53 protein-coding genes (2 of these 53 only partly in view) are annotated in these 57,671 nt (G+C 46.5%); 32 read left to right on the top strand and 21 right to left on the bottom strand.

Annotated features, from left to right (window positions below; translation table 11 throughout):
• The 6 genes from istA to ACTS9Y_RS04545 all read left to right on the top strand — a co-directional run.
• On the top strand, positions 1-951 hold the 3' portion of the coding sequence (gene istA, locus ACTS9Y_RS04570; protein ID WP_442584795.1) for an IS21 family transposase. The gene continues 579 nt to the left of window position 1, outside the view; 951 of the gene's 1,530 nt are visible here — the last part of the coding sequence; its start codon lies beyond the left edge, outside the window; its stop codon occupies positions 949-951.
• 1 nt (position 952) lies between these two features.
• On the top strand, positions 953-1,705 hold the full coding sequence (gene istB / locus ACTS9Y_RS04565) for an IS21-like element helper ATPase IstB (protein ID WP_442584794.1): 753 nt from the start codon (positions 953-955) through the stop codon (positions 1,703-1,705).
• 172 nt (positions 1,706-1,877) lie between these two features.
• Positions 1,878-2,204 carry an ArsR/SmtB family transcription factor gene (locus ACTS9Y_RS04560; protein WP_442584793.1) on the top strand — a complete coding sequence of 109 codons (327 nt, stop codon included), beginning with the start codon at positions 1,878-1,880 and terminating at the stop codon, positions 2,202-2,204.
• An 8-nt stretch (positions 2,205-2,212) separates the two neighbouring features.
• Positions 2,213-2,680 (top strand): ArsI/CadI family heavy metal resistance metalloenzyme, encoded by a 468-nt coding sequence (locus ACTS9Y_RS04555; protein ID WP_442584792.1) that lies wholly within the window; start codon positions 2,213-2,215, stop codon positions 2,678-2,680.
• Positions 2,667-3,710: an ACR3 family arsenite efflux transporter gene (arsB, locus tag ACTS9Y_RS04550; protein WP_442584791.1), complete on the top strand. Its 1,044-nt coding sequence runs from the start codon at positions 2,667-2,669 to the stop codon at positions 3,708-3,710. The genes ACTS9Y_RS04555 and arsB overlap by 14 nt, the downstream gene beginning before the upstream one ends.
• Positions 3,711-3,726: 16 nt before the next feature.
• Complete coding sequence (locus ACTS9Y_RS04545; RefSeq protein ID WP_442584790.1) at positions 3,727-4,206, top strand: arsenate reductase ArsC; 480 nt, start codon at positions 3,727-3,729, stop codon at positions 4,204-4,206.
• A gap of 140 nt (positions 4,207-4,346) precedes the next feature.
• Here ACTS9Y_RS04545 and nhaA read toward each other — a convergent pair whose 3' ends face one another.
• On the bottom strand, positions 4,347-5,726 hold the full coding sequence (gene nhaA / locus ACTS9Y_RS04540; RefSeq protein ID WP_442584789.1) for a Na+/H+ antiporter NhaA: 1,380 nt from the start codon (positions 5,724-5,726) through the stop codon (positions 4,347-4,349).
• Positions 5,727-5,956: 230 nt separating this feature from the next.
• Complete coding sequence (locus tag ACTS9Y_RS04535; RefSeq protein ID WP_442584788.1) at positions 5,957-6,607, bottom strand: hypothetical protein; 651 nt, start codon at positions 6,605-6,607, stop codon at positions 5,957-5,959.
• Positions 6,608-6,862: 255 nt separating this feature from the next.
• Between ACTS9Y_RS04535 and ACTS9Y_RS04530 the strand changes: the two genes are divergently transcribed.
• Both ACTS9Y_RS04530 and ACTS9Y_RS04525 read left to right on the top strand, forming a co-directional pair.
• Positions 6,863-7,420: a dihydrofolate reductase family protein gene (locus ACTS9Y_RS04530; protein WP_442584787.1), complete on the top strand. Its 558-nt coding sequence runs from the start codon at positions 6,863-6,865 to the stop codon at positions 7,418-7,420.
• A gap of 426 nt (positions 7,421-7,846) precedes the next feature.
• Positions 7,847-8,347: an SRPBCC family protein gene (locus ACTS9Y_RS04525; protein ID WP_442584786.1), complete on the top strand. Its 501-nt coding sequence runs from the start codon at positions 7,847-7,849 to the stop codon at positions 8,345-8,347.
• Positions 8,348-8,371: 24 nt separating this feature from the next.
• Here ACTS9Y_RS04525 and ACTS9Y_RS04520 read toward each other — a convergent pair whose 3' ends face one another.
• Positions 8,372-8,698 carry a hypothetical protein gene (locus ACTS9Y_RS04520; protein WP_442584785.1) on the bottom strand — a complete coding sequence of 109 codons (327 nt, stop codon included), beginning with the start codon at positions 8,696-8,698 and terminating at the stop codon, positions 8,372-8,374.
• Between the two features lie 302 nt (positions 8,699-9,000).
• Between ACTS9Y_RS04520 and ACTS9Y_RS04515 the strand changes: the two genes are divergently transcribed.
• The 3 genes from ACTS9Y_RS04515 (at position 9,001) to ACTS9Y_RS04505 (ending at position 12,084) form a co-directional block, all read left to right on the top strand.
• Positions 9,001-9,333, top strand: a complete 333-nt coding sequence (locus ACTS9Y_RS04515) for a hypothetical protein (protein WP_442584784.1) — start codon at positions 9,001-9,003, stop codon at positions 9,331-9,333.
• Positions 9,334-9,545: 212 nt separating this feature from the next.
• The gene (locus ACTS9Y_RS04510) at positions 9,546-10,598 is read left to right on the top strand and encodes a glycosyltransferase family 2 protein (RefSeq protein WP_442584783.1); all 1,053 of its coding nucleotides are present in this window, start codon (positions 9,546-9,548) and stop codon (positions 10,596-10,598) included.
• Positions 10,591-12,084 (top strand): ArnT family glycosyltransferase, encoded by a 1,494-nt coding sequence (locus tag ACTS9Y_RS04505; protein WP_442584782.1) that lies wholly within the window; start codon positions 10,591-10,593, stop codon positions 12,082-12,084. The genes ACTS9Y_RS04510 and ACTS9Y_RS04505 overlap by 8 nt, the downstream gene beginning before the upstream one ends.
• A 46-nt stretch (positions 12,085-12,130) precedes the next feature.
• Here ACTS9Y_RS04505 and ACTS9Y_RS04500 read toward each other — a convergent pair whose 3' ends face one another.
• The 5 genes from ACTS9Y_RS04500 to ACTS9Y_RS04480 all read right to left on the bottom strand — a co-directional run bounded on the left by ACTS9Y_RS04500 (position 12,131) and on the right by ACTS9Y_RS04480 (position 20,439).
• Positions 12,131-14,386 carry a heavy metal translocating P-type ATPase gene (locus ACTS9Y_RS04500; protein WP_442584781.1) on the bottom strand — a complete coding sequence of 752 codons (2,256 nt, stop codon included), beginning with the start codon at positions 14,384-14,386 and terminating at the stop codon, positions 12,131-12,133.
• Positions 14,387-14,454: 68 nt separating this feature from the next.
• Entirely contained in the window at positions 14,455-17,553 is a 3,099-nt protein-coding gene (locus tag ACTS9Y_RS04495) for an efflux RND transporter permease subunit (protein WP_442584780.1), read from the bottom strand.
• 9 nt (positions 17,554-17,562) lie between these two features.
• Complete coding sequence (locus tag ACTS9Y_RS04490) at positions 17,563-18,741, bottom strand: efflux RND transporter periplasmic adaptor subunit (protein ID WP_442584779.1); 1,179 nt, start codon at positions 18,739-18,741, stop codon at positions 17,563-17,565.
• Between the two features lie 9 nt (positions 18,742-18,750).
• On the bottom strand, positions 18,751-20,028 hold the full coding sequence (locus ACTS9Y_RS04485; protein WP_442584778.1) for a TolC family protein: 1,278 nt from the start codon (positions 20,026-20,028) through the stop codon (positions 18,751-18,753).
• 69 nt (positions 20,029-20,097) lie between these two features.
• Positions 20,098-20,439 (bottom strand): hypothetical protein, encoded by a 342-nt coding sequence (locus tag ACTS9Y_RS04480; protein ID WP_442584777.1) that lies wholly within the window; start codon positions 20,437-20,439, stop codon positions 20,098-20,100.
• Positions 20,440-20,728: 289 nt separating this feature from the next.
• Here ACTS9Y_RS04480 and ACTS9Y_RS04475 point away from each other — a divergent pair, with 289 nt between their 5' ends.
• Together ACTS9Y_RS04475 and flgB are read left to right on the top strand one after the other, a co-directional pair.
• Entirely contained in the window at positions 20,729-22,420 is a 1,692-nt protein-coding gene (locus ACTS9Y_RS04475) for a phosphoethanolamine transferase (protein ID WP_442584776.1), read from the top strand.
• Between the two features lie 30 nt (positions 22,421-22,450).
• On the top strand, positions 22,451-22,891 hold the full coding sequence (flgB, locus tag ACTS9Y_RS04470; protein WP_442584775.1) for a flagellar basal body rod protein FlgB: 441 nt from the start codon (positions 22,451-22,453) through the stop codon (positions 22,889-22,891).
• Positions 22,892-23,061: 170 nt separating this feature from the next.
• On the opposite strand, the gene ACTS9Y_RS04465 is transcribed toward flgB, so the two are convergent.
• Complete coding sequence (locus ACTS9Y_RS04465; RefSeq protein WP_442584774.1) at positions 23,062-23,253, bottom strand: hypothetical protein; 192 nt, start codon at positions 23,251-23,253, stop codon at positions 23,062-23,064.
• Between the two features lie 140 nt (positions 23,254-23,393).
• Here ACTS9Y_RS04465 and ACTS9Y_RS04460 point away from each other — a divergent pair, with 140 nt between their 5' ends.
• Both ACTS9Y_RS04460 and ACTS9Y_RS04455 read left to right on the top strand, forming a co-directional pair.
• The gene (locus ACTS9Y_RS04460) at positions 23,394-24,116 is read left to right on the top strand and encodes a ZIP family metal transporter (RefSeq protein ID WP_442584773.1); all 723 of its coding nucleotides are present in this window, start codon (positions 23,394-23,396) and stop codon (positions 24,114-24,116) included.
• 115 nt (positions 24,117-24,231) lie between these two features.
• Positions 24,232-24,666, top strand: coding sequence for an MgtC/SapB family protein (locus tag ACTS9Y_RS04455; RefSeq protein ID WP_442584772.1), 435 nt, complete (start codon positions 24,232-24,234; stop codon positions 24,664-24,666).
• A 71-nt stretch (positions 24,667-24,737) separates the two neighbouring features.
• Here ACTS9Y_RS04455 and ACTS9Y_RS04450 read toward each other — a convergent pair whose 3' ends face one another.
• From ACTS9Y_RS04450 to ACTS9Y_RS04440, 3 genes are read right to left on the bottom strand one after another with little or no spacing between them, the layout of a single operon-like run.
• Positions 24,738-24,944 (bottom strand): antitoxin Xre/MbcA/ParS toxin-binding domain-containing protein, encoded by a 207-nt coding sequence (locus tag ACTS9Y_RS04450; protein WP_049637705.1) that lies wholly within the window; start codon positions 24,942-24,944, stop codon positions 24,738-24,740.
• A gap of 52 nt (positions 24,945-24,996) precedes the next feature.
• Positions 24,997-25,620, bottom strand: a complete 624-nt coding sequence (locus tag ACTS9Y_RS04445; RefSeq protein WP_156171630.1) for a hypothetical protein — start codon at positions 25,618-25,620, stop codon at positions 24,997-24,999.
• Complete coding sequence (locus ACTS9Y_RS04440) at positions 25,598-26,032, bottom strand: helix-turn-helix domain-containing protein (protein WP_049637707.1); 435 nt, start codon at positions 26,030-26,032, stop codon at positions 25,598-25,600. Before ACTS9Y_RS04440 ends, ACTS9Y_RS04445 begins: the two co-directional genes overlap by 23 nt.
• Positions 26,033-26,130: 98 nt before the next feature.
• Here ACTS9Y_RS04440 and ACTS9Y_RS04435 point away from each other — a divergent pair, with 98 nt between their 5' ends.
• The 5 genes from ACTS9Y_RS04435 (at position 26,131) to ACTS9Y_RS04415 (ending at position 32,967) form a co-directional block, all read left to right on the top strand.
• Entirely contained in the window at positions 26,131-26,388 is a 258-nt protein-coding gene (locus ACTS9Y_RS04435) for a DNA-binding protein (RefSeq protein ID WP_049637708.1), read from the top strand.
• 207 nt (positions 26,389-26,595) lie between these two features.
• Complete coding sequence (locus ACTS9Y_RS04430; RefSeq protein WP_049637709.1) at positions 26,596-27,516, top strand: TnsA endonuclease N-terminal domain-containing protein; 921 nt, start codon at positions 26,596-26,598, stop codon at positions 27,514-27,516.
• The gene (locus ACTS9Y_RS04425; RefSeq protein ID WP_442584771.1) at positions 27,513-29,804 is read left to right on the top strand and encodes a hypothetical protein; all 2,292 of its coding nucleotides are present in this window, start codon (positions 27,513-27,515) and stop codon (positions 29,802-29,804) included. The genes ACTS9Y_RS04430 and ACTS9Y_RS04425 overlap by 4 nt, the downstream gene beginning before the upstream one ends.
• Complete coding sequence (locus tag ACTS9Y_RS04420) at positions 29,801-31,273, top strand: AAA family ATPase (protein ID WP_442584770.1); 1,473 nt, start codon at positions 29,801-29,803, stop codon at positions 31,271-31,273. The genes ACTS9Y_RS04425 and ACTS9Y_RS04420 overlap by 4 nt, the downstream gene beginning before the upstream one ends.
• Positions 31,270-32,967: a TnsD family Tn7-like transposition protein gene (locus ACTS9Y_RS04415; RefSeq protein ID WP_442584769.1), complete on the top strand. Its 1,698-nt coding sequence runs from the start codon at positions 31,270-31,272 to the stop codon at positions 32,965-32,967. Before ACTS9Y_RS04420 ends, ACTS9Y_RS04415 begins: the two co-directional genes overlap by 4 nt.
• A 12-nt stretch (positions 32,968-32,979) precedes the next feature.
• On the opposite strand, the gene ACTS9Y_RS04410 is transcribed toward ACTS9Y_RS04415, so the two are convergent.
• From ACTS9Y_RS04410 to dapF, 5 genes are all read right to left on the bottom strand, one after another.
• Entirely contained in the window at positions 32,980-34,371 is a 1,392-nt protein-coding gene (locus tag ACTS9Y_RS04410) for a TniQ family protein (protein WP_442584768.1), read from the bottom strand.
• Positions 34,372-34,644: 273 nt separating this feature from the next.
• On the bottom strand, positions 34,645-35,229 hold the full coding sequence (locus ACTS9Y_RS04405; RefSeq protein ID WP_442584767.1) for a superoxide dismutase: 585 nt from the start codon (positions 35,227-35,229) through the stop codon (positions 34,645-34,647).
• Between the two features lie 203 nt (positions 35,230-35,432).
• Entirely contained in the window at positions 35,433-36,314 is an 882-nt protein-coding gene (gene xerC, locus ACTS9Y_RS04400; RefSeq protein ID WP_442584766.1) for a tyrosine recombinase XerC, read from the bottom strand.
• 81 nt (positions 36,315-36,395) lie between these two features.
• A complete protein-coding gene (locus tag ACTS9Y_RS04395; RefSeq protein WP_442584765.1) occupies positions 36,396-37,049 on the bottom strand; it encodes a DUF484 family protein in 654 nt (217 codons plus the stop codon).
• Positions 37,050-37,067: 18 nt separating this feature from the next.
• On the bottom strand, positions 37,068-37,898 hold the full coding sequence (gene dapF / locus ACTS9Y_RS04390; RefSeq protein WP_442584764.1) for a diaminopimelate epimerase: 831 nt from the start codon (positions 37,896-37,898) through the stop codon (positions 37,068-37,070).
• Positions 37,899-38,062: 164 nt separating this feature from the next.
• Here dapF and metK point away from each other — a divergent pair, with 164 nt between their 5' ends.
• The 3 genes from metK (at position 38,063) to ACTS9Y_RS04375 (ending at position 42,031) form a co-directional block, all read left to right on the top strand.
• On the top strand, positions 38,063-39,226 hold the full coding sequence (gene metK, locus ACTS9Y_RS04385; protein ID WP_442584763.1) for a methionine adenosyltransferase: 1,164 nt from the start codon (positions 38,063-38,065) through the stop codon (positions 39,224-39,226).
• 133 nt (positions 39,227-39,359) lie between these two features.
• On the top strand, positions 39,360-40,583 hold the full coding sequence (locus ACTS9Y_RS04380; protein WP_442584762.1) for an HD-GYP domain-containing protein: 1,224 nt from the start codon (positions 39,360-39,362) through the stop codon (positions 40,581-40,583).
• Between the two features lie 230 nt (positions 40,584-40,813).
• On the top strand, positions 40,814-42,031 hold the full coding sequence (locus ACTS9Y_RS04375; RefSeq protein ID WP_442584761.1) for an HD-GYP domain-containing protein: 1,218 nt from the start codon (positions 40,814-40,816) through the stop codon (positions 42,029-42,031).
• A gap of 54 nt (positions 42,032-42,085) precedes the next feature.
• On the opposite strand, the gene topA is transcribed toward ACTS9Y_RS04375, so the two are convergent.
• The 3 genes from topA to ACTS9Y_RS04360 form a co-directional block, all read right to left on the bottom strand.
• On the bottom strand, positions 42,086-44,692 hold the full coding sequence (gene topA / locus ACTS9Y_RS04370) for a type I DNA topoisomerase (RefSeq protein ID WP_442584760.1): 2,607 nt from the start codon (positions 44,690-44,692) through the stop codon (positions 42,086-42,088).
• Between the two features lie 111 nt (positions 44,693-44,803).
• Positions 44,804-45,745, bottom strand: a complete 942-nt coding sequence (gene ttcA, locus ACTS9Y_RS04365) for a tRNA 2-thiocytidine(32) synthetase TtcA (protein WP_442584759.1) — start codon at positions 45,743-45,745, stop codon at positions 44,804-44,806.
• Positions 45,746-45,924: 179 nt separating this feature from the next.
• Entirely contained in the window at positions 45,925-46,704 is a 780-nt protein-coding gene (locus tag ACTS9Y_RS04360; RefSeq protein WP_442584758.1) for a pteridine reductase, read from the bottom strand.
• A gap of 42 nt (positions 46,705-46,746) precedes the next feature.
• Here ACTS9Y_RS04360 and ACTS9Y_RS04355 point away from each other — a divergent pair, with 42 nt between their 5' ends.
• Positions 46,747-47,916 (top strand): class I SAM-dependent methyltransferase, encoded by a 1,170-nt coding sequence (locus ACTS9Y_RS04355; RefSeq protein ID WP_442584757.1) that lies wholly within the window; start codon positions 46,747-46,749, stop codon positions 47,914-47,916.
• Positions 47,917-49,005: 1,089 nt separating this feature from the next.
• The gene (trmB, locus tag ACTS9Y_RS04350) at positions 49,006-49,719 is read left to right on the top strand and encodes a tRNA (guanosine(46)-N7)-methyltransferase TrmB (protein WP_442584756.1); all 714 of its coding nucleotides are present in this window, start codon (positions 49,006-49,008) and stop codon (positions 49,717-49,719) included.
• A gap of 30 nt (positions 49,720-49,749) precedes the next feature.
• Here trmB and yihA read toward each other — a convergent pair whose 3' ends face one another.
• The gene (yihA, locus tag ACTS9Y_RS04345) at positions 49,750-50,385 is read right to left on the bottom strand and encodes a ribosome biogenesis GTP-binding protein YihA/YsxC (RefSeq protein WP_442584755.1); all 636 of its coding nucleotides are present in this window, start codon (positions 50,383-50,385) and stop codon (positions 49,750-49,752) included.
• A 110-nt stretch (positions 50,386-50,495) separates the two neighbouring features.
• Here yihA and ACTS9Y_RS04340 point away from each other — a divergent pair, with 110 nt between their 5' ends.
• The 7 genes from ACTS9Y_RS04340 to mlaD all read left to right on the top strand — a co-directional run.
• The gene (locus ACTS9Y_RS04340) at positions 50,496-51,125 is read left to right on the top strand and encodes a c-type cytochrome (RefSeq protein ID WP_442584754.1); all 630 of its coding nucleotides are present in this window, start codon (positions 50,496-50,498) and stop codon (positions 51,123-51,125) included.
• A 271-nt stretch (positions 51,126-51,396) separates the two neighbouring features.
• Positions 51,397-53,328, top strand: a complete 1,932-nt coding sequence (locus ACTS9Y_RS04335) for a cytochrome c biogenesis protein ResB (RefSeq protein WP_442586898.1) — start codon at positions 51,397-51,399, stop codon at positions 53,326-53,328.
• A 20-nt stretch (positions 53,329-53,348) separates the two neighbouring features.
• Entirely contained in the window at positions 53,349-54,494 is a 1,146-nt protein-coding gene (ccsB, locus tag ACTS9Y_RS04330) for a c-type cytochrome biogenesis protein CcsB (protein WP_442584753.1), read from the top strand.
• Between the two features lie 267 nt (positions 54,495-54,761).
• Positions 54,762-55,403 carry a type II secretion system protein gene (locus tag ACTS9Y_RS04325; RefSeq protein ID WP_442584752.1) on the top strand — a complete coding sequence of 214 codons (642 nt, stop codon included), beginning with the start codon at positions 54,762-54,764 and terminating at the stop codon, positions 55,401-55,403.
• Between the two features lie 129 nt (positions 55,404-55,532).
• Complete coding sequence (locus tag ACTS9Y_RS04320) at positions 55,533-56,336, top strand: ABC transporter ATP-binding protein (RefSeq protein WP_442584751.1); 804 nt, start codon at positions 55,533-55,535, stop codon at positions 56,334-56,336.
• Positions 56,336-57,121: a lipid asymmetry maintenance ABC transporter permease subunit MlaE gene (gene mlaE, locus ACTS9Y_RS04315; RefSeq protein ID WP_442584750.1), complete on the top strand. Its 786-nt coding sequence runs from the start codon at positions 56,336-56,338 to the stop codon at positions 57,119-57,121. Before ACTS9Y_RS04320 ends, mlaE begins: the two co-directional genes overlap by 1 nt.
• A gap of 40 nt (positions 57,122-57,161) precedes the next feature.
• A protein-coding gene (gene mlaD / locus ACTS9Y_RS04310) for an outer membrane lipid asymmetry maintenance protein MlaD (RefSeq protein ID WP_442584749.1) crosses the window boundary here: on the top strand, positions 57,162-57,671 show its 5' portion. It continues 36 nt past the right edge of the window; the window shows 510 of its 546 coding nt (coding positions 1-510); its start codon is at positions 57,162-57,164; its stop codon lies beyond the right edge, outside the window.

Genomic DNA, 57,671 nt, shown 5'->3' with positions numbered 1-57,671 from the left:
TTCTTTGGAGGCATTCCGAACTGGATTGTTAGTGACAACCTCAAGGCGGCTGTAAGTCGACGAGAGCGTGATCGTATAACTATCAATCCTGCTTACTCAGACTTTCTTCGACACTATGGGGCAGCTTCACTACCAACCAAACCTAAATCCCCTAAGCAAAATGCTAAAGCTGAAGCTGGTGTTCAGATCGCACAACGATGGGTACTGTTCGCCTTAAGAGATCGGATATTTTTTAGCCTAGAAGAAGCAAACCAAGAAATTCGTCGATTGAATATTGCTCTGAATGAGCGTCCTTTTAAGAAGATGGAAGGATGTAGAAAAAGTAGATTTGAAGCACTTGATTTGCCAGCCTTACGCCCGCTCCCCGAAACACGATATGAATATGCCAATTGGAGATATGCAATTCGAGTTGGAGACGACTATCTTATCGAACACCAGAAGTCCTTTTATTCCGTTCCATGGAAGTATCGTGGTGAAACAGTGGATATCAGATTCAATGATCGGATGCTTGAAGTATTTCGTAAAAATGTACGTATCGCTGTTCATGCAATCAACAATGAAATTGGAGGCCTTTCCAGGATAGAAGATCATATGCCGGCAGCGCATCGTAACGTTCTTGAAGGAGAGCCTCTAGCTTTACTCAAATGGGCAAAGAATACAGGCGAGCATACAGAAAGAATGATTACTTATCATTTAACTGAGCGACACGATCCAACTAACGGTCTCCGGGCTGCACGAAAAATGCGCGAGATTTCGAAGCTTTACGGCGAAGAACGCTTTGAAGCTGTATGTACCTATGCCCTAGGCTTGAATATCACAGCGCTTCGAAGCATTGAATCCATTATTAAAAATGATGCTGATTTGAGAGCTCACCATATTGGGGCAATTTCGCAGACTATAAATCGAACAGTTCACTCTGATGTTCGAGGACCAAATTATTTCGGAGACTGAGATGTCAATCGTTGAACAAACCCTATCAAACCTTCGTTTACTTAAGCTATCTGGAATGGCTGACACTTACACTTTGCAGCTGGATCAACCAAAATTGAATGCAAAATCGTTCGATGAGAGATTTGCCATGCTAGTTGATTACGAAATAACCAATCGCGAAACTCGACGTATACAACGGTTTATTAAGTCAGCGGGCTTTCCGGAGAGGTGCTCACTAGAGGATCTGGATGACAGGCCTAGTAGAGACTTGGATAAGCCATTGATTTCAACATTGGCGACATGTGAGTGGGTACATCGAAAGCAAAACTTAACGATCCGCGGTGCGACGGGTACTGGCAAAACATGGCTTGGAACGGCTATTGGAACCCAAGCATGCAGGCTCGGCATATCGGTGATCTACATACGTAGTAATCAGCTTCTTTCAGATATTGCAACTGCACTGGCTGACGGGTCATTAGCCAGCTTAAAAACCAAATTTATCAAACCGGCATTATTAGTTATTGATGATTTTGGACATGGCCAGATAAATATTACGGTTGGTCATGTTCTATTGGATATTATTGATCAAAGAATGCGATCAGGCTCTTTACTATTCACCACTCAATATCCTTTCGAGCAATGGCATGATTTGTTTCCTGACCCAACACTTGCAGACGCTATTTTGGATCGGGTAGTACATCAATCGCATGTTCTGCATTTAAAGGGCGAGTCAATGCGAAAATTGCGCGCAAAGAAAAAATTAACTGATCGCTAATCAAATCCTCTTAAGCTCCAAGCTGCCCGTTAAATTACCACTACTGCAGTTTGGGGCGCTATTGCGTTTCTAACACTCCTTGGTATGCCAGTTGAAGAATTTTAATTAAAAGCTTCATTGATAAAAAAGTATTATGTTGAATTATTTCTATATTTATGGAAATATAGAATCTATGAATAATAAAACAGCAGTCACACAACTCTCAGCAATCGCTCAAGAGGCACGCTTAGATATATTCCGGTTACTTGTTCAAGCAGGTGCTGAAGGTCTGCCAGCAGGTGCGATAGGGGAACAACTTAAGATTCCAGCCAGTACCTTGTCATTCCACTTGAAGGAACTGAGCCATGCCGGATTGATTAGCTCAAGACAAGTCAGCCGCTTCATTTACTACTCAGCCAACTATGAGTCTATGAATGCCTTGCTGGCGTACCTCACCAAGAACTGCTGTGCAGGTCAAGCTGTCTGCTGCCCTGACCTTAATTGCAACTCTGAAAAGTAGAACAACACATGAAGCGTATGCACTTACATGTAGCCGTCGATAACATACAGCAAAGCGTTCAGTTTTACTCTGCGCTCTTTGGTGCTTCCCCGACAGTTGAAAAACCTGACTATGCCAAGTGGATGCTGGAAAGCCCACACGTAAACTTTGCTATAAGCTCCCGTGGTGCTAAAGCTGGCTTAGACCATATCGGCATCCAAGTTGAAACAGAAGAAGAGCTGAATGAAATTAAGGAGAGATTAGAAAAGGCCGAGATGTCTTTACTGACTCAGGATGGCACGACATGCTGTTATGCAAGGTCAGACAAACATTGGGTACAAGACCCCTCAGGCATTGCTTGGGAAAGCTACAGGACGCTAGAGAGTGCGCCCACGTTCAACAATGTCGAGACAATAGAGGGCGCATGCTGCACACCAGTCATGCAGTCCATACAAATGACTCCAAGAAAGCCAAAAGAGAATCATGGCTGCTGCTAATCCATCCGCAATAAATAGCTTTGAACGTAACCTGTCGTGGTGGGTGCTTGGGTGCATTCTGGTCGGCATTGGATTAGGTCAAGCCTTTCCTGACTTCTTTCAAGCTGTAGGTGGTCTAAAGGCGGCAGAAGTAAACCTGCCTGTGGCTGTGCTGATATGGCTGATGATTATTCCGATGTTGCTGAAGATCGACTTCAAGACCATGGGTGATGTCTTAGCTCACAGCAAAGGCATAGGCGTGACCTTATTCATTAACTGGATAGTAAAGCCGTTCTCAATGGCCTTGCTTGCTTGGGTATTCATTCGCCACTTGTTCGGTGACTTGCTGCCAGCAGACCAGATTGACAGCTACATAGCTGGCTTGATTCTATTGGCTGCTGCGCCATGCACGGCTATGGTGTTTGTCTGGAGTGGCCTCTGTGGTGGAGAGCCTAAGTTCACGCTGTCACAGGTGGCTCTTAATGATGCCATTATGCTGTTTGCCTTTGCACCATTGGTAGCGTTGCTGCTTGGCCTTTCTAGCATCACTGTGCCATGGGACACACTGTTACTGTCGCTTGTGCTGTTCATCGTCGTACCTGTAATTATCAGTCAATTTGTGCGAGAGGTCTTATTGTCTGGTCGCCAGAAGTCACTTGAAGGGTTGCTAAAGGGAATACAGCCTGTTTCACTGTTTGCATTGCTGGCTACACTCGTGTTGCTGTTTGGCTTCCAAGGCCAGCAGATACTAGAGCAACCATTCGTCATTGCATTGCTTGCTATACCTATCATTATTCAGGTGTATTTTAATTCCATGCTGGCTTACTGGCTGAATAAGAAGCTAAATGTGGCTCACTGTGTCGCCGCACCCTCTGCACTGATTGGCGCTTCTAACTTCTTTGAGCTGGCTGTAGCAACGGCTATTGCACTCTTTGGCTTCAACTCAGGTGCAGCTTTAGCCACTGTCGTAGGTGTGCTTGTAGAAGTGCCTGTCATGCTGTCTGTCGTTTCCATCGTCAACCGTAGCCGCCAATGGTACGAGACTAACTAACAACTGAAAGTTATCAATGAATATCTTGTTTCTATGTACAGGTAACTCCTGCCGTTCAATCTTGGCAGAGGCTACATTCAACGCTTTAGCACCAGAAGGCATGAAGGCCATGAGTGCAGGTAGTCAGCCTACAGGTGAGGTACACCCACGCTCTATAACATTGCTTAAGCGTGAAGGCATACCGACAGAGGGATATCACAGCAAGTCATGGGATAACCTGCCAGAGACTCCAGACATCGTGATTACAGTATGCAGCAATGCAGCAGGTGAGACCTGTCCAGCGTATCTTGGCAACGTTTTAAGGGCGCATTGGGGTGTAGATGACCCAGCCAAGGCCACAGGGTCGGATGCAGAGATAGAGGCTTCATTCATTCAAGCTTATACCACCCTCCGCAAACGCATTGAGGCTTTCTTTACGTTGAATGCTGAGTGCTGGACTGATAAGACAAAACTCAAAATAGAATTAGACCGGATTGGTCAAATCATGCTCTACTGAGTACGGTATATGTAAGTTAGACCTTACAATGAAACATCGATACTGATAATGTGCAACAAAAATGGAAACCCTATTAGGTTAGTATCGTCAATCTTGCATCTAATCATTTACATTGTATCGAGCAGACGTTTCGTTGAGTGCTAAGGGTTTACAGCGTGACGACCTAAAAAACGTAACGCGCTGTAGCCTACAATACCAGACAACAATGACGCAGCGAATACACCTGTTTTAGCCATCAACAAAAAATCCTGGCCATTCGCAAAAGCTAACTCTGCAATAAAGATCGACATCGTAAATCCGATACCACCAAGCACTGACACTGCTGCTAGTTGCATGAAAGATGCTCCAGCAGGCAACTGTCCTATTTTTAATTTTAAGGCAATCCAGCAAGCTCCAGCGATACCAAGAAACTTTCCTAATGCCAGCCCAAAAAATACGCCCATAAAAACCGGATGCGAAATTGTTACGTTTAATGTTGAAAGTTCAACAGGAATGCCGGCATTGATGATTGCAAATAATGGAATAATTAGGAAAGCTACTGGTAAATGCCAGGTATGCTCTAGACGTTGTAGAGGGGTTTGGATACTTCTAGCAGTGCTTTCTACTTCCTCTGCAATCGCATTCAACTTCTGATTAGTCAAAACACTGTCATTTCCTTGTCTGTTAGCATTGAACTCGGAGATCAGATTTTGTAATTTTGAGACAAATTTTTCAGAATGATATCTGGATCTGGCCGGTACTGTGAAAGCACCAATCACTCCGGCAAGAGTTGCATGTACACCAGACTGGAAAAGCGCATACCAAAGTAACACTGCTAAAACGAAATAAGGAAGTACTTTGCGGATGCCGGAGAGATTCAAAGTCACCAAAACAGCGACTAAAACTGCCGCCGCCATCAACCAGTTGACACTTAAGCTCTGAGTGTAAAAGAGTGCGATCACCAAGACTGCTCCCAAGTCATCTGCAATTGCTAAGGCAACTAAAAAGGTAACTAGCGCTTTAGGTACTCGGAAAGCAAGTAATGCCAACACCCCCACTGCAAAAGCAATATCTGTTGCCATGGGAATGCCCCATCCCGGCATTGCATCAGTACCACTATTGAAGAATGTATAAATTAAAGCAGGGACAACCATACCCCCGACTGCTGCGATGATTGGTAGGGCGGCTTGTTTAAGATCGGAAAGCTCTCCCACCAGAAACTCACGCTTTAATTCTAAACCAACCACAAAGAAAAACAGTGCCATGAGTCCATCGTTAACAAAGTGATGTAGGCTCATTTCCATTTTCCAAGTGCCATACATCAAGGCAACGGGAGTATGAAGGAAATGTTGATAACTCTCTGCAAGGTAGCTATTTGCAATAAATAGGGCTATACCCGCCGCTAGCATTAACAGAATGCCGCTGGATGTTTGTTGATGAATAAAATGTTCAAAGGGTGTAATAACTTTTTTAAAAGTATTCTCCCAAGGAGCGTAATTAATTCCGGTATCCACAGACTGTTGATTATCTTTAAATGCCACAGCATCACTTTTTTGATTAATGATGTCCTATTTTATCCGATATATTACTCATAAGAACAACAATAAAGTTTAGCCATAACTCGGAGAATCTCTAGGGAATGCTGGTTGGCAGGAAACATAAATAGCCACTTTGAATGAGTTTAATAAGGAGTCTCAAGTAACTGGATCGGGCGAGATTCAACTGCTTCTCTTTACTGTAATAACTGCTCAACTTGAACTGAAATGGGTGCTCAGCAAATATTGGAATAGGTGCTCAAAACAGAGTGGTGAACACAGTAACAAAAGTACTGACACAAAATAGGATAGCTACCCAGAACCAAACGAATCACATCAGTTGTACCTGTTTTACTCACTATCGAATTTGTTTCAGTATCAAACATAGGCCATGGAAGCTCATAGCTCACAAATTCTTTGAGAGGAAAGATATGTGTTTGGCCGTCTAATGATGGAAAACCTATGTTCGGGGTGGTTATTTCATCCCTGAATGGAGCGCCCACAAAGCAAGTGCCTGTAATGATACGGACACCGGCAGCGGTCTGGCGTGGACCAATCTCTTTACCCCAAAATCCAAATGGTACTGCAGGATAGATACTTATAATGACTTCATGGAGTACTAGAGGAGTACCATGAACGACAGCGTTGCGTATTGCTTTCACTGCTGCCGAATACATGTTCCAACCGGGGAACTCGGATGCTATCCAAGCTTTACCTGTGGCACGCAAGAATTCCTTTCGCATCACCTCGGTAAGTTGTTGGCTCCTATAAAGATACTCATCAAAAGAGCGCCTAAATCGAGATGGATATCGCCGCGAAACCATCATCTCTTTGTAAGCTCTGTTCAAATCGGCAAAGACTAATTCGGTACCAGTAGGATCAATCATAATTTTGGGTATGATTATTAAAGTTATATGGACGATAATTCAATATTATGGGAAGCTTAATGGATTTTTTTCTTTCGACTGTAGCTGAGTTTATTGTTGATATCTTTCTTAGCGTTTACAAGAGATTCAACCCTTCACTCAATGAAAAAGAGGAAAAGCGCATTGCCGGTATCATCTCGTATATTTTGATTTTTACCCTATTAGGTTCGATCGTTGGGCTTACTTTTTGGTATGCCTGAAATAGTTATATCTCTTATGAAAACTCAGTATTACACAGCCTCCAGCCTAGATGGTTTTATTGCAACTGAAGATGATTCTTTGGAATGGCTTTTTCCGCTTGGAGACTTGAACAACTCGAGCTATCCAGAATTTATTCTGGAAGTTGGGGCTTTGGCCATGGGATCTTCAACATATGAATGGATGTTGAGAAATGCCGACCAGGTGATGAAAGAAGCAGGATCACCTTGGCCTTACACTCAGCCAACCTGGGTTTTTACAAGTCGTAATCTGCCAAAGGTCGATGGTGCAAACATCCAATTTGTTAGTGGTGATATTAGACCTGTCCATGCGGAAATGGTAGCTACCTCAACAGGTAAAAACATTTGGATAGTTGGTGGTGGAGATCTTGCTGGTCAATTTTATGATGCTGGCTTATTGGATGAAATGATTGTTCAGATTGGTTCAGCTACTCTTGGTAAAGGGAAGCCACTTTTCCCCCGCAAGGTACTATCACCAACATTTAGCCTCGTGTCAGTTCGCCAGATGGGAGCCAATATGGCGGAGTTACGTTATGAAATAAACAGGACTAGATAACATTCCCTAAATCTAGTTTGAGGATTTAGGTTCTATTGATTAAAAAATAACTAGACTTAATTGAGAGTGAAACAATGCGATTAATAACACTTATCTTTTTAACATCTTTAGTCTTAATCATCTCTGGCTGTAGTAATAAATCTGTCTATGAAGGTGTGAAAGAAGGTGCCAGAAACAATTGCCATAGTCAGCCGCCAAGTGAAGTGGATGCATGCTTAGAAAAACTAAACTCCAAATCATATGAGGAATATGAAAAGGATCGCTCGGGTAAAAAATAAGACTCCTCAGATCACTCAATTAGCTTTCTCTATAGGCTTCGAGATTTCGAGGCCTTTATACTTTCAGGGCATCTTAATTAAAGCAAGCCAACTTTCTCGGTATGTTTTTTGCATTCCTTACATTTTTAAATCTCAATAGGAGAAGAGCTTGAGAAAGATATTGGTAGCAGTTTTATTATTTACAGGCTTAGTTTCAACCAATGTATTTGCCGGTAAACATTTAAATGTTCATGAGTCCATTGTCATTGATGCTAAGGCCGCCGACGTTTGGGCAAAGATTAGCAATTTTGGAGATTTGGGAGCCTGGCATCCAGCGATTCAAGAGACCAAGATTGTTGAAGGTCAGAACAACCATAAAGGGGCAATCCGAATTTTGAGATTGCAAGGCGGTGACACCATCAAAGAAAAGTTAGTCACCTACAACGCGATTAAACAAAAGTACACATATGCCATCTTGGACGGAGTGCTACCGGTAACTAATTACCGGTCTGCAATTACAGTTAAGCCTGTTTCAAAAGATAAATCCAAGGTTATTTGGCATGGCCATTTCGAGGCTGCAGGAGCCTCCGACGAAGACGCGAAAAGGGTAGTAACGGGTATGTATAAAGCCGGATTAGACAATCTTAAAAAGATTTCAGAAAATAAATAGGAAACTCAGGGGCTAAAAGCCCCTTTATCGTTCTTCATACTCATCTCTATAGGATTTAATGACCTGACCATCTATCGAAAGGCTAAGATCAAACTTGCTTTTATCTGGGAGGTTCTGGAATGGGCCAGACGGATCAACAGACCTGTAACCCAAACACAGATATATCCTTGAGGTAATCATCAGATCGTATCGTAGAGCATAGGTGAAAGTTGTCGAAACATCGCTCTCGGCGAAACCGAATGTCTGCACTGCATTTCTCGCAATCGACCAGTCGTGGTTTTGGCATGATTGAACAATCGAGTTTTTAACTATTTCAAATATTTGTTCTGCATTTTCTTCCGGTTTCAGCATTTTTATTCCAGCCTTTCTTAATGTCAGTTAACTGACCTAATCTGCTTCATCAGAGTTGCTCCACCTTTCATGAATATTTTTAGGTGTAGCGCTCACCTAAGATGATATTCGTTTTCATTCTGCAAAAAATGCAGAAATCATTTGTATAAATTTAATTGATCCTGCAAAAAGTGCAGAACTATTGATCAATCCTACCGAATTTCTTAGCAATTGGGCCCTTCTCGGCTTGGCATTTAATTTGCTGATACAAGACAAATATTAGGTAAGCAATGAATTGCCATACACCCAAAAAAAATTAAGAAATGAAGCATGTCTTATTAAAATTTAAAGTAATAACAGTAATGTTGGTTTTAGCAACATTAATAGTAATTCCTGTCATCGGCTCCTTTATGTGTATATCCGATGATGTTGTCACGCATACACATGGCTCTGAGACTCACGAAATTGTAAATACTGCCATGGGTGAATTAGGTGAGCATTGTTGTGATGATCACACTCACCATGATATTAACCTGATTGGTTCTAGCTCCTCCTTGAGTACGCTTTCTACAGCAGTGCCAGGCTATAAACGTCCTGACAATGAAAATCTAATCCCTCATCCCTTAATCGAGTTTGATAAACCGCCGAGTTTTTAATGTATTTCGCCCCTTTGAGGCTGATCTATATTTAACTAACTGAGGTGGACAATGATTATTTTTATAAATCGGCTGACTAGTGATGTGTCTGAAAAGGCTGCTGCAGCTAATTCTTTAAGCCAATTCTGCAGTGAGCCAGCAGTAACGATGGCACCAAATTTGAATATCTATTCCCGGATAAACCAACGAACGGTTCAAAGGGAGGACTAGAAATGAATGCCAGTCTAGATAATTCCCGTTTCCGTGCGCAGATAGAGTCAGGAATCCCTGACATCCATCCCAGCAGGCTTTTATTATCAATAGTCGTTCCGGTATTCAATGAGCGTTCAGTCATTCAACTCTTTATCGCTCGCTTATACACCGTACTGCTCCAAATTGATTACAAGTTTGAGATTGTATTTGTAGACGATGGAAGCACGGATGGCACAACAGAGTTTCTTCAAAAACTTGCCTTTCGACATGACTATATCCGCTTGGTAAAGTTAAGTCGGAATTTTGGTAAAGAGGCTGCCATGACGGCTGGTCTGGATCGAGCTCATGGTGATGCAGTAATTCTTATTGATGCTGACCTGCAAGATCCTCCAGAATTGATTCCGGACATGATTGCTGCCTGGCAGCGTGGAGCTGATACCGTAGTTATGCGCCGCAGCTCCAGGGCCGGGGAGAGCTTTCTAAAACGTGCGTCTGCCCACTGTTTTTACAGATTACTCAACTTCTTAAGCGAATTATCAATCCCGGAAGATACTGGTGACTTTAGGTTGCTAAGTCGCAGAGCGGTAGACACCCTTTCAACGTTACCTGAGCGCAGTAGATACATGAAAGGCTTATTTGCATGGATTGGACTACCTGTCGAAATCATTAACTATAACCGTGCTCCCCGTGCCGCTGGAGAGACGAAATGGAGCTTCCTAGGGCTATGTCGATTGGCGATGGAGGGGATTGTTTCATTTTCAACCATTCCTCTTCGTGCAGTGACCTGGCTAGGAGGCATCGCCGCATTAGGAAGTGTTGCCTTTGGTATATGGGTTGTCTGTAAAACATTCTTGTTTGGCGAGCCGGTGTCTGGTTATCCATCCATTATTGTCACAGTCACCTTTATAGGCGGTGTTCAATTAATTTCTATAGGGCTTCTTGGTGAATATATGGCCAGGATCTACGTTGAGTCCAAGCAACGACCAATCTATGTGATCCAGGATGAGTATAGCGTCAATCAGGTAACCCAAAGCGATGCCTCTGCATTCAACGCAGGAGGCCATCATGCTTAAAGACTCTACAACGCTTATTAAAATTGTTGTGGTATTGGTTTTGTTGAGAATTTTCAGCATAGTTTATTTTCCATACGCGGATACAACGGAACCGAGGTATGCAGAGATAGCGAGAATTATGGCCACCTCAGGAGACTGGATCACACCATGGTTCGAACCCGACAAACCTTTCTGGGGCAAGCCGCCATTGTCATTCTGGTTTCAGGCACTATCCATCAATGCCTTCGGTGTGGAAGAGTGGACCGCACGCTTTCCTTCCTTAATAGTTACGCTACTCACGGTTTGGGTAATTTTTAAATGTGCCATAGAGTACGCCGGAAGTCGTGCTGCATATTGGGCGGTGGCAATCTATGCAACTTGCGCATTGCCATATGCCTCTGCAGGAGCAGTGCTCACTGATCCTTATCTGGCTCTAGGCACTGTTCTTTGCATGGCTGGTTTGCTATTCCCCTCAGTAAGCTGGAGGATTGCAGGCTTCATTGGATTGGCTATAGGTTTGTTATCTAAAGGACCATTGGCTCTAGTGTTAGTGCTTGGACCAATCGTAATGAGTTTGCTTGTTTTTCGAACCAAGTTTTGGCCTCCAGTCCAGAAGCCTCTTCTGCTTATGGGCTCATTATTAGTCGTAGCACTAGTTCTACCGTGGTACGTACTGGCTGAGATTAAGACTCCTGGTTTCTTGGATTACTTCATCGTTGGTGAGCACTTTAGAAGATATGTAGACCCCGGCTGGGCTGGAGACATTTATGGATCTGCACATGTAAAACCTTACGGTAGCATCTGGCCATTGTGGATAGAAGCCACTTTCCCTTGGGGGATCGTCGCTATCATTGCGGCCGTAAATGTATTCATAAAGGGACGTGCCAAACTTTATCTGGAAAATATCACTAAAGACCCAGTGACTTTCTATTACCTTAGCTGGGCAATATTCTCGATGGTGTTTTTCACATTTGCTGGAAATATTCTTTGGACTTATATCCTGCCTGCGATTCCACCATTTGCGATTCTCTTTGGGAAGAAATTGTCGGAATGGAGTAATACCTCGAACAACACAATTACCTCGATCATGGGGGTCTGGTTTTCAATATTCGCCGTACCACTCGGTATCTTCATTGCAACGATGAGTGTCTCGGAAAACCCTTATTTGGTTAAAACTGAAAAAATGCTGATTGAGTATCCCAAAGTGATAGGTTTGGGATATCAGGACCTATGGTATATCGACGAAAGACCATTTTCGGCACGGTATTACTCAAATGGGAGCGTTAAACTAATCAATGTGGATGATTTTGATCAGATGCTAAAACTACATCCTTATGACGAGTTATTCCTGGCAGTACCATTTGGAATTGTGTTTGACTTCCAAGAAAAACATCTGGATGAAAAAGGTATTAAGTGGGAGTATGTAACTAGAGGGCATAGTAAGAGATTTGAATTGCTTCACATTCATAAGACTCAAGTGCCGGGCAAGCTACATCATCCGTTATAAAAAAGCCCCTGCAATGCAGGGGCTTTAACTGGTAAGCTCTCATGGCTTATTTCGCAGCCTCATAACTCATTAGTCTTAAGCCATTCATCACTACGATCAAGCTAGCCCCCATATCTGCAAATACAGCCATCCACATGGATGCGTCCGCGAATAGTGCCAGTATCAAGAAAATAAACTTGATACCAAGTGCGATAGCAATGTTTTGCCACAGAATCGTATGGGTTTGTTGAGACAGGCGAATGGTTTCGGGCAGCCGGCGTAGGTCATCATTCATCACAAGAACATCAGCTGCTTCCATGGCCGTGTGTGTTCCAGCTGCACCCATTGCAAAACCAATGTCTGCTCTTGCTAATGCTGGAGCATCATTAATACCATCGCCGGTCATAGCTGTGGTGCCATATTTTTGCTGAAGCGCTTCGATTTCCTTGAGTTTATCTTCGGGCAACAAATTTCCTTTAATCTCAGTAACACCAGCCTGCATGCCTACTGTTTTTGCTGTTGCCTCATTGTCTCCGGTCAACATTACCGGGGCCACGCCTAATTTCTTTAGCTCCTCAATAGCAATCGTAGAGAATGGTTTGATAGTGTCTGCGACAGCAAAAATTGCCAGCACCTTTTCATCATTAGCAAGTAAAGAAACTGTCCGACCAGCATTCAAATATGAACCAAGTCGAATTTCTAGGTCATCTGTGCTTAGATTGAGTTCTTTAATCCACCTATGATTGGCTAGATAGTAAGTTTTACCTTTAATAGCTCCTTGAACACCTCTGCCGGCGACTGCTTTGAAATCAGTGACATCTTTCAATTTACCAGATGATTTTTCAGAGATTGCTTTGGAAACAGGGTGGTCAGACCTGTATGCCAAACTAACAGCAATACCCTCGATTTCGGTCTTATTTTCTTCGCCATCTAACATCACGGATGCAACCAACTTAGGTCTGCCTTCAGTGATTGTTCCAGTTTTATCTAATGCCACAGCTTTGATCTTGCGAGCTTCTTCAAGGTATACGCCACCCTTGATCAGAATGCCACGCTTCGCTGCTGCAGCTAAACCACTGACTACCGTAACGGGTGTTGATATGACTAAAGCACATGGGCAGGCTATCACTAACAGTACCAGAGCCTTGTAAATGGATTGCAACCAAGTCCAACCCATCAGCCAAGGCATTAGAACCGCTACTGCTAGTGCCAGCACGAAAACGGCTGGCGTATAAACTGCTGCAAACCTATCTACAAATCGTTGAGTAGGTGCTCTTGAACCTTGAGCTTGTTCAACAGCCTCTATAATTCTGGAAATGGTGCTGTTAGTTGAGAGTGCTGTGACTCTCACTTCTAATTCTGCTGCCTGGTTAATGGTCCCAGCATAAACTTCATCTGCCGGTGATTTATCGATTGGCAAGCTTTCACCCGTTACAGGTGACTGATCAACTGCGCTTTGACCAGCTGTAACAATCCCGTCAAGAGGAATTCGCTCGCCTGGCTTGACCCGTACTTTCGCATCTATCTGGATATCTTTTACAAGTTCACGCTTCCAGGAACCATCAGGCTGCTGAACCTCAGCATTCTCTGGGGTAAGTGCCATCAGGCTTTTAATTGCATTGCGGGCGCGATCAACGGCCTTAGCCTCAATAGCTTCTGCGATTGCATAGAGTGCCATAACCATGGCAGCTTCTGGCCACTGACCGATGAGGAACGCACCAGTTACTGCTACAGTCATTAGCGCATTGATATTCAATCGTCCTTGCGTTAGCGCTTTGAAACCTTTCACGTAAACTTCCAAACCAGCCAGTACAATTGCAATGCCTGCTAAGGCCATACTTAAGTTATTAATTTCCTGAAAGTCTGGAAACGCGAAATCGAGTGCCTCTGCCAAGACCGCAAGAACTAATGCACCTAGCAATTTCCCCCATGTCGCCCAAAATCCTTTTTCAGGCTCAATAAGGTTTGGAGAGTCTGCCTCGGGATCAATTAACTCAGGAGTGAAACCTGCTTTTCGAATGGCCTCTACAGCTTGAATCACGCTGTTCGAATCCGCATCTATTCCTAGCTCTCGTTTTCCAAGGTTAAATCTCAGACTGCGTATTGTTTCAATCTTACCCAATGCACGCCTGATTTCTGCCTCTTCCGCAGCGCAATCCATTTCTTCAATTCGTAATGTAGCTAAATCTCTAACATTCGAGATGGTAGCCTTAACTTCATGCACCACATCTTCACTGGATACAGAAGTCACTTCTTCAGGTGTTTTACTACAACAGTTTAAGCAGTCCTTACCATCATTTTGGGTATCTTTTGAATCATTCACGACATTGCTCCTAATGGATACTTAACTTAATGGTCAGGCAGTAGCAACCGCCTGACCCAGTTTGCTAATTAACTAGCTTTGCGAGGCATCCCTTTTTCGTTTGCTTCTCTTCTGGTTTCCATCCAGTCGTAGGCAACTGGTAAGAAAACTAAAGTCAATGCTGTGGCAGTAAGTAAGCCACCAATCACCACCACTGCAAGTGGTCGGAGGATTTCAGAGCCGACACCTGTGGCAAGCAGAAATGGTATTAGGCCGAAAATTTCAACCATTGCAGTCATCATTACCGGCCTTAAACGAAGAGTTGTGCCTTCTAATACCGCTTCCTCAATCGTTTTGCCTTCTTCTCGCAGGCTATTGATGAATTCGACCAGGACGATACCGTTCAACATGGCTACGCCGAACACGGCAATAAATCCAATTGCAGCAGGAACTGAGAGATACTGTCCTGCTATAGCCAGTGAAAAGATGCCCCCAATCGCTGCAAACGGTACGTTGGCGATGATCAGCCCTGCGTATCTGAGAGAATGGAATGCTGTATACAGAAGGACGAAAATTAAACCGATGGTGAGCGGAACGATGATCGCCAGCTTGGTCATAGCACGTTGCTGGTTTTCAAATGCGCCACCCCATTCAATCCAGTAACCACTCGGCAACTTCACTTTCTGATCAATGGCTGCTTGAGCCTCTTTAACGAAACCATCAATATCGCGACCTTGGACATCCATTTGAATAACCGCATAACGTTGTAATTGCTCACGTCTAACAAATGAATAACCTTCTTCGATATTGACACTTGCAACCTGAGAGAGCGGGATCAACGCACCTTGAGCGGTTGAGATCGGAATATCGTTAATTGCTCTAATATCGCTTCTGTATTCAGGCTGGAGCCAGACTTGAATGGCAAAGCGTTTAACGCCATCAATCAGAGTAGATACTGGTTTACCGCCAATGCCAGACTGCACCACTTGAAGCACATCATCAGCATTGATGCCATAACGAGCAATCGCCTCTCTATCGACATTAATAATCAGTTGAGGCTTACCTACGTTGGCTTCCAGCGCAAGATCCGTTACGCCATTAACCTTTGCAACAACTCCTCTTACCTGGTTGGCAATGCGGTCAATAGTTGCAAGGTCCTCACCGTAGACTTTTGCAGATAAGGTAGCCCTGACCCCAGAAATGAGCTCTTCTACACGGGACTGAATTGGCTGAGAAGCAGAGATGACCGCCTCAGGCACATCTTCTTCAGCCTGTTCTTGTAGTTTCGCTGCCAGCTCACCATACGTGATTTTCTTTGGCCAGGTATCTGCTGGATTCAGATGGACTAATACTTCCATGTAATTCACATCTGCGGTTTCACCTTTTTCAGCACGCCCAATCATGGCAATGCTGCTCTTTACTTGAGGCATCTTTTTCAGACTCTTTGCCACTCGATCTGAAACGGAAATGGATTGCTCCAAGGAAGTCGATGGAATACCGGTAACTCTGAAAAGAATGTCTTGTTCCTGAAGGTTGGGCATAAATTCTTTTCCCAGGAATGGGAACATCGCCAGTGCTACGATAAAGGCAATGCCAGTCGCACCAACGACAATTTTCTTATTTCCTAGACACCATTTTAGAAGGGAGACATATCGAGGCTTCAAAAGGCGAATCAGCCAAGGGTCTCTTTCTTCTTTTGGTTTCAGAGCCAAAGAACAAAGTACTGGAATTAGTGTGAGCGTCAGGATCATCGAACCAATCATGGCAAATGTCATGTTGATTGCTAGCGGCTTAAATAGCTTGCCCTCTAATCCTGTCAGGGAAAAGATAGGCAGGAATACCACTGTAATGATAAGAACGCCAAATGTAATTGGGTTGATCACTTCACGGGAAGCATCTAGCACAATCTTTGTTCTATCGACACTTTGTCCAGCATAGTGGGCTAATCGACGGAAGCAGTTTTCTACAAGCACCAATGGACCATCGATTGTCATACCGAGGCCAATGATCAAACCGCCCAAGGACATCAGGTTAGCCGATATCCCATATTTCTCCATGAAGATGAATGCAATCAAACGCCCCATTGGAATCGCAACCACGACCACCAGAGCAGATCGCACTTCACCCAACAGCATGAAGAGCACGGCTATTACCAGTAATGCCCCTTCAACCATTGCACGATCGGCCATTTTGATCGCTTTGTCGATGATAGCCGTGCGGTCATAAACCGTTTCTAAAGTGACGCCCTTTGGTAACGTAGCCTTAACCAGCTCTAGTTTCTCTTTAGCAGCATCTACTACTTGCTGGGCATTTTCACCAATTCTGGCAAGCACCATGCCCATCACCACTTCTTTGCCATCTTGTGTCACGGCACCGAATCGTGGGCCGGCACCTTCAATGACTTTGGCGATGTTTTCTACGTACACTGGGGTACCCTGATTTTCCGAAACAACGATGCGTTCAATGTCTCGACTGTTCTTAACCAGACCCAAACCGCGAACCAGGAATTGTTCTTGGCCAATATTGACGTACTGGCCACCAACTTGATGGTTATTAGCGGTTAGTCTTTCAATGACTTCTGAGAATGTCAGACCATACTTAAACAGCTTTTGGGGGTCGATTTGAACTTGAAATTGCTTCTCGTTACCGCCCCAGGATGTAATGTCATCAACCCCTGAGACTGTACGCATCACCATTCTTACGTTCCAGTCATGCAAGGTTCGTAGGTCGGTGGTGGATTGTTTATCGGATTTGAGCGTGTACCAGAGAACCTGACCTAAACCAGAGGTGTTCGGACCAAGGGTTGGCTCTCCATATCCAGCTGGCATTCTTGACCGAGCATCCGCCAGTTTTTCACCCACCAAAAAGCGTGCCTGTTGAATGTCCGTAGTGTCATTGAAATACACGCTGACATATGACAATCCAAACAGTGAAACTGACCTGATTTCCTCAATGCCTTTGAGACCGGCTAAAGAGCTTTCAACGGGAAACGTAATCAGTTTTTCAACATCCTCTGAAGCTAGACCAGGGGATTCCGTATACACATTAACCTGAACAGGAGTTACATCTGGGAAAGCATCCAAAGGTACTTCCTGCCAGGCTTTGACTCCAAAAAATGCAGCAACGATAAACGCCAGAATGACCAGAAGTTTATATTTGAGCGCAGCGTCTAATATCCAATTTAGCATGCTGTTCTCCTAGTGCTCATCGCTGATTTGAGATTTGAGCTGTCTGGCTTTTAGCGCATATACACCAGTCTGAACAACGAGTTCACCTTCTTTAAGGCCAGATTTGATCTCAACTAACTCGTTATATCTGGAGCCTAATTCAACTGCCCTTGGAGTGAAGCCGCCTTTCTCATTGATATAGACATTTGGAATGCCTTGTACCATTACCACTGCAGAGTTTGGAACAACAAATACATCCTTGGTCCCGGCATGGCTGAGTAGCACTTTTGCAAACATATCAATGCGTAGCTTGAGGTCAGGATTGGGAAGCTCGATTCGAGCTTTTACTGTGCGAGTGGTCTTATCAACCACGCTTGATAAATAACTGACCTTACCCTTGAAAACCTCATCTGGATAAGCTGTGACTGTGACACTGGCCGATTTCCCCACTGCAAGTGATTGCAGGTCTCTTTCTGGAACATCTGCATCAATCCATACTGAAGACATGTCTGCAATCGTGAAGATCGTGTTTGCAGGACTAGCTAACTCACCAATTACTACGTTTTTCTCAATCACAATGCCATCGAATGGTGCTTTGAGTAGATAAGTAGAACCGTTTTGTTCCGACAAGCCGCCATACATACGCAATCTCTCAGAGTCTGCATAGAGGGCAGATTTAGCTCTTTCCAAAGCAGATTGTGATTCGATCAATTGTTTCTGAGGAACAACTTTATCTTCATACAACTTGGAAATACGATCAAAGTTTGCCTGAGCCAGCGCTAAGTCTGTTTTGGAGCTTCGATATTGAGCTCTTGCTTCACCCATCTGGATACTATCAATCTCAGCTAGTATTTGACCTGTTTTAACTCGGTCTCCAAGATTGGCAATCACTTTGGAAAGCTTGCCCTCAATACGAGGTGTTACATGGGCAAGTTTGTTTTGGTTAGCCTGAATGTTCGCCGTAAACGTTAACTGATCTTCGACCGATCTCTTGGACGCGGGGGTAACTGTCAATTGGCTCTGCTGGACTTCAGCATTGCTCAATTTAATCACATCTTCATTGGCTTCACTCTCTGCAGGAGCTGAGGAGATGGCCTTGGTTTCAGAATCTGGAGCATCTTTAGAGCTGCATCCACTTAACAGCATGAAAAAGATGATTGCAGAAAAAATCAGCGCAAATACATATAATTTTTTGAGGAAATTTAACATTTTTGTTTCCTATTCTTGTGTAGCTGAAGCTAATGGGGACAGCCAGCCTGAAACATATTCCAACTCAATCTGGACAAGGCGAAGATCCTTTTGTGCATCAATGATGTCGCGTTGAGCATCCACCACTTGTCGTTGCACAATCAGTAATTGCGGCAATCCAATTTCACCGTTTTCGAATGCCTTTTTGGAAAGCGTCAGGTTTTCCTCTAGCTTGGGATAAACCTCACTGTTCAAACGTCTAACTCGATCCTTGATGTTCTCTCTACGTAACCAGGCGGCTTCAATGACTGCTTTGGCATTCCGTGTCTCAGAAGTCAGGTTAATTTCTGATTGAGTAAGCTCTGCTGTTGCTCGACCTATGCCAGCCGCATTGCGACGGAAAATCGGCAGCGGCATGGATACGCCGATGGATGAAATATTGTCACTGCCAGCGAGACTGGCCTCCGTCGTATTGATTAGAGACACAGTTAGGTCTGGGTAACGCATACTTTTTTGCAGCTCTAAACGCGATCTGGCAGAGGCTTCTTTACTTGTCAGGGATTGAATTCCAGGGCGGGTATCAAGCTTGTTGAATAGTTCTTGTAGTGTGTATTGCGTTTGGGCTGGAGTTAATTCCCCAGCAACTTCTGGAAATTCATTTGCCTTAAGCTGCATGGTGGCTGCCAGCTGAGTTCTTGCACGCAACAATTGTTCATTAAGAGAGATTAATTGGTTACGTGCACGCTCCGCATCTACGATGGCCAAATTTCCATCAAGCAAGCTATCCTCACCGGCGCTTACTCTCTTGCGAGACAACTGCGTATTTTGCTCGATGAGTTTTAGAATGCGTTGTTCAACTTCAATACGCTTTTGGACAGCAAGTACATTGATGAATTGCTCTTCTAATTGCGCATGCAGGGCGCGATACTCTTCAGCAATATCTTGGGAAATTGCAGTTTTACTTTCTTCAGCAGCTTGTCTACGAAACCGTTGCTGCCCGGCAATCTCGAAGGTCTGGGAGATACCGATACCATACTCACCTCTGTAAGGGTCAGATGCGCCGGTTTGAGCAATTCGGCGGGTCCTACCTTCCAGGTTGAGTGTCGGGTTGTAATAGAGCGGGCCGGAAGCATCTTGGAACTCGCCAGCAGGAATACTCTGAGTGGCGATTAAGCGCTTTAAGTCCGGGTTGTTCTGGGCAGCGATATTCCAGGCTGCATCCAGCGTTAATGGCTCAGCATTGGTAACTGAACTGGTTAAGAAGGCTATTGATAAAAACAGCCATCTTATAAATGATGATTCATACACGGTAAGACCTCACTCGTTAGATCAATGATCAAGATGCTGAAAATCAATTCAGCATCTTAGGACAATTAATCAAACAAGCGCAGGAGGTCTGTAGAGGCTTTTTAGGACTGGATTTGTGAACTGGTCTCTAGATTCAATCTTATAGGTAGATGAATCTAACTTAGGAAGCGTGTTAATCACTTCACTAGTCTCGATGGCAGTGATGTGTGCAGAGATGTGGCAGGCATGATCACAAAATGGTTCGGACATCGGAGCGTTTTTGATATCAGCATTGCTATTCACTTGAGATTTATTAATCAGATGAACATCCTGCATGACTGCTTGAGACGATACAGCATCATCAAACAAAACTTCAGGCGAGAAAGCCCACGCCGATGAGCTCAAGACTGAGATCAGCGCAAGAAATGCCATGAATTTTCGTATAAGTTGATACATGCTTTTTTAAATTTAGCAATAACTCATTGATTAGTCAATAATTTCCATGTATCGAAATGTACTGTACCCGGCTTCGAAATCATTCTTGGAAAAAATCAAGTTTTGACTCTCAGTTTCTGCAAACTTTGCAGATATAAAAAGTATGATCCTGCAAAATTTGCAGGGATTTTCACGATCTCTCAAATATTTCCCTTAATAATCAATAGGATAAAAGCTGGCATGTGGTTTGCTATTTTCTGATGATTGCCATCAGAAAAGTGAGCCCATGTTTTTAGACAACCTAAAATCTAAGATTTCGAAATATTTGCCTGTTCCAGAAACTCAAACAAGCTGGATCATGATGGCATCCTTGTTCATTATGGTGACTGGCAACATTTCGCTTTGTCAAAACCTGTTGAAGACGTATCCACTCAGTCTTAATAATCTTCCGTTCCTGGCATCATTATTCGTTTTCTTTTTCGTCACGCTAACAATCGTCATTCAAATACTTTGCATTGGTAAATCTGCAAAGTGGGTTTTAGCTGTTCTGCTGATTGTTTCTTCTCTGAACGCATATTTCATGGATAGCTTTGGTGTAGTGATCGACCACACCATGATGGATAACGTTGCTCAAACCGATCAGAGAGAGTTGCAAGGTTTAATCACATTTGAATTGGTGGCCAGATTGATCTTTTTGGGTCTGATCCCGGCATTTCTTGTGATTAAAAACTTTCCAAAGCAGATGGAGTTTTCTCAAGAATTCAAGATTCGCATTAAAGCTATTTCCAGCCTGGCTCTAACGGCGATCATGGTAGTTGCACCATTCACTGCTGGGTATGCGTCATTTATCAGAGAGCACAAAATCGTAAGGTTTTATGCGAATCCAACATTCTCGATTTATTCTGCCTATAAATATGTAAATCAAGAAGCCAAAGTTTTTGAAGCACGGAATGTCCCTTTAAAAACGATTGCCACTGACGCTTACAGAAACACTCCAAACAACAACAAACGTAAGCTTGTCATCGTTGTTGTAGGTGAAACAGCACGGTATGACAGGTTTGCGTTAAACGGGTACCGACGCGCCACCACTCCTAATCTGGAAGCTGCAAACGTTGTCAGCTTTAGTAATGTCAGTGCTTGCGGTACCTCCACCATGGTATCCGTACCATGCATGTTCTCTTCCCTAGGGCAACGTGGTTATAACAAAGAGACGGCTTTGAAGCAGGAGAATGTGATTGATGTGTTGGCCAGAAACGGCATTGATGTTTTATGGCGCGACAATAACTCAGACTCGAAAGGTGTTGCACTTCGAGTTAAATATCAAAATTTTCAATCAACAAACCTCAATCCAATATGTGATCCAGAGTGCCGTGATGTAGGTATGTTAGATGGCTTGGATAAGCACATCCAATCAAAAAATGGCAAAGACATTCTGATCGTATTGCATCAGATGGGTAATCACGGTCCTGAATATTTCCGACGTTACCCAAAGGCATTTGAGAAGTTTAGCCCCGTGTGTAAGTCGAAAGAACTTAAAGATTGTACTAAGCAAGAGATCGACAATGCTTATGACAATGCGATTCTCTATACAGATTACTTCCTATCCGAAGTGATTAAGTTTCTTAAGCCATACGAAGAAAACTACGATGTGGGAATGATGTATATCGCCGATCACGGTGAGTCACTAGGCGAGTATGGAATGTATCTTCATGCAGCCCCGGTGGTGATTGCGCCTAAAGAGCAAACCAAAATACCTCTCATTGTATGGACAGGCAATTCGTCTGCATTCCCAGAAAGCCACTTAAGGCAGCATAAAAATCTTGCATTAAGCCACGATGATGTTTTCTGTTCGCTGATGGTCGCTTATGACTTCAACAGCAACATGTGTAAGCCATATATGGAGGCTGCAAGACATTTACATAATTCACTGGATCATGATGCTGTTACAGCTGTAGTTGATAAGGGTATTTCAAGCTAATTTTTAGGATGTAATTTCGGGAGAAAAACTATGTTGAAAAAATTGGATGCCGAACTGAATGTTCTTCAAAATGCGCTGCGTATTCGCACTCAGCGACAAGAGTTACTAGCTTCTAACATTGCGAATGCAGATACACCGCAATACAAGGCGAAAGATATTGATTTCAAATCAGCCATGCAATCAGCTATGCAACAGGCAGAAACTAATGGTACTACATCAGCAGATCCGAGAGCCGGCATTCTTAAACAAACTAGCAGTGAGCACCTGAGTGGAGATCCAGATCAAGTGAAAGGTCATTCTGGAGATGTTCTTTTTCGTTCTTTAGTACAAGGCTCCGTAGATGGTAATACTGTAGACATGGATTTAGAGAGAAACGAGTTTGTAGACAACAGTGTTCGCTACGAAGCTGGCGTCACGTTAATGACAGATAAGCTTAAAGAAATGATGACCGCAATAAAGGGAGAAGGTTAACCGACCGACGATTTAGTTGCTTCGCCGGCACATGCCAGCTCCCCTGACTGGCTGAACAGGCGGTGGAGGAAGGGAGTTATCAGTTTTATACCTCGGGAAAGGAATTCTGATAACTCCCAAATGCCACAGCGATATGGAAGTTATTCCAAACTAAAAATATCCTGGATATTTTATGTATCTGTCGGTTTGGTGTTGGCTTTTATTTCAGCAAATTTCTTTCGAACGCTCTCTGAAATTTCCTGTTTGCTTTTCCGTAATAGTTCAATTTGCTGGCTATTAAGCATGCCATTTGCAGGAGGATTATTTTTCAGCATCTGATTCAATAGCAACGTGGACGGAGTAATGCTGTTCTCGTCAGGCATGGTTTTATCTTTGCTCAATGTAACCTCACTTTACTCGATATCAGACTTTTTAAATTAGTGGTTAGCATCTTATTTTAAGACTCTACCATGAAGTCTATGATCATGGCTGTATTACCCATTTAGACAGGAGATAACCTTTCATGCAGGCTGCGTTGAGCATTCTCACATTTGCTTTTTATCCTGCTTTGGCCGTAATCTTTGGAGGGTTCATTGCGCTATGGCGGCCGTTGAAACCTGGGACTGTCAGTGCTATACAGCACTTTGCTGCTGGTTTGCTTTTTTGCGCTCTGGCAACAGAACTCCTCCCGGACCTAGTGCACCGAAAACTTCCCTGGATCACCCTAATTGGATTCACCTTAGGGGTGATGGTCATGCTGGCGGTTAAGCACTTTGCCGAGAAGACGGGGCAAAACACAATCAGTACCGCGACTGTACCTACAAGCCTGGTCGCCGTTCTTGGCATTGATGTGGCTTTAGATGGTTTGTTGGTGGGACTAGGGTTTGCTGCCGGGCAAAAAGAAGGCTTGCTGCTAACCATCGCACTTACTCTTGAAGTCCTATTTCTTGGATTGTCAGGGGCTGTAGCATTAGCCCAAGCTGGAAGTAGTCGCAAACATATACTCATGGTGACAATGGGCTTCGCTTTGATTTTACTCATCGGAGCACTTGCCGGTAGTACTCTGCTGGTTTTTGCGAGTGACACTGTTGTGGATGCCATCTTGGCGTTTGGCCTTGCTGCGCTGCTGTATCTGGTCACGGAAGAATTGCTTGTTGAAGCTCATGAAGTGCCGGAAACCAGTTTCCAGACAGCGATGTTTTTCTTTGGATTCATTTTGCTGCTAACCATTGAAATGTTGATGTAGCCCTGCTTAATCATTTACACGAATCGAGACACTTGATGTATTCAGAATACGCTCACGACAACGTCAACAATCAAGGCAAGCGAAATTGCTGTCCACTCCAGTGGGTGGGCAGATAATGGATTGGAATACCGAACTATTGCTGACCTTCCGTATTTTGTTAGCTGCCGTACTTGGTGGTCTCATCGGATGGGAACGAGAACGCCATAATCGAGATGCCGGCGTTCGAACTTACATGGCAGTTGCAGTAGGCTCCTGCGCCTTCAGCATCGTCTCCAACCACATACCTGGTGTAGATACCAGAATCGCTGCGCAAGTCGTTTCAGGCATGGGTTTCATCGGGGCGGGAGTAATCCTACAAGTGCGAGGGCGCGTTCAAGGGTTGACCACAGCTGCGACATTGTGGGCAACTGCTGCTGTTGGTATGGCAAGTGCCTTCGGTATGTATCTGCTCGCCTGCCTAACCGCCTGCCTGATTTTTGGTACGCTTATTCTGAATCACCTTCCAGGTTGGGCAAACTTCATCAAAAGACATCACCCGGGCTCTGAGTAAAGCCAGAGGCAAATATACTCTGTAAATAATAGGTTTGAATGAGATAAATTTGAAACGGATGGATAAGAGTTTTAAACGACGCTACCATCTTTAATTGCCTGCAGAATCTTTTTTACTTCAAGGACTCCGGCGTCTGTTTTTGCATAACCTAGAGGAGTGTCATTTAACAATTGATGAAACGTATTGAACCAAATATCAGCTTGAGCATGGGAATCGAAAGTTTCAATCGCTAAGTTGTAAATCTCATTAGCAATTGATGATGTAGACTCAAGCTGCATGTGCACTTTCTCAGATCAATTGATACCAGTCGGCCCATTAAGATAACTAAATTTAGTAATAGCTTGGTTTTAGCCAGGGATGGCGAGCTGTTATAAATTGAAAGATTTTTCTTCGACCCCAAAATCTATAATAGGCATCTCGGAACATAAAACCGAACACTGTCCCTGTTAAATATCCAAATGCTAGGACTCTCATATCCGCAAATACATTCCATACTAGCGCAACAGCGAATGGGAGAAGCATAGTCAGTAAAATCATTTGGAGCGTGGCATAGCGACGGTCCTTGTTTGTGGGCTCTACCATTCTCATGGCGCCATCAGAAACAAGCAACATTTTATACGTATTGATAACTCTCACTTGAGAATGCCTGACCACTTTTTCATTAAGCAAACTTTTTATAAAGTTACTAATCGATGGATCTGTATTGATTGGACCTGTTTTGAGGATAGTCCAAATTCTGACTGGGAATAAGGCTACGCATTTGACCAGATTAAATAGACTTGATGGTTTGGTTTTTTTATTTATGTCTTTACGCGCAAGATAGTCATCATATTCTGAGGATATAGAGGAAATCAGGTGCAATCCAAGCTCACCTTTACTTTGAGCATTTTTTGCAGCCTCCCGAATAAGCCTCTTAAACTCCGTCAGATTTTCATCCTGCACGCTCATTTTCACTGATCGCACCTTTCATTTCTACCTTGTCATCGGTCAAATCGGGCCGTGTGATTCCTAACGCTGCCTCAGCAACTGTTTTAAATGCTTCGAATAATTGTTCAGGAGTGTATTCGACATCCACTCTTTCAACGAAAGAGTGTTGAACCATCATGTAAGCATTTTTCAGAATTAACCAATCAACTTTGTTACTGATAGATCTCTGTCCAGATGCAAGAAAACAAACATCGACCCCGTTCTTTCTAAGATTTTCCAGGTACTCCATTGTTGGCCAATTTTTCCCTGTCTCATAAAAAGATTGAGACGTAATCGAAACGCCTCCCAGTTTTGCAAATTCACCTTGCAACAACCCCATACGCCTCCGCTCAAACTTCAAACGGTCCGGCAAGCTTAGGAGCGTTTCATTATCTGACATTGAATTACCTTCTAGAATATTAATAATAATTATTGCACATCACTTAAAACTATGGCAAATTTAGGAACATTATTAAACATGTTTAATTTATCCACATAATGATTTCTTTCGACCAAGCAAAATCACATTTTCAGGCTGAAGGCATTTCAATCGCTGAATGGTCTAGGAGTTGGGGATTCAAGACAGCTTTGGTTTACCGCGTGCTCCGCGGTGAAGCCAAATGTTTGCGCGGCGAGTCACACAATATTGCAATGGCGCTTGGGATCAAGGAGAAAAGTCTGAATAGTGCCCTTCAAATCAGAATGAAGGAAACCTCAATGGAAGCGAATACTTCTGAAGGAGATGCTAGCAGCTGACAGCCAGATAAAAAAAGAAAAAGCCGAAATAAATTTCGGCTCTTCAGTTTTGTAAGGTTCCTGCGCCAACAGGAATTTGCTCACATCGACGAGAGCATATTGCGCCTATCAAAACTAAGAGTCAAGGGGTTTTTTTTCCTTAATTATTGGTAATGAAAGGATAGATATGCAATATCCAGTCATACCTCCTGTTCATGGAGGTAGGTAATGGCCAGGCAACCTAGAGTTACATGGGATTTTCTAAACAGGAAAATTGATGCTGGTGAAGGTAGCGGCTTCGGAGAACACTATCAAGCGTGGATCAAGATTAAACGCTCGAATCCTTCTAAAGTATCTTCGCAAGTATTCAAAAAAATCCCCCCATTTCATCGTGCTTTTCATTTCCTAAGCAAAGCCGAATACAAACTCGCTTTAATCTTCTCTTGGGCTGGCTGTCACTTTCGAGAGCAATTACCCATCTGGCCTTGGCATCATCCTCATCCAGAAGCCGGTCGTGAACCTGAAATCGAACGATATCTCCGACCATCTGCAGGAACCATTGAGCTTTGCAAAGAGGCTGGAATAGATCACGGCTGTTTTGTCGGGACAAATATCCCCTATGTTTGGACTATGGACTTTTGTATGCACCTTCCCTGGGTGGAAGATAAAACGAAAGCAAACGTCATGGTCTCCGCAAAACCTTCCGTACAACTAGATCCCGAAAATGCATATGACCACTCCCGGGTTCTGGAAAAGCTTGAAATTGAGCGACGGTATTGCCAAGAAATTGGTAGTGCATACCTTGTAGGAGATTACGGAGCTTTCCCTACCATGCTAATGATTAATCTCGATGCCATTGTTTCCTGTGCAGTCATTCCTCAAAGTCATTATGCCCACCAAATTAAAAATTCCTTTCTTGATAAACATGGTCATCATCTACAAAAAGAACACTTAGGTTTTACCAATGACGTTCTTAAGAGTGACTTTAAATGTTCAGAAAATGTAGCTGCACTAATTCAAAATAACCTGATTTGGAATCAAGTCATTGATGTGGATTTATCAAAATCCATCCTGCACTCCAAAGCTCCCATACCCGGGGGAATATCTATGAGAGCCTCCTTGCGTAGTAACCTGGAGAAAGCTTTATGAATTTACTACCAAATATGGTGTTGTCTCCTGTCGACAATAGAAGTCTGCTAATCCAACATCCTGTCAGAGTTCTGACTTCACATCTGATATCAGATTCAGTAACGGTGATTGAAGTGGCTCCCAGAGAGTCGACTAAAAAACGAAAATTCTTCACTGCACCCTTCAAGCTTAAAATTGCTCATATAGAGGCAGAGCTTGAAACCAAAGTAATGCGATGCCAGGACAGTATTAAAGCAAGGCCAGACGTTATAGCTTCGGATGAAGCATTAAACAAAAAGTATAAAAAGTTTCCTTGTTATTCAGTGAAAATCAGGGACTTTCGGTTTTCAGTCATACAAGAACTGGCTCCCACATCTCATGACTATTTCTTGTTTTTAGACTCACAATCCCGCAATGAAATCATCGAGAAATATCTTATCAATAAAGACAAGGCAAACAGCCAGCTCCTCAAGAGAGCAACCCAGCAAATTATTTTTCAATTTTTAGCTGAGGGATCCAAGAGAGAGTCTGTCACTCCATATACATCGGGAAAGGGAGCAAGAGGCGTAGAGCGTGAGCAAAAAAAAAAGTTAGGTAGAAAAAATGCGGTGACCCAAGCCGGAGAGTTAAACCTCGAAGGCTTTGTCATGACTGAAGATGACAAAGAATGCTGTGCTTTCGCTTTCAGAAATTATTTAATGCGTGGTGTTACGATTCAACGCGCACTCGATAAGATGTGGCGGGAGTTCTATTCAGATCTAGCGATGGGGGACGATGGAAAAACCAAACTCATTCTAAAGCCTCGCAATCAGAGACCAAGTAAGCGACAGTTCAAACGCTGGGGCGAAAAATATTCTAATCAGGAAGCCTGGCAAAAAAGATTTAACCCGCTACAGCTTGCCAGAATTGATCGTAGCATCCTTGGAAACCAAACCGATGAAATAATAAATGTCGGTCAATTAGCTGGTATTGATTCCACTACAACCGATACAGAGTTTGTATCCGTTACCCATCGTTTAAAACGTATCGGCCAAGCTTACCGTATGTTGTTGGTGGATGGTTTGTATGGATACATACCAGGCTTCTATATGGGTATCGAAGCACCTAGTTATGAAACAGTAAAGCTGGCTTTCTTACATGCTGCATCGGATAAAACCGAATGGATAGAATCTTTAGGCCTGTCCGACATCATGACCGCTGCCGATTGGCTTCCTATCCAATTCGGGCATCTGAATGCAGATAATACAGATGCAAGAAACTCTAAAACAATGGCAGAGTTGGAGGCATTAGGCACTGGTGTCACCTACCTCCCTGTTGCCCGTTCAGATTTAAACTCTTTAGTCGAAACCAAACATCTGAGTTTACACAGAGCTTCCGATCATAAATTGATTGGTACTACGCAAGGGAAACTGCACACCAGAGGAGATGAAAAAGCCGACCATCTCGCAAGGCTGACCATCATCGAAGGAATACGAGAAACAGCGCGAGCAATTCACTATCTCAACACAGTCCCTCTTGAAAATGAAGAGATTACTCTCGAGATTCGCAGAGAGTTGATTAATAAAGGGCTAACAGTCAATCGACTCAACCTGACCCGCTTGGCAATGAGTCAGGGCAAGCTAGATTCATCCCTCAATAATTTCGAAGAATTGATGTGTATTTTTGGTACTCGGATAGAAGGCACATTTACCGCCAAAGGAGTAAAACTGCATAGAGGGAATTCGATCAAAAGAGAATTTATCGAGCCAATATGTTTTGTTTCTAAATCACCAGAAATGCTTAAAATTTTTCACGAAGCTAAAGTACATAGGGATGCTTCCCCGCTTCACTTTGTAGCCACTTTTTACATTAACCCATATTTTCCGAGCAAAATTTACTATCTGGACCCTTATTCAGGCGCCATACACGAGCTTGATCGTGAAACCAAGGATGAAGAGCGCGATGAACTCACACTCTATGACTATTTGGCTGCAATGGAAAATGATTCCTTGTACAACTACCAGACAGAGGAGGAACGAGATCAACGGAGAGCTGAATTAGATATTGGTATTGAAAATACAAACCAAATTGCCGAAAAAGAATATCAAGCTGCGAAAGCTAAATCACCCCCGATACCAAAATCTAAAATAGCTAAGGATAAAAAATTAAATCGACAAATTGAGAGATCAATTGCTAAACATGGGGTTCCAGAGCTCCCCGCCGAAATTCATTCTCAAGCTCATGCCCAAATTGCACCAGTACTTCCTAAGCTACCCAAATCTGAAGGCCGAAATCTCATTAATGAACTACTTTTGGGGCTTACCCAATGATTCCCTTCAATTTCCCGAACCCCTTGCTTGAAGGGCTGCCAGATTACAAAGAGATCAGAGAACTACACGAAGCGCTGCGCTATGACCCTCTTGAAGGAGTTGATGTCGAATCACTTAGTATCATGGAACGATATTCGCTACTCAATGGGGAAAAAGTACTTTTATACCCCACAGGTAAATCACTAATGGCGGCGTTGACCTGGCATGGGATGTTCCGAATTGGGCTTCAGAATAGAAACCCAATGATCGCTGCAAATCGCAAGAGATACTTTGAATTAATCGACCCCAATACCCTTTTAAAAACCATTAAAGCTCCCAGCGCTGGGATATCCGTAAACCTATTGATGGGACCAACCGGAACAGGTAAGTCTACGATCGTTAACAGGTTTTGCGCGACATTACCCCAAGTAATTATTCATGACAGAAATGATGGAGCCCTTTGGCAACAACACTCCCAGCTTGTCTATCTACGAGCAGACCTGCCCCATGATGGTAGTCGGCGCGGACTTTTAGAAAATATCCTCTTATCAATGGATGAGGCATTAGGCACCTCATATGCAATCCGTCTTCCAAAACAGCATAAGGGAGTAACTAATTTATGCTTGGCAACAATTAGAACATTGATCTCTCACCACACAGGCATCATTTTTTTAGATGAAGCACAACTAAGAAACCTTGTCCAAAACAGTCAGGCAAGTGTCATGCAGACTTTCTTAATGGAGTTTGCAAACAGTGGCATCCCCTTAGTTTTTTCTGGAAATGAGCGAGCATTTGATTGGCTAACCAGCAGTCAAGACATCACCAGAATTACGATTACTGAAACTGCGCATTTTCATCCTATTGGTGTGCTTGATGAGGAGGATTGGGAGGTTGAATGGCAATTACTCTGTGATCGCGGGATTATGAAGTTTTATGTGCTCCCTCAGCCAATAGTCGATTTCTCTGGTTGCTCCCAAATGTTATACAAGTGTAGTGGCGGCATCGCTAGATTAGCTCTCACTCTTTGGTGCTTAGCACAAAAGAAATGCTTATCAAACAAACTAAGTGAAAACTGTAGCATTTGCCCCGAAGACATTTATAAAATTTACCTGGGCAAATCTTTTACACTCTCAAGACCTTTAGCTGATGGCTTCAGGTACAAAAGTGCGAGTACATTAGCCGAATTTCCTGATGTTGATGTCGACTTTTACCAATTACATTGGCAAGGCACTCCACCTGCCGACTATCAAATCAACGCTGCAGCCCACCTAAGCGCACCTAATGAGCAAGTAACACAATCAGCTCATACGGATCGAGGGATGAGTGAACTGGCAAAGCTTAAGGCGCACCAAACACGCCAAAAAAACAAACAAAAAAGACTAGAACAATCACGAGTCGGGTTGTCTGATGAGGATATGCGTAAAAGCGGTCATATCCAACATAACATCGATCAGCTCGCTAAACTCAGGTCTGAAGTGGAGGACAAATGATCGACTCACTCAACTTACCGGCCATAACAGACGAAATGACATTTTTTTCTTTCATGTCATTAACCAGTGTATTAAATGGCCAGACTGGATTCCAGATCAGTAAAACGCTGCTCGGGAACGGTTCCGCTGGAACGAGACTCGACTTTCCTTCCCATTTAACGAACTTCTGCAGCAATACAGCTTACGCATATGGGTACCCTATAGATATAGCATTAAGTCACACTGTATTACCGTTCTATATTGCATTCCGCCCGTCCAACTTTGCTCGGGAATGTGCACAAATCATGTCAGGGAATAGTGTCGAAACATTGAAATTCAAGCTAGGCCTACCGCCAGCCCATCTAAAAGACATCGCGTTTCTTAAGTACTGCCCAGTATGCTTTGAAGAGGATATTAGTTCGTTAGGCATTGGATATTGGCATAGAGCGCATCAACTTCCTTCATCACAGGTCTGCGCCAAACATTCTCTGGCACTTGAAGAAATATCACTACGTGAAAACGGCGCGGATAAGAATACCCTGATGCTTCCATCTCGACACACGCCAAGTGTTTCAATTTGTCATGGGAGCACAATCAACCAGCTTTTTGCAATTTCCGTAATTTCCAAAAATATCCTTCATCACAATCTTCCAAATGGCTTTAATCCGAAACAATTACAAAACGCCTATTTACATGGTTTGAATCAGCAAGGTTTCTTGACAAAGCGTGGGCAGATTAGAGCGAGTCATTTCATGCTGCGCCTGGAACAATATTTTGCACATTTAAAAGATATTCCAGTCTACGAAAGGTTATTACGATCAGAGAACATTCCATACTTTTTGAAATTAATCAGAAAACCACGCGGCTATTACAATCCGGTTGCGCATGTGCTTCTAATTCAATTCCTGTTCGGGACTTGGGAGCTATTCAACTCTGTATACCTATGGGAAAGCCAATTTCAATTGGATTTGGATACTGAGCCAGTGTTACAAGCCATAGAGATAGATGATCACCTGATAGAGATATCTCAGCGCCATGCTGCGGGCGAATCCCTCAGTAGTCTTGCCGATATTTTTGAATATGACTTGGGTACTTTGATGCGAAAGTTGGGAAAGTCTGGCCTAGTCACCATAAACCGCCGACCTAAAAAGCTCACCCAAGAAATATTGGAACAGATAGAGGGTTTGCTTGATGAGGGCCATCAACTCAAGCATATTCAGAACATCACAAGCCTATCAAAAGCGACCATAGACAGAGTGTTATGTAGTCATCCCGACATTAAAAGACAGTGGGAAACCAAGCGAGCCGAGCGGATGAGGGATGCCAAAAGAAATGAGTTGAGCGCTTTGATTGAAGTTAACCCTGAATACAGCAAGAGCGATATAAAAATGGCCATCAGTACAGCGATTAAATGGCTTTCAAGCAACGATGCCCAATGGCTTAATCAGATTTATAAATCAATACCTGATAAAAAAGTGGAGCGCATAGATCATCAAAAACGACAGCGAATTGATTGGCAGAAAAGAGATGTTGAGTGCCTGTCAGCGTTACGCATGCTAGGCCATTTTGAGCTTGAGTGCTGGGAACGTTTAAAACCACCGATTTTCCTCAGACGTTTGCCGGCCCTATCATTCACTCCAAGACTTGAGAAATTACCTCAATCGAAGCAGTGGATCTTCGAGGAGCTAAAACGGATGCAAAATTTGAAAGTCTAGAATAGCTCGGAATTAATGAGGCCTATCCTTACTGTTTATCCTATTCAGCCTCTCTGTGCTTTTCTGCATCAACGCCTCTTTGATCTGATTGAGTATTTCGCCGAACTGGTTGCCAGCACTTCTAACCACTTGCTCGAAATGCTCACGATTAACTCCAGGCCGTGAAAGAATTTCAGCTAACGTAGCTCCTTTATAAAAGTCAGCCAAAGCCTTGATAGTTTCAAGGGATAGATTAGTTAATGGAGGTAAGCCGTATTTGATCAAATTTTGACGAACTTGGTCGTAGTCCCCTCCGATGTCATCAGCAATTGCTTTACCGGTTCCGAGATTCTTTATGTAAATCTGTCTTAAATCGTTTCCACGCCAAAATTCGGCATTTCTTTTGATCAGGGCACGACGTGGTTTCAACTCCATGTTCGAGGAATTATTTAGCGTCATTAATGCCTCATCCGCTGAGTCGAATAAAACAGCCGCAGCCAGTACATAATTAGTGACATTGTGATTTTGCAGACGGAACACCGCCGCTCCATCAATCGTTTTCAATGCCTTATTAGTCACTTTGGCTTTTAGTGTGGGAAAGTTACGCAATAGCCAATCTGAAGATATTTCTTCGACCAATACGTCACTAATACATCTGGCAGATTTAGCCGGCGAAGTATTGAATCCTGCTTTCTTTGCCTGCTGCTCCAGCACCAATGACACATGATCAGCTGACAGCGTTAATGAATTGCTGATTAAACCTTCAAATATCTCAACGTACTTTTGTATGATTTCGTGCTGACTCTCAAGTGGCTCTTGAATAATCGATTGTTCGTGAAGCAAACCAAATTGACCTGGACCAGGAATATCATCAAGAGATGAGAAGCCTAAACGACACTTGTGCTTCAAACACCAATCAATGCCAGTCACTTGATGAATTCTTCTGAGATAAGGGAAACCTTGTCCAACATACTCCCAATCCTCCTCGATACACTGATGGCAAAATTTGACTGGTTTCTGCATCTTACGCATTGAAATTTTAACTTGATGCGCTTCACTGTAAGTCTTGAAATAGATTGCATGTTTCGCAGGAAATAACGTATGTTGCTGAATCAAATCCTGTACTGGCCGATCAAGCAATTTAGCTATTTTTGGAATTGATTCCGGTGAATCGTGGGGAGGTAATGGAGCGATAAGTTTATTGAGCTGCGGGATATCTAGACAGCTGTTTTGGACTGCGAGGCGGCTAAAATATCCATGCAGCCATTCTTCAGGCATCAATGCTGAGACTTCGAGCATTGATCTCTTTTCTTTTGACGGTGTAACCAAACCGCAATTATCGTTAGTGCTATTAGACCCAGCGTTCCAATAATCGCTAAGAAATAAGCAACATTTAGCATAAAGAATCTCGGCAATATCTATCAATGCGACGCTTTAATACTACTTGATTTTGAGACAATAGACGACCCTTGAATGTTCTGTATTTTACGATTCCGCGGTAAGCTTTATTTTTGACTAAAGTTCACTTAACGATCTGATTTGAAATACTTTGATACTTTATTACGAAAAGGTATCAATAAAAAAGCCTCTAAAACTCAATTTAGAGGCTTTTAAGTTACGGTTTTATTGTTCGCTACTTTTTCAAAAGTTACGGTTTTATTGTCCGAGTTACGTTTTTATTGTCACCAAATACGGGTATTACGCTGCGAAATTCTTGGCAGCAAATTCCCAGTTAGCCAGGCTGGCCAGGAAGGTTTCTACGAATTTTGGACGGGCATTACGGTAGTCGATGTAATACGCATGTTCCCAAACATCTATGGTCAGCAGGGCTGTTTCGCCGGTGGTTAAGGGTGTGCCAGCCGCGCCTGTGTTCAGGATATCAACGCTGCCATCGGCTTTTTTCACCAGCCAGGTCCAGCCGGAACCGAAGTTGCCCACGGCAGAAGCCTGAAACGCTTTTTTGAAGTCTTCAAAAGAACCCCATTTAGCGTTAATGGCATCAGCTAAGGCGCCAGTAGGCTCGCCACCACCGTTAGGTGACAGGCTGTTCCAGAAGAATGTGTGGTTCCACACCTGCGCGGAGTTGTTATAAATGCCACCAGAAGATTTTTTGATGATCTCTTCCAGGCTGGCATTTTCAAACTCAGTGCCTTTGATCAGGTTGTTCAGGTTGGTCACATAGGTTTGATGGTGTTTGCTGTAGTGATAGTCAAACGTTTCTGCGGAGATGTGTGGTGCCAATGCGTCTTTAGCAAATGGCAATGGTGGTAAGGTATGTTCCATGGTGTTTCCTTTTTTATGGTGTGTTGAATGAAATATGATTGAAAAAAGTCTTGTAAAGACGCTGTTATTTTTATGGGTGTGACATCCAGGTGCAGTTTAGAACCACGAGACCGGTAAAAGGTTTAGCAGTTTAGTAGGTTATTTTGCCATATTTTGGCATGCCGTAACACGCTGCCCGGGCATATTCTTATACGAATGCAGGCTTATTTCTTGCGGGCACGCGGATGCGCCGCGTCATAAATCTTGCTCAGGTGTTGAAAATCAAGGTGGGTATACACCTGCGTGGTGCTGATGTTGGCGTGGCCCAGCATTTCCTGCACTGCACGTAGATCACCGCTGCTTTGCAATACATGGCTGGCAAAACTGTGGCGCAACATGTGCGGGTGGACATGGTTATGCAGGCCTTGTTTCACTGCCCATTCATTCACGCGCATTTGTATATTGCGCCCGCTGATACGCCGGCCTTGCTGGCTGATAAATACCGCTATCTCAGCCGGCCGTTTGCTCAGCCAGAGTGGGCGCACACTTAACCAGGCATGCAGCGCTGAAACCGCTTTACTACCCAGCGGCACCATGCGGGTTTTATTGCCCTTGCCGATCACGGTGACGACGCCTTCCTGCAGATCCAGCCTGTCCAGGTCCAGGCCTGTCACTTCGCTCAGTCGCAGGCCGGAAGAATAAAACAGCTCCAGCAGGGCGCGGTCACGCACCACGATAGTGTCATCGCCTTCCAGTTCGACCAGTTTATTGGTTTGCTCGATAGAAAGTGCATGCGGCAATGTTTTCGGTGATTTGGGTGCGCGCAAGCCTATGACCGGATTAGAAGGGAATTGATGATGCAGCACCAGATAGTGGAAGAACCCGCGCCAGCTGGAGAGAATGCGCGCAATGCTGCGGCCACTCAGACCCTGGCTATGCAAACTGGCGATATTGCGGCGTATCAGTTGCGAGGTGAGTGTTTTCAGGTCCTGCGCAGGCTGTTTTAACAGCAGGGAGATGTCGCGCTGGTAGTTGTTGCGGGTATGTTCGCTGAGGCCGCGTTCAAAGTGCAGGAAGTCGAGGTAATCATCCAGCAGTTCATGCATGGTGATTACCTCTAATGGCTGGCGCTACGCTGACAATTGCCGCAAAAAGATACCTCTTGGCGGAAACCTCAGCGGGGGCTTTCATATGATGTATCTAGCAAGTGAGGCGCTGACCAGCTCGCCTATCCTATTTAAAAACAGGGTGCCCATGCCGGCGTAGAAACGGCTGCGTTGCTCGCTCGGGATCGCCAGCAGGCCAAAGGTCACCTCCTGGTAGCGCATGGGGATCACTGCCAGTGAGGCGGGTGATTCGGTGAACCAGCCGGCAATGTCCATCGTGGGCAAGGTGCCGCAATACGGCTGGCTTAAATCCTTGGCCCAGTTTTTCAGTGAGTCTTCAGCGGCAATGAAAATGTCATCAGCCGCGTGGCTTTCATTGGTCCACAACCTGAGCCTGGCATTAGGTAACTGAAAGTGCGTCGCCAGAAATTCCACCAGATGCGCATGTAATGCCGGCACATCTTTGGCAAACAATAAGCCCAGCGTTAACTCGTGGACTTTATTGGCGGTGGCTTCATTTTCTTCCGCCGTCAGAATCAGCTCGGTAAAGCGTGATTCCAGGACGCGGATCTTGTCACGCTGGGCTATTTGCTGACGTTCTGCCAGCGAAATGGTGCCTTTGCCATGCGGGCTGGGCAAGAACAGCTCGGCCAGTAAATGCGCATGGCTTTCAAAAAAGTCCGGGTGCGCTTTCAGGTAGTGCTTGATATCGTTTTCGTTAATACTGTCTTCCATAATGCTTCTGCAATCTGCTTAAATTTCAATGTCGCCTTCAAAGACGATGTCTGCCGGCCCTGTCATCATGACCGGAGTTTGTCCGCCAGCCCATTTGATGGTTAATATGCCGCCGCGGGTATGCACTTTGACCGGGCTTTGCAAGGTGCCCAGCTGGATGCCACTCACGGCTGCCGCACAAGCGCCGGTGCCGCAGGCCAGCGTTTCACCGCTGCCACGTTCATACACACGCAGGTTGATCTCGTGCTCGTTTAATACCTGCATGAACCCGGCATTCACGCGTTGCGGAAAGCGCGGGTGTGATTCGATTTGCGGCCCTAGCGTAGCCACTTCGGCGGTATGCACATTGTCTACCAGCATCACCGCATGCGGGTTGCCCATAGACACGGCGCTGATTGTCACCAGCTCATCTTGTAATGGCAGTTCATAGGCAGTTGCTTCGGCTTTTGCCTCAAAAGGGATTTGTGCCGGAGCGAATCTTGGTGCACCCATATTCACGGTGACCTGGCCGTCATCCTGCAAGGTCAGGGTCAGGTTGCCGCTGGCGGTTTCTACCTGTATTTCACGTTTGTCTGTCAGGCCTTTATCTACCACAAACCGTACAAAGCAACGGGCACCATTGCCGCATTGTTCCACTTCACTGCCATCGGCATTAAAAATGCGGTAGCGGAAGTCTATGCCAGGTGTGTCTGTGTTTTCTACCATTAACAACTGATCACAACCGATGCCGAAATAGCGGTTTGCGATGTGCTGTATCTGGGTGTGAGATAAGTGGACAGGGGTTTGTGTCGCATCAATCACCACGAAGTCATTCCCTGCGCCCTGCATTTTGGTGAATCTGAGTTTCATGGCTTGAAATGATACTCTAACAACCCTTGCAATGGCAGCTTACGCAAAACATTTATTCCGTTTGGCGTATAAACTCGGGTAGAATCTTGCTTCCTTTTAGGTGCCGGCTTTAGCCTTTAGTCGGTGTCATTGATCAACCATTTTTACTTTTCAAGGCGTCAAACATGAGTGAATATCTTTTTACTTCGGAATCGGTTTCCGAAGGCCATCCGGACAAACTGGCTGATCAGGTGTCTGACAGCATTCTGGATGCAATTCTTGCCCAGGACCCAACTGCCCGCGTTGCTGCTGAAACATTGGCCAATACCGGCTTGATCGTGCTGGCGGGTGAAATCACCACCACCGCTAATGTCGATTACATCAAAGTAGCGCGTGATGCGGTGAAGCGTATCGGCTATGACAACACGGATTACGGCATTGATTACAAAGGCTGCGCAGTACTGGTGGCTTATGACAAGCAATCGCCTGATATCGCCCAGGGCGTAGATAACGCTAACGATGACCCGCTGGATCAGGGTGCTGGCGACCAGGGCCTGATGTTTGGCTATGCCGTGAATGAAACACCGCAACTGATGCCACTGCCGATCTGGCTGAGCCATCGCGTGATGGAGCGTCAGGCACAATTGCGTAAAGATGGCCGTTTGCCATGGTTGCGCCCGGATGCCAAGTCACAAGTGACCGTGCAATATATCGATGGCAAACCGCACAAGATCGATACGGTGCTGGTTTCTACCCAACACGCGCCGGACATGACGCTGGAAGCCATTCGTGAAGCGGTGATTGAAGAAATCATCAAGCCAACCTTGCCGGCTGAGCTGATCAAGGGCGAGATTAAATACCTGGTCAACCCGACTGGTCGTTTTGTGATCGGTGGCCCGCAAGGGGATTGCGGTTTAACCGGCCGTAAAATCATCGTGGATACTTACGGAGGCGCAGCCCCTCACGGCGGTGGTGCATTCTCCGGCAAAGACCCTTCCAAAGTTGATCGTTCTGCCGCTTATGCTGGCCGTTATGTGGCAAAAAATATCGTGGCCGCTGGCCTGGCTGACAAGTGCCTGGTGCAAGTCAGCTACGCGATTGGCGTGGCACAACCGACTTCTATCATGGTTGAAACCTACGGTACCGGCAAGATATCTGATGACAAACTGACGCAGTTGGTGCGTGAGCATTTCGATTTGCGCCCAAAAGGCATCGTGAAAATGCTGGATCTGTTGCGCCCGATTTATACTAAAACGGCTGCCTATGGACACTTTGGCCGCGATGAGCCCGAGTTCACCTGGGAAGCGACCGATAAAGCGGCTGAATTGCGCGCGGCTGCCGGGTTGTAATATCGCCGATAAGGCATTGATAAAGAAAGTAATTTTAAAGAGGGCTTTTAGCCCTCTTTTTTTTCGATTTGTTGACGATATCAAGCGTAAGATGATGACTATTAAGTAAAAAGTAAAGACGCAAGCGGGCAGCATGCTAAAAACAATCGCCGTCAACCAGGTAAGGATAGGGATGTATATCCATGAGCTGAAAGGCCCATGGATAGACCATCCCTTTTGGCGTACCAAATTCATCCTCAAAGATGAGCTGGATCTGCTCAAATTAAGGGGCAGTGCACTCAAGCAAGTGGTGATTGATATCAAGCGCGGGCTGGATGTGATGCCCGAGCCTGAACCGGCCGCCGCGGTGTTGACTGACAAAGAGCTGGCGCTGCTCGAACTGGATAGTGTCGCGCTTGAGGAAGAGCCGCAGGTCAATCAAGTCCCGCTGGATGCCGAGCATCGCAAAGCGGCCAAAATCATCCAAGCCTCGCGCCGTGAAATCATGGCCATGTTCAAAGATTTGCGCATGGGTAAAGTGATTGAGGCTGCCAGTGTGATGCCGCTGGTTGAGGAGATCTCTGCTTCTGTCAGTAGGAATACCCATGCACTCATCAGCCTGGTGCGTTTGAAAACGGCAGATGATTACACCTATATGCATTCGATCGCAGTGAGTGCATTGATGACCAACCTCGCCAAAGAACTCAAATTGTCTGAAGTGGAAGTCAAACAGGCCGGCTTGGCCGGGTTGATGCATGACATGGGCAAGGCCGAAGTGCCGTTACAGATTCTGAATAAACCCGGATCGTTAACTGACAACGAATTTGATGTGATCCGTCAGCACCCGCAAATTGGCCATGACATGTTACTAAAAGCCAACATCACCGATGCCGTGACGCTGGATGTGTGTTTGCATCATCATGAAAAGGTGGATGGTAGCGGCTATCCTGAGCGCTTATCGGGTGATAACCTGAGTATTTATGCGCGCATGGGTGCCATTTGTGATGTGTATGATGCCCTGACTTCGACACGCGCTTATAAACCTGGCTGGGAGCCCGGCATTGCCCTCAAACGTATGGCTTCCTGGAACGGCCATTTTGACCCGGTGGTGCTGGAAGCGTTTGTGAAAAGCATGGGCATCTACCCGATAGGCACGGTGGTGATGCTCAAATCGGGCCGTTTGGCAGTTGTTGTGCGCCAATCACCCGACAGTTTGTTGAGGCCGGTCGTCAAAGCATTTTTCTCTACCAAGTCACTGGTGCATATCCCGGTGGAAGAAATCGATTTATCCAGGCAGGGTGCGGATGAAATTATCAGCAATGAATCTGCGATGAGCTGGGGCATAGGCAATATTGAACATTTGTGGGCCGCGCAGTAAAGCAAGCGGGATGTGGCAGACTGCTTGCAGTGACACGGTGGAATTCTGTGGGGACGAGACTGATTTAGTCCAGACACGGGTGAGTAGTCGCAAGCCTTGAATTAAATAATTATCGTAAACAATATTCATGTAAAAATAAATCTAAGGGGCGTATTACCCTCTCTTTTACTCGAAACTTTTTGCGTGAACTAAAGCTAAGATATCCGCAATCAAGTGGGACGGGTTGTGTGATGTTGAAGACTGTTTTAGTGAAAGATGTACGGATGGGAATGTATATTTGTGCGCTGAAAGGCGCATGGATAGATCACCCTTATTGGCGCACGAATTTTGTACTTAACGATCAGACTGAACTGCAAAAGCTTCAGCAAAGCCGGGTAAACGAAGTTGTGATTGATGTACAACAAGGGCTGGATGTAGCGCCAGCCGAAATCACACCTGCACTCAATTCAGAGAATACCGAAACGCCTGAAAATGCGATCTCCCCGCGTCAACTAACCAGTCAATCACAGCAGGTGCCATTCGAGATAGAACAGGCGCAGGCCGCTAAAATTATCGCCTCCTCACGCCGCGAAATTGCGTCAATGTTTTCAGATGTGCGCATGGGTAGGACGATCGCGGTCGATAGTGTGTTACCTATTGTTGAAGAAATTGCGGCATCGGTCGCGCGTAATATGCATGCGCTGGTGAGTCTGGTTCGCCTGAAAACAATCGATGATTGTGTCTACATGCATTCCATAGCCGTTTGTGCGCTGATGACCGCGCTGGCGAGGGCGCTTGGCCTGTCTGAAGATGAGGTCAAGCAGGCTGGCCTGGCTGGCTTGATGCACGATGTTGGCAAGGCCGAAATTCCATTGGAGATACTGAATAAACCCGGCGCATTGACTGAGAAAGAGTTCGGTGTGGTGCGGCATCATCCCAGGCTGGGTCATCAATTGCTAACAGCCGCCGGCATCACTGACCAGGTCACACTGGATGTGTGTCTGCACCATCATGAGAAAGTGGATGGCAGTGGCTATCCCGATAAGTTGCACGCTGAGCAGATCAGCCTGTTTGCAAAAATGGGCGCCGTGTGTGATGTGTATGATGCAGTGACATCCACCCGTGCATACAAACACGCCTGGGAGCCGGGTATCGCGCTCAAGCGTATGGCCAGCTGGGAAGGCCATTTTGATATGGATATTTTTAAGGCTTTTGTCAGGGGTATGGGGATTTATCCGGTGGGTACGGTGGTGATCCTGAAGTCCGGGCGTCTGGCCGTAGTGGTACGGCAGACAGCTGAAAGCCTGTTAACACCGGTGGTGAAGGTGTTCTTTTCTACCAGGTCCAAGCTGCAGATTCCGGTGGAGGAAGTGGATTTGTCCAAAGACCAGGACGAGATCACAGGCAATGAGTCTGCAGAAACCTGGGGCTTGGGCAATGTCGACCATTTGTGGGCAATCCCCACCTGATAAAAAAGGAGCCTTAGGCTCCTTTTTATTTCTGCATGCGTATTTCTTGGGCTGCTATTCAGCGGCTTTTTTTGTACGCTTGGCTGCTGCTGGTTTGCTTGCCGGGGCTTTTTTGGCCGCGGTAGTCACGGTTTTTTTGGCCGGGGCTTTCTTGGCTGGCGCTTTCTGAGCAGGCGCTTTTTTGGCCGCCGTTTTTCTGCCGGTCGCCTTACCGCCGCCCTTGGCTGCTTTCTCAGTCAGCAGTTCAAGTGCCTGTTCCAGAGTCAGCTCTTCCGGCGTCACGCTCTTAGGCAGGGTCGCACGGATACCGGCATGTTGCACATAAGGGCCAAAACGGCCAGAAAACACTTCTACACGGCCTTCGCCAGAAGGGTGCGCACCTAGGTCAGCCAATACCGTAGGGCCGCTAGCCGCAGCCAGTAGTGTCACTGCACCAGCGAGGTCTATACCAAACACACTCTCGCTTTTAGGGATAGATTTGAATTTGCCATCATGATTCACATACGGCCCGAAACGACCAATATTGGCGATGATTTTCTTGCCTGTTTCCGGATGGGTGCCGAGGTCGCGTGGCAAACTCAACAGCATGTGTGCCGTATCAATATTGACCTGGCTGAGCGGGATCTCTTTAGGGATGCTGACACGTTTGGGCTTTTTCTTTTCGCCTTCCACTGGCAAGCCAACCTGTAGATAAGGGCCATACGGGCCATTCATCAGGTAGATTTCTTTGCTGGTTTCTGCATCCTGGCCAATGACTACCGGTTCGCTGGCGGCATTGGCTTCGCCATCAATACTGCGCTTGTAATCACATTTCGGCGTGGCGTTGTAGCCGGTACAGCCAATAAAACTGCCATAACGGCTAAGCTGTTTTTGCAACTGGCGGCCACATTTCGGGCATTGCTCATCGATGAGCTCATTGCCAGGGCGCTCAACATCGGCTTTGCCCAGAATCTGCTGGTTAAAGCCTTGCCAGAACTTGTCCATGACCGGAATCCAGTCCAGGTTGCCTTCGGCAATTTCATCCAGCTCGTTTTCCAGCTTGGCGGTGAAGTCGTAATCTACATATTGGGTAAAGTGCTCAGTTAGGAACTTGTTCACCACGCGGCCGACGTCGGTAGGCGTAAAGCGTTTTTTATCCAGGATGACGTATTCACGGTCTTGCAAGGTAGAAATGATGCTGGCGTAAGTCGAAGGACGGCCAATGCCATGTTCTTCCAGTGCTTTCACCAGGCTGGCTTCAGAGTAACGTGGTGGTGGCTCGGTAAAATGTTGTTCGCCAAAGATCTTTTCTACCGTCAGCACTTCACCAGTTTCCAGATGCGGCAATTTTGCTTCTGCATCTTCGTCATCCTTGTCGTCATCTTTGCCTTCCATATACACGGCAATAAAACCCGGGAAGATCAAGGTCTGGCCACTGGCACGGAACAGATTCGCCTCGCTGCCCACAGCCAGGTCAACACTTACTGCATCGTATTTGGCCTGTGTCATCTGGCACGCCAAAGTACGCTTCCAGATCATTTCATACAGTTTGAATTGTTCGTCGTTAAGGTACTGACGCACGCTGGCGGGTGAGCGGGTGATGTCGGTAGGGCGGATCGCCTCGTGCGCTTCCTGCGCATTTTTGGCTTTGGTTTTGTACATGATAGGCGATTTCGGCAGGTAATCTGCATCAAAATGCTTTTTCACGTAATCACGTATCTGCATCACCGCTTCAGCCGCCAGACTGAATGAGTCGGTACGCATATAGGTAATCAAACCTACTGTGCCGCTACCTACATCCATTCCTTCATATAGCTGCTGTGCCACGCGCATTGCACGGCTGGTGGTGAAGCCTAATTTACGCACAGCTTCCTGTTGCAGCGTCGATGTGGTGAATGGCGCAGCCGGGCTGCGGCTACGTTGCTTTTTCTCGACGCGGGTGACCGTGGTTTTACCGGCGGAGGCTAATAGCAGTTTGCCTACGATATCTGCCTGCTGGTCGTGTTGCGTGACGGTGAACTGCTCCACCTTTTGCCCATTGAGCTGTACCAGTTTCGCATCAAATCCATGCGCATGTTTGAGCGCACTCATATGGATGCTCCAGTATTCCTGGCTGGTGAACGCTTCGATTTGCAGTTCGCGCTCGACGATCAAACGCAAAGCCGGGCTTTGCACACGGCCTGCGGACAAGCCGCGACGGATTTTTTTCCACAGCAGGGGGGATAAATTAAAGCCCACCAGGTAATCCAGTGCCCGGCGTGCTTGTTGCGCATTCACCAGGTCCATTGAGATATCGCGTGGATGATCAATGGCATATTTCACCGCAGTTTGCGTGATCTCGTTGAATTCCACGCGTTTGATCAGCTTGTTTTTAATCAGCTTTTTTTCCGCCAGGATTTCAGCGATATGCCATGAGATGGCTTCACCTTCGCGATCCGGGTCGGTCGCCAGATAGATGCTGTCTGCATTTTTAACGGCTTTGGCAATCGCATCTACATGCTTGCTGTTGCGATCGATAATGTCGTACTTCATCGCAAACTGCTGGGTGGGGTCTACCGCCCCATTTTTCGGGATCAGATCGCGTACATGTCCGTATGAAGCCAGGACTTCAAAGTCACCACCCAGATACTTTTTAAGGGTCTTGGCTTTTGACGGGGATTCAACGATAAGCAGTTTAGACATTAGGTGGTGTGTATAAGAGTTGGCTAGATAATAGCAAGCGTTCTAAGAAATAGACAACATATGAGTGCCGAAAGTCCATAATTTTTAAATCTTTCCGGCATCAATGCTTATTTATTCTTCAGTCGCGACTGGAAGGGGGAACGGTTTGCGCGCAAACTCGATCCGTTTGTCATCCTGCGAGGCAATGGTTAGCGCCATGTCGGTAGGCGCAAATTTTTCATGATCAAACATAGGATCTTCATCCTCTTCCTTCGCCTGGCTCAGGTGTTTAAAATCATACAGATCAAAGTCAGCCAGGTGCGAAGGTTCGACATTGCCAATCGCGCGGAAGATATTATTGATGCGGCCTGGCTGCTCACGCTCCCAGTTGTTCAGCATATCCTTGATTTTCTGGCGTTGCAGATTTTCCTGTCCGCCACATAAATCGCACGGAATAATCGGGAACTGCATGGCGCGGGCATAAGCCGCAATGTCTTTTTCGGCGCAATAAGCCAAGGGGCGGATCACCATAAACTCACCACGGTTGGTAGCAAGCTTGGGCGGCATCGCTTTCATTTTGGCGCCATAAAACATGTTCAGGAACAAGGTTTGCACGATGTCATCCCGGTGGTGACCCAGTGCAATTTTAGTCGCGCCCAGTTGCTGTGCCGTGGTGTAAATAATGCCGCGACGCAGGCGTGAGCACAGGCTGCAAGTGGTTTTGCCTTCCGGGATCTTTTCTTTAACGATGGAATAAGTATCCGCTTCGACAATGCGGTACTCCACGCCCAGCTGATCCAGGTAGCGCGGGAGCACATCTGCTGGAAAGCCCGGCTGCTTCTGATCCAGGTTCATCGCGATCAATTTGAAATTGATAGGCGCGCGTTCTTGCAAAGCCAGCAAAATCATCAGCATGGCGTGGCTGTCTTTACCGCCGCTCATGCACACCAGCACGGTATCGCCTTCTTCAATCATGTTGTAGTCGCCGATGGCTTTGCCGGTAGCGCTGATCAACTGATTGCGCAGTTTCAAGAAGTTTTGGCTAACATCGTCTGGGTAGTGTTTGGTCTTCATAGGCGCGCATTATAGCGGAAAGCAATGTATTGTCTACGCTAAGTCTTTGATTATTCTCGTTGATTTGAGTGAGTGTATCCTGCTTGCCGCCGTGATGCATCACAGCAGTGAATTCAGGCGCACTATGGGGTTTCACTATGCGGTTATCGTTACCGCCGACGCCACCGCACGCGGGCAGATTAAATGCTCAGGTGACGGCCACCATCCACGGCGAGCACATGTCCGGTCACAAACGGTGCGTCATAGATGAGGAATTTCACCGCTTTGGCGATATCCGCCGGTTCACCCGTGCGTTTGAGCAGTGTCTGGTTAACTACCTGCTGGCGATAAAGCTCATCGAATTCCTGATTATCGTCAGGCCACAATACCGGCCCCGGTGCCACAGCGTTGACTCTCACCCTCGGGGCGAGTTCCTGCGCCAGTGATTTGGTCAAACTGACCAATCCGGCTTTGGCAGCGCTATAAACAATATAGTGTTTTTTCGGGCGTTCGATATGCATATCGGTGATGTTAATAATGCAGCCCTCGCTGACTTGCAGTGCACCGGCCGCTGCCTGGCTGAGGAACAATGGCGCTTTCAGGTTGCTGCCCATCAGGTCTTCCCATTGCTCAGGTTCAATGGACCCCAGTTTTGTCGCATAGTAGCTGGAAGCATTATTCACCAGCGCGTCCAGCCGTCCAAAGTGCTGCAAGGTGGCCGCCACTAAGGCAGGCAAATCGGCAGTGTCTAGCAGATTGCCTTGTTGGATAGCCACGCTGTCAGGGCGGGCTGCATTCAACTCTGCTTGCAGGGCTAGCGCTTCGGCAGCGCTGGTGTGGTAGTGCAACATGATATTGGCGCCATTGCGATGCAGCTCACGCGTGATGGCCGCACCCACGCGTTTGGCTCCCCCGGTAATTAAGACGACCTTGCTTGCTGGATTGGCGGTTGCTTGCTCGGTTGCTGTATTGGAATTCACGTTGCACTCTTTATTCTGGACTGGTCACATTATAATGGCGGAATGACTGCGCAAACCATTTCATCTCGATTGCCTGCGTTAGATGCGTCGGCGCAACAGCATTGCGAGGCTGTGGTCGCACACCTGCGACAGCAGATACAACTGCAAGGCGGCTGGATATCTTTTGCCGACTACATGCAAATCGCGCTTTACACGCCACACCTTGGCTATTACAGCGGTGACGCCAATAAGTTCGGCCACGCCGGTGACTTTGTCACCGCACCTGAGATCTCGCCGCTGTTTGCACGAGCAGTGGCCAATCAGGTCAGCCAGGTGCTGAGCCAGACAGGGGGCGATGTGCTGGAATTGGGCGCCGGCACCGGCAAGCTGGCTATCGGCGTGTTGCAGCAATTAAGTGAGTCAGGGCAGTTGCCTGAACACTATTACATTCTGGATGTCAGTGCCAACTTGCGCGAGCGTCAGCAACAAACCTTGAAAATCGCATTGCCTGAAGCCGTATTTTCCCGCGTGCATTGGCTGGAAACGCTGCCAGACACGTTTACCGGCGTAGTGATCGGCAACGAAGTGCTGGATGCGATTCCGGTGCATTTGGTGCACTGGCAAAACGGGCAATGGCTGGCGCGCGGTGTGATAGATGACAACGGATTCAGCTGGCAGGACAGGCCGCTGCAAGATGCGTCGCTGATAGCACATATTGATACCAGCCAATTGCCGGAAAACTATCTCACCGAAGTCTCTCCGGCAGGGCAGGGCCTGGTCACCAGCCTGGCGGCCATGCTGCAAAAGGGCTTGGTCCTGATGCTGGACTATGGCTTTGCAGCACGTGAGTATTATCACCCGCAGCGCAGCCAGGGCACCGTCATGTGCCACTTCCAGCATTATGCGCATGATGATCCGCTTATCTATCCAGGCCTGCAGGACATCACTGCCCATGTCAATTTCACTGCCGTGGCTGAAGCGGCACTCACGCATGGTTTGCATTGCGCCGGCTATACCTCGCAAGCACAATTTTTAATGAATTGCGGCATTTTGCAGATGCTGGAAGCTATCTCACCGGAAGATAGCGCGCGTTATTTGCCTGCTGTGGCGGCTGTGCAAAAGTTGCTTTCTCCGGCGGAGATGGGGGAGTTATTTAAGGTGGTCGGGTTGAGTAAAGGTCTGGAATTACCTTTGGTGGGGTTTTTGCAGGGGGATAAGCGGCATCAGTTGTGACAGGTTTTTGGCGGGATTTAATCTCCGATCGACAGAGTTCACAGAAGTTTGATGCAGTATTCTGTGCATTTGAGAGGCTGCTGATTTATGCGCGAAGCAGAGTCTCACTGCACCAGATCGTCATTCTGGCGTAGGCCAGAATCCAGACCAGTTTCATGCTTAGCTTGGTTGCAACAAAGAGCAAGAGTCACCTTTGTTGATAGTTTTAGTAGGTATTTCTTTGGGTGGTTAAGTATTCGACTTTGCTGCTTTATTGCACCATTGCCTTTCGCCCCTAGGCGAGTGACTTTTCTTTGCTTGCCCAAAGAATAAGTCACCAAAAGAAAGGGCACCCTAGCTTCCGCTTGTTTCCTGCGTTGCTCGAAGTAGGACTTTCGTCCGTTGCTTTGCCGGACTTAGGCATAAGCGGTCGCGAAACTCGCCCTAGCGGCTTGCACACTACGCATGCCACTGCGGAACTCAGATAGTCGCTCCCTTCCTCCTTATTTTGACTGCGCTACTCGGCGCGTCAGATAGGGGCCCATTTAAAACCACCACGATGAAGCAGTAGTGGAACGCAATGGGCTGAGCGCGCTAAGCAACCTAAATTTAATTCCTAAGACTAAACCCACCAAACCAATTCAATTATTTTGGTGGGCTTTCTTGTTTGGTTTTGTTGCTCTGCTTTATTTCAGCGGCTTGGCGGGAATCAATGTGAGAGTTCTCACGTAAGTAACCGCGCGGTGGGTTTAAATGGGCCCCTATCTGACGCGCCGAGTAGCGCAGTCAGCGTGGGAGTTTTCGGCCAGCGGCTGTTCGAGTTCCGCAACAAGCCACGGTGTGTGTGGCTTGTCAGGGCGAGTTTCGTTGGGCGCCCACGTTGACGAGCAACGGAGGAAACAAGCGGAAGCTAGGGTGCATTTCTTTTGGTTACGTTTTCTTTGTGCAAGCAAAGAAAAGTAACTCGCCTAGAGGCGAAAAGCAGCAGAACACTAAGCCACCAGCCTGAAAATATAAAGCATCACATCCTAAAAGAATTTTCTAAGAAAGACATTCTTCCCACCATCCCGCCTATAAGCGAAACGCACGCTCTAAAGTATAATGCGCCCCATGACCGAAATCGACCCAACCCCAGAATCTTCCGAAGCTCCATATCAACGCCGCATCCGCAGTTTCGTCCTGCGCCAGGGGCGTTTAACCAAAGGGCAGGAGCGCGCGCTGGAAACTGGCTGGCCGCAGTTCGGCATAGAGTATGCCGAGCAGCCTTTAAACCTGGTGAATACTTTTGGCCGGGACAACAGCCCTAAAATCTTCGAAATCGGTTTTGGCATGGGCGATGCAACTGCAAAAATCGCACAGACTTTGCCTGACAGTGATTTTCTGGCGGTGGAAGTGCATACGCCCGGTGTGGGCGGTTTGCTCAAGCTGATGCTGGAAGGGGGTGTTTCCAATATCCGTATCTTGCAGCATGATGCAGTGGAAGTCTTGCAGCATATGCTGGCCGATGCTTCTCTGGATGGCGTGCATATTTTCTTCCCCGACCCGTGGCATAAAAAACGCCACCACAAACGCCGTTTGATCCAGGCTGAATTTGTACAGCTGCTATGCTCTAAGCTGAAAGCGGGCGCTTACATCCATGTGGCGACTGACTGGCAGGAATATGCGGAATGGGTGCTGGAAGTGTTGCGCGCAGAACCGCAATTGCAAAACACTGCAGCGGATTATGCTGAGAAGCCGGCTTACCGGCCGCTGACCAAGTTTGAGAATCGCGGCCTGAAATTAGGCCATGGTGTATGGGACCTGGTGTTTAAGCGGATTGAATAAAACGCTGGCAGTGGTTGAAAGCTGCTGCTTTTAATCTGGTAAAGGTTGTGCGGCTGCCGGGTCTGTTTCCGCAGTTGAAAACCATTCACCGAGTACTTTTTCAGCCTCATCCACGCCCTGTTTTTTCAGGCTGGAAAATAATTGCACGCTGATTTCTTCCCCCCAGGTGTCTTTCAGTTCTTTGCGGACTTTGTTCAGGGTGATGGTAGATTCACCGCGGGATAATTTGTCGCTTTTGGTCAGCAGTACATGCACCGGTTTGCCTGTGGGGCAAAACCAGTCCAGCATTTGTTTATCCAGAGGGGTCAGCGGGTGGCGGCTATCCATCACCAATACCAATCCTGCCAGGCTTCTGCGTTCACTTAAGTAGCGTGACAATACATTTTGCCAGTGGTTGCGCATGGCTTCCGGCACTTTGGCGTAGCCGTAGCCTGGTAAATCGACCAGGTGTTTGTCATCGCCCAGTGTGAAAAAGTTAATCAGCTGGGTACGGCCAGGCTGTTTACTGACAAATGCCAGGCGGTTGTGGTTGGCCAGGGTGTTGAGTGCGCTGGACTTTCCTGCGTTCGAACGTCCGGCAAAGGCGACTTCAATGCCGCTGGCAGGCGGCAGGTCGCGTAAATGATGTGCCGAGATATGAAAGCGGGCGTTTTGGAAAACTGGCATGGTGGGGTTGAGTTGCCTCAAGGTTTTATGGACTATTCAGCTGTGAATGCTATCACGAACAGGGTTTGTTTGATAAAATGGCGCCAAATAAAATGTTGGGGCATTGAATTATGTTGAAGAGTTTTAAAGCAGGGTTGTTCGTGCTGCTGGTAACGGGCATTCAGCCTGTATTTGCTGAGGAGGCTGCTACTACCGAAGCAGCGCCTGCGGTAAATGGTCCAGATAAAGTGGTGCAGAATGTATGTGCGGCCTGTCATGGCGCCGATGGCAATAGCGTGATCACGGCCAATCCGAAACTGGCTGGCCAGCATCCTGAATATCTGATCAAGCAGCTGACCAATTTTAAAGATGGGTCACGTGCTAATGCGGTAATGAGCGGCATGGCCGGTGCCTTGAGCCAGGAAGATATGGAAGGCGTTGCGAAATACTTCTCCAGCCAAAGCATCAAACTGGCCAAAGCCAAAGAAAACGGCAAGGGCTCCCTGGGTGAAAAGATTTATCGCGGCGGTATCGCAGCTACTAAAACACCTGCCTGTGCGGCCTGTCATGGGGTCACTGGTGCCGGTTTGCCTAAGCAGTTCCCTCGTTTGGCTGGTCAACATAGCGATTACACGGTGCAGCAGTTGCGTACTTTCCGCACTGGCGAGCGTGCCAATGCGCCTATGATGATGACGATTGCAGCCAAAATGAGCGATGCTGAAATGCAGGCGGTTGCAGATTATATTCAAGGTCTGCGTTAATCTGAGCAACAGGGAGAAAGGTGGCCACGGCCACCTTTTTTGCTAGGTGTCGGTTTGTATTATTCAATTACACTTAGCTTAACCTTTATCAGTTTAACCAATGAGCACACATGCAACCTTTTATCGACCATGTCCTCCACCAGTGCGCGTGCAACGTTACTGAGTTGCACCTGGCTATCCTGCCCTGCTAATCACATAAGCCAATTCTGAAGAGAACATATTGAAAGCGCCCGTTCCTTTATCACAACGTGTCTACGAGCTCATGAGTTCGATGCGCTTTGCCGTGAGCCTGCTGACCTTGCTCGGCGTGGCCTCTATCATAGGTACTGTTCTTAAACAGAACGAGCCTTACCAGAACTACATCATCAAGTTTGGCCAGTTCTGGTTCGAGCTGTTTGAAATGCTGGGCCTGCTGGATGTGTATCATGCCGCCTGGTTCCTGCTGATCTTATTATTCCTGGTGATTTCTACCACGCTGTGCGTATTGCGCAATACGCCAGTGATGTTGAAAGAATGGCGTGCCTACAAGGAAAACGCTACCGAGAAATCGTTACGCCTGTTCAGCCACAAAACCAGTCTGGCTACGCCTCTGGCTTCAACTGAAGCGCAAGCGCAGTTAAGCGAGTTTTTAACGGCTGAGCGCTATACCTTTAAAACCAAACAGCAAGAGAATGGCGATGTGCTACTCGCCGCCCGTTTGGGTACACATCAGCGCCTGGGCTATATTTTTACCCACGCGGCAATCGTAGTGATTTGTTTTGGCGGTTTGCTGGACGGCAATTTACCGTTGAAAGTACAAGAGTTACTGGGCTTCAAGAAAATTGAAACCCGCGATATCGCTACCCGCAAAGTACCCGAAGAAAGCCGCCTGGGTGTGAACAATTTATCCTTCCGTGCCAATATGACCTTGCCGGAAGGTGAGCGGGATAATGTGGCTTTTGTGCGCGTGCGTGATGGTTACCTGGTGCAGGATCTGCCTTTCACTGTCGGGCTCAAGGATTTCCGCATAGAGCATTACCCGACCGGGATGCCAAAATCCTTCGAGAGCGACATTGTCATTACCGACCCTGAGTTGGACAAACCGATTGAAACCACTATCCGCGTCAATCATCCTTATATTCATAAAGGCATTGCGATTTATCAATCCGACTTTCAGGATGGCGGGTCACAACTCAAATTCAAGTTATGGAACCTGGCGGCGGCCAACCAGGATAGCTTTGATATTGATGGCGTGATCCTGCAAAAAGGTTCTCTGGGCGAGGGTGCGCAAAAGCTGAGTGTGGAGTTCAACGAGTTCCGCCAGTTTAATATCCTGAATTTGTCCAAAGATGGCAAAGGCAAGCCGCACAATGTCGGTCCGAACACCACCCTGAAATTGCGTAATGCCAGCGGCCAGGCGCGTGAATATGTCAATTACATGCAACCCTTGCAGCTGGATGGGCGTGCCTATTTTGTTTCCGGCATGCGCGAGACGGTGCAGGATGAGTTCAAGTACCTGCGTGTGCCAGCAGATGATGATCTCGAAATCGACGGCTTCATGGGCTTGCGCCAAACCATGCGCAACGATGCGTCTATCCGTGACATCGCCAGCCAGGTGGCCAAACAGATGCCTAGTGGCAACCCGCAGTTGAAGGCACAGTTTGAGCAAAGCTTGCAACAGTTGTTGTTGACCTTTAAACGTGGCGGCTACAGTGAGCTTTCCAAAATCATTGAAAATGCCGTGCCTAAAGACCAGCGCGAGCAAGCCGCACAAACCTACCTGAAATTGTTAAATACGGCTGCACTGCAGGCGTACCAGATCAGCCGTGCGCAGCGCAACCTGGCGCCAGCGCCAACAGACCAGGCCACTGCCATATTTGTGCAGGATAGTTTGAACGCCATGAATGACCTGTTTTTCTACGGCACACCTTACTATTTCCAGCTGAAGAATTACACACTGAAACAGGCCAGTGGTTTCCAGCTGACGCGTTCCCCCGGGCAAAACTGGGTGTACCTGGGTTCGGTGATGCTGGTATTAGGTATTTTCTCCATGTTTTATATCAGGGAACGACGCGTGTGGTTATTAATCAAACCCACACAGCAGGAAGTGTTACTGGCAATGTCGTCCAACCGTAAAAACATGGATCTGGACCAGGACTTTGTCCGCATGCAACAGCAGCTTACCGGGCTGTTGCAAACGCAGGTGGCATCAACGCCTGTTTAAATAGCTAGAGGGGAATTTCGATGAGCACATCACCTACATGGACTAAACCAACGTCCTTTTGGCAATCACTGACTGCCTATGACTGGTTGTATGCAGTGCTGCTGCTGGCTGGAGGCATTTTTTCCTACCAGCGCTATGCTGGTTATATGGATATCTACGAAGTCAGTTTCCTGTTTGGTGCGGTCGGTGTATTCAGCTACCTGGGCTGGCGCTGGTCGGCGATCGCCCGACTGGTGCTGGGGGTGGCTATCGTCAGTTTGATCGGGGTCTACAGCTACCAGGGCGATCTGGCCAATGGTAGCCAACGCTTTTTGCTCAAGTTTCTGCTGGCAAGTCAATCGGCAGTGATGTGGATGAATGTGTTGTTCGTCCTGGCCATGCTCACTTACTGGCTGGCGCTGTTCCAGCGTTCTGACTTTACCGCGAAAGTCGCTTCTGCCCTGACCTGGGCCGCGACCTTATTCGGCTTTGTCGGGCTGATGGTGCGCTGGTATGAGTCTTACCTGATTGCACCGGACATCGGCCATATCCCTATCAGTAACCTGTATGAAGTGTTCATTCTGTTTTGTCTGATTACTGCCTTGCTTTACCTGCATTATGAGCAATTGTTCAAAACGCGCCAGCTCGGTGGTTTTGTGCTGGTGGTAATCAATGCCGCAGTCGGGTTTATCCTGTGGTATACCTTTGACCGTCATGCCAACGAAATTCAGCCACTGGTGCCCGCGCTGCAAAGTTACTGGATGAAGATACATGTGCCGGCCAACTTTATCGGTTATGGCGCATTCTCATTGGCTGCCATGGTGGCCGGGGCTTATTTGCTGGCCAAGAAAGGGGTGCTGGCAAGCCGTTTGCCTGCATTGCATGTGCTGGATGACCTGATGTATAAAGCCATCGCCATCGGCTTTGCCTTCTTTACCATCGCCACCATCCTGGGCGCGATGTGGGCAGCGGAGGCATGGGGTGGTTACTGGTCATGGGATCCTAAAGAAACCTGGGCGTTAATCGTCTGGTTAAACTATGCGGCCTGGCTGCACTTGCGCCTGATGAAAGGCTTGCGAGGCAGCGTGCTGGCCTGGTGGGCGCTGGTAGGCTTGCTGGTCACGACCTTTGCATTTTTGGGCGTGAATATGTTCCTGAGCGGTTTGCACTCCTACGGGACTTTATAACTTGCGCGGATAAAGCTGGCGTCAGGCTTGCCCGCACTTACGAACAGGCTAAACCAGGCTGGTAAAACGTATTCTGTTGAATTAAATCAGATTTAAAATAGGCATCTCCTAACGGGCAAGCGTGAAAATCGCTTGCCCGTTTCGTTTATCAATCCCCATATTTTGCTGGTTGTTTACCAATGTTAATAAATGTTAGTATTTTGTGGGCTGGGCTGATGATCACTCAGTCAAACAAGATACTAAACAACTACAAACGGAGGATTCAACATGAACAGGCAACAAGGATTTACCTTGATTGAATTAGCGATTGTGCTGGTGATTGCTGGGTTATTGCTGGCAGGTGTAATGCGCGGGCAGGAGTTGATCGCGAATGCCAAAGTAAAAAGTCTGGCCAGTGATTTCAGGAATATCCCGACTTATTTTTATGGTTATCAGGACAGGTTTCGCGCGCTGCCAGGCGATGATCGTGCAGCTGATACCCATCTCACTGGAGGTGTGAATGCCAGTACAGGCAGTCAAACGCAGAATGGTTTGATACAAGGGGCCTGGGATTCAAAGACTGCCACAGATGAGTCGTTCCTCGTATGGCAACATTTACGGTTGGCAGGCTTAGCTACAGGCTCTGTGAATATGACCAGTGACCAATATCTTCCCAGAAATAGCGAAGGTGGTCGGGTAGGTGTGGCTAGCGTCAGTACATTAGGCGCAGTGCCCGCAAACACTTTTAACACCGCGCATGCCATGTGTTCCGATGGTATTTTAGGCAGATATGCCACACAACTCGATAGCATGCTGGATGATGGTGCAGGCAATAGCGGCGCGATGCGCATATTGGTCAGTGGTGTAGCGGGCACGGGTGAAGCCGCACCACAGGCAGCTTCGCCGTATTTAGTCTGCATGAGTTTTTAGTGTAGAATACAACACATCTGTCACACAAAAAGCCTGTTTTCCGGGCTTTTTGTTTTATGCGTTATACATACATATTTCTCATCGCATTCTGATTTAGAATGAGAGCCGCTTGCAACAGAAACCAATCACATGGCCCAATCAATCGTAGAAATTAAAGACCTTTCCTTTGGTTACAAAGGTAAATTGCTGCATCACGGCATCAATATGACCTTTGCAAAAGGCAAGGTCGTGGCGATTATGGGCGGCAGCGGCAGTGGTAAAACCACTTTGCTACGTCTGATCGGTGGTCAGCTCAAGCCTACCAAAGGTGAAGTCCAGGTTGGCGGTGAAGTGGTGCATAAACAAGACCGTGACGGTATTTACCGCTTGCGCAGAAAAATGGGCATGCTGTTTCAGCACGGTGCTCTGTTTACCGATTTATCTGTATTTGAGAACGTTGCTTTCCCGATTCGTGAACACACCGATTTGCCGGAAAGCATGATTCGTGACCTGGTATTGATGAAACTGAATGCGGTTGGTTTGCGTGGTGCGCACGCTTTGAAGCCGACAGAACTGTCAGGCGGCATGGCACGGCGTGTGGCTTTGGCCAGGGCGATCGCTTTGGACCCGAGTATTATCATGTATGACGAGCCGTTTGCCGGGCTGGACCCGATTTCAATGGCGGTGATCTGTGACCTGATCCGCAGCCTGAACGATGCGCTGGGTGCGACCTCCATTATTGTCACGCATGATGTGGAAGAAACTTTCCAGTTTGCCGATTATGTGTATTTTGTGGCCAATGGCGTGGTGGCGGCTGAAGGAACACCTGACGACTTGCGCAACTCTGAATTGCCATTTGTGCACCAGTTCGTGCATGGTGAAAAAGATGGTCCGGTGCCTTTCCACTATGCGGCGCCCGAGTATCATGCCAGTTTGTTAAGAGGGGCACGTTGATGCGCACACTAGAACGCCTGCTCAAAAAACTTGGCGCGGGCTTTATTAATAAGATGTGGCGATTTGGCGCAGGTGCCCGGTTATTCGGCCTGACCATGATCTCTTCCGGCGAAAGTTTCCGCCGCTTCAGGTTAACAGTGCGCGAAGTGTATTTCACCGGCGTGTTGTCACTGATCATTATCCTGGTGTCGGCGTTCTTTGTCGGCATGGTATTGGCGTTGCAGGGTTACCATACCTTGCAGCGGTATGGTTCTTCAGAGGCCATAGGCGTGCTGGTCGCGTTGGCGCTGGTGCGTGAACTTGGCCCGGTAGTGACCGCCTTGCTATTTGCAGGTCGCGCCGGTACGGCGATTACCGCCGAAATCGGCTTGATGAAAGCCACCGAACAGTTATCTGCCATGGAAATGATGGCGGTCAGCCCGATCGCACGCGTGATTGCACCACGGTTTTGGGCTGGCGTGATCGCCATGCCTATCCTAGCGACCCTGTTCACTATGATGGGCATTCTGGGTGGCTATATGGTGGCTGTGCCTCTGATCGGTGTGGATGCCGGGGCATTCTGGTCGCAGATGCAGGCCAATGTAGATTGGGAATACGACATCCTGAATGGCGTATTCAAAAGCGTGGTGTTCGGCATCGCATGTACCATGATCGCCTTGTTTGAAGGCTATGATGCGCCGCCGACAGCAGAAGGCGTTAGCCGGGCAACGACACGCACCGTGGTGACCTCGTCACTGGCAGTATTGGCATTGGATTTTATATTAACAGCGTTCATGCTCGGCTAAAGAAACAACACTAGATCAAGAGCATTCGTGAGGAGCAGCAATGGAAAGAACAACAATTGATTTATGGGTAGGTATTTTTGTGGCGATGGGCTTTGCTGCATTACTGGGCCTGGCCATGAAAGTCGGCAACCTGACGACCACCAATATCGGTGCAACTTATACCGTCACCGCGAACTTTGAGAATATTGGCGGTCTTAAACCACGTGCACCGATTAAAAGTGCCGGTGTCGTTGTGGGCCGTGTCGAAGGAATTAACTTCGATTCAAAAACTTATGAGGCCGTTGTCAGTCTGAATATCGACAAGCGTTACAGCTTCCCTAAAGATACCTTCGCCAATATCTACACGGCGGGTTTGTTGGGTGAGCAGTACGTAGGTCTGGAAGCCGGCGGCGACGAAACCAGCCTGAAAAATGGTGACAAGATTATGCAGACACAAGACGCCGTGGTTCTGGAAAAATTGATTAGCCAGTTTTTATACAGCAAGGCGACTGAAGGGGATGATAAACCAGCAAAAACTGCTGCCGCATCAACCGAAACAGATGCTGATGCG

Origin of the sequence: Methylophilus sp., from assembly GCF_052173275.1 — a bacterium.
Taxonomy (GTDB): domain Bacteria; phylum Pseudomonadota; class Gammaproteobacteria; order Burkholderiales; family Methylophilaceae; genus Methylophilus.
Note: the sequence above shows the minus strand (reverse complement) of the source record. Positions and strands in the feature narration are given on the sequence as shown.

Excerpts from the sequence above, each read along its gene's own strand:
- istB (WP_442584794.1), top strand. The coding sequence starts at position 953 with ATGTCAATCGTTGAACAAACCCTATCAAACCTTCGTTTACTTAAGCTA.
- ACTS9Y_RS04560 (WP_442584793.1), top strand. The coding sequence starts at position 1,878 with ATGAATAATAAAACAGCAGTCACACAACTCTCAGCAATCGCTCAAGAG.
- ACTS9Y_RS04555 (WP_442584792.1), top strand. The coding sequence starts at position 2,213 with ATGAAGCGTATGCACTTACATGTAGCCGTCGATAACATACAGCAAAGC.
- arsB (WP_442584791.1), top strand. The coding sequence starts at position 2,667 with ATGGCTGCTGCTAATCCATCCGCAATAAATAGCTTTGAACGTAACCTG.
- ACTS9Y_RS04545 (WP_442584790.1), top strand. The coding sequence starts at position 3,727 with ATGAATATCTTGTTTCTATGTACAGGTAACTCCTGCCGTTCAATCTTG.
- ACTS9Y_RS04535 (WP_442584788.1), bottom strand. The coding sequence starts at position 6,607 with ATGATTGATCCTACTGGTACCGAATTAGTCTTTGCCGATTTGAACAGA.
- ACTS9Y_RS04530 (WP_442584787.1), top strand. The coding sequence starts at position 6,863 with ATGAAAACTCAGTATTACACAGCCTCCAGCCTAGATGGTTTTATTGCA.
- ACTS9Y_RS04520 (WP_442584785.1), bottom strand. The coding sequence starts at position 8,698 with ATGCTGAAACCGGAAGAAAATGCAGAACAAATATTTGAAATAGTTAAA.
- ACTS9Y_RS04515 (WP_442584784.1), top strand. The coding sequence starts at position 9,001 with ATGAAGCATGTCTTATTAAAATTTAAAGTAATAACAGTAATGTTGGTT.
- ACTS9Y_RS04510 (WP_442584783.1), top strand. The coding sequence starts at position 9,546 with ATGAATGCCAGTCTAGATAATTCCCGTTTCCGTGCGCAGATAGAGTCA.
- ACTS9Y_RS04505 (WP_442584782.1), top strand. The coding sequence starts at position 10,591 with ATGCTTAAAGACTCTACAACGCTTATTAAAATTGTTGTGGTATTGGTT.
- ACTS9Y_RS04495 (WP_442584780.1), bottom strand. The coding sequence starts at position 17,553 with ATGCTAAATTGGATATTAGACGCTGCGCTCAAATATAAACTTCTGGTC.
- ACTS9Y_RS04490 (WP_442584779.1), bottom strand. The coding sequence starts at position 18,741 with ATGTTAAATTTCCTCAAAAAATTATATGTATTTGCGCTGATTTTTTCT.
- ACTS9Y_RS04480 (WP_442584777.1), bottom strand. The coding sequence starts at position 20,439 with ATGGCATTTCTTGCGCTGATCTCAGTCTTGAGCTCATCGGCGTGGGCT.
- ACTS9Y_RS04475 (WP_442584776.1), top strand. The coding sequence starts at position 20,729 with ATGTTTTTAGACAACCTAAAATCTAAGATTTCGAAATATTTGCCTGTT.
- flgB (WP_442584775.1), top strand. The coding sequence starts at position 22,451 with ATGTTGAAAAAATTGGATGCCGAACTGAATGTTCTTCAAAATGCGCTG.
- ACTS9Y_RS04465 (WP_442584774.1), bottom strand. The coding sequence starts at position 23,253 with ATGCCTGACGAGAACAGCATTACTCCGTCCACGTTGCTATTGAATCAG.
- ACTS9Y_RS04460 (WP_442584773.1), top strand. The coding sequence starts at position 23,394 with ATGCAGGCTGCGTTGAGCATTCTCACATTTGCTTTTTATCCTGCTTTG.
- ACTS9Y_RS04455 (WP_442584772.1), top strand. The coding sequence starts at position 24,232 with ATGGATTGGAATACCGAACTATTGCTGACCTTCCGTATTTTGTTAGCT.
- ACTS9Y_RS04450 (WP_049637705.1), bottom strand. The coding sequence starts at position 24,944 with ATGCAGCTTGAGTCTACATCATCAATTGCTAATGAGATTTACAACTTA.
- ACTS9Y_RS04440 (WP_049637707.1), bottom strand. The coding sequence starts at position 26,032 with ATGTCAGATAATGAAACGCTCCTAAGCTTGCCGGACCGTTTGAAGTTT.
- ACTS9Y_RS04435 (WP_049637708.1), top strand. The coding sequence starts at position 26,131 with ATGATTTCTTTCGACCAAGCAAAATCACATTTTCAGGCTGAAGGCATT.
- ACTS9Y_RS04430 (WP_049637709.1), top strand. The coding sequence starts at position 26,596 with ATGGCCAGGCAACCTAGAGTTACATGGGATTTTCTAAACAGGAAAATT.
- ACTS9Y_RS04425 (WP_442584771.1), top strand. The coding sequence starts at position 27,513 with ATGAATTTACTACCAAATATGGTGTTGTCTCCTGTCGACAATAGAAGT.
- ACTS9Y_RS04420 (WP_442584770.1), top strand. The coding sequence starts at position 29,801 with ATGATTCCCTTCAATTTCCCGAACCCCTTGCTTGAAGGGCTGCCAGAT.
- ACTS9Y_RS04415 (WP_442584769.1), top strand. The coding sequence starts at position 31,270 with ATGATCGACTCACTCAACTTACCGGCCATAACAGACGAAATGACATTT.
- ACTS9Y_RS04405 (WP_442584767.1), bottom strand. The coding sequence starts at position 35,229 with ATGGAACATACCTTACCACCATTGCCATTTGCTAAAGACGCATTGGCA.
- xerC (WP_442584766.1), bottom strand. The coding sequence starts at position 36,314 with ATGCATGAACTGCTGGATGATTACCTCGACTTCCTGCACTTTGAACGC.
- ACTS9Y_RS04395 (WP_442584765.1), bottom strand. The coding sequence starts at position 37,049 with ATGGAAGACAGTATTAACGAAAACGATATCAAGCACTACCTGAAAGCG.
- dapF (WP_442584764.1), bottom strand. The coding sequence starts at position 37,898 with ATGAAACTCAGATTCACCAAAATGCAGGGCGCAGGGAATGACTTCGTG.
- metK (WP_442584763.1), top strand. The coding sequence starts at position 38,063 with ATGAGTGAATATCTTTTTACTTCGGAATCGGTTTCCGAAGGCCATCCG.
- ACTS9Y_RS04380 (WP_442584762.1), top strand. The coding sequence starts at position 39,360 with ATGCTAAAAACAATCGCCGTCAACCAGGTAAGGATAGGGATGTATATC.
- ACTS9Y_RS04375 (WP_442584761.1), top strand. The coding sequence starts at position 40,814 with ATGTTGAAGACTGTTTTAGTGAAAGATGTACGGATGGGAATGTATATT.
- topA (WP_442584760.1), bottom strand. The coding sequence starts at position 44,692 with ATGTCTAAACTGCTTATCGTTGAATCCCCGTCAAAAGCCAAGACCCTT.
- ttcA (WP_442584759.1), bottom strand. The coding sequence starts at position 45,745 with ATGAAGACCAAACACTACCCAGACGATGTTAGCCAAAACTTCTTGAAA.
- ACTS9Y_RS04355 (WP_442584757.1), top strand. The coding sequence starts at position 46,747 with ATGACTGCGCAAACCATTTCATCTCGATTGCCTGCGTTAGATGCGTCG.
- trmB (WP_442584756.1), top strand. The coding sequence starts at position 49,006 with ATGACCGAAATCGACCCAACCCCAGAATCTTCCGAAGCTCCATATCAA.
- yihA (WP_442584755.1), bottom strand. The coding sequence starts at position 50,385 with ATGCCAGTTTTCCAAAACGCCCGCTTTCATATCTCGGCACATCATTTA.
- ACTS9Y_RS04340 (WP_442584754.1), top strand. The coding sequence starts at position 50,496 with ATGTTGAAGAGTTTTAAAGCAGGGTTGTTCGTGCTGCTGGTAACGGGC.
- ACTS9Y_RS04335 (WP_442586898.1), top strand. The coding sequence starts at position 51,397 with ATGCGCTTTGCCGTGAGCCTGCTGACCTTGCTCGGCGTGGCCTCTATC.
- ccsB (WP_442584753.1), top strand. The coding sequence starts at position 53,349 with ATGAGCACATCACCTACATGGACTAAACCAACGTCCTTTTGGCAATCA.
- ACTS9Y_RS04325 (WP_442584752.1), top strand. The coding sequence starts at position 54,762 with ATGAACAGGCAACAAGGATTTACCTTGATTGAATTAGCGATTGTGCTG.
- ACTS9Y_RS04320 (WP_442584751.1), top strand. The coding sequence starts at position 55,533 with ATGGCCCAATCAATCGTAGAAATTAAAGACCTTTCCTTTGGTTACAAA.
- mlaE (WP_442584750.1), top strand. The coding sequence starts at position 56,336 with ATGCGCACACTAGAACGCCTGCTCAAAAAACTTGGCGCGGGCTTTATT.